Raw genomic sequence first — 56,779 nt, 5'->3', positions numbered from 1 at the left:
CAGCGGGCGCGCTCCCCGTCCTGCAGGGCCGGCAGGGCCGGTACGGAGGCCGCCGCCCACTCGGTGACCTTGCGGGCGACGTCCTGCTCGGTCAGCCCGGCCCTGGCGAGCACGTCGTCGCGGCTGCCGTGCACCAGGTACTCCTGGGGCAGCGCCAGGTCCCGCTGCCGGACGTCGATGTCGGCGGCCCGCAGCGCGTCCGACAGTGCCGAGCCGAACCCGCCGTGCGTGCCGCAGTCGGACACGGTGACGACGAGCTGGTGGTCCGCGGCCAGCGCGAGCAGCTCCTGCGGGACCGGCAGCACCCAGCGCGGGTCCACCACGGTCACGTCCACGCCCTGGTCGGCGAGCCGCTTCGCGGCCGCGACGCCGAGCGTGCCGAACGCACCGACGCACACCATCAGCACATCGGCCCGCCCGGTCGCGTCGCCGCCCGGCTCGTGCAGCACGTCCACCCCGGCCGGGCCGTCGAGGCGGCGCAGCGCCGGCACCGACTCGATCACCGACCCCTTCGGGTAGCGCAGCGCCGTCGGCCCGTCGGCGACGGCGACGGCCTCCCGGAACTCCTCGCGCAACGTCGCCGCGTCCCGCGGTGCGGCGACCCGCATCCCCGGCACGATCCCGAGCAGCGACAGGTCCCACATGCCGTTGTGCGACGGCCCGTCGCTGCCGGTCACCCCGGAACGGTCCAGCATCAGCGTGACCCGCTCGCGGTGCAGCCCGACGTCCATCAGCAGCTGGTCGAAACCCCGGTTGAGGAACGTCGAGTAGAGCGCCACCACCGGGTGCATCCCGGCCCGGGACAGCCCGGCCGCCGTGGCCAGCGCGTGCTGCTCGGCGATCCCGACGTCGATCGTCCGGTCCGGGTGGGCGGCCGCGAACGGGGCGAGCCCGGTCGGCCCGAGCATCGCCGCGGTGATCGCGACGACGTCGCTGCGCCGCGTCCCCAGCTCGACGATCTCGGCGGAGAAGACGTCGGTCCAGCCGGTCGACGGGGAGCCCGTGGGCTCGCCGGTCTCCGGGTCGAACGCCGACGGGCTGTGCATCTGCTCGGCCTCGTCGTTCTCGGCCGGCGGGTAGCCGTTGCCCTTGCGGGTCACCGCGTGCACGATCACCGGACCGCCGAAACGCTTCGCCCGGCGCAGCGCCGACTCGACCTGGCCGATGTCGTGCCCGTCGACCGGGCCGAAGTACTTCAGCCCCAGGTCGGAGAACAGCTCCTGCGGGCTCAGCGCGTCCTTCACCCCGGCCTTGAACGCGTGCAGCCCGGCGTACAGGGCGGGCCCGACGACCGGCGTGCCGCGCACCGTCCGCTTCCCGGCCTCCAGCACGCGCTCGTAGCCGGGCTGCAGCCGCAACGACGCGAGCCGGTCGGCCAGGCCGCCGATCGTCGGCGAGTACGACCGCCCGTTGTCGTTGACGACGATCACCAGGTTGCGGTCGGCGCCTGAATCACCGGCGGCTGTGTCCGGCCGGCCGCCTCCGGCGGCGATGTTGTTGAGGGCCTCCCACGCCATCCCACCGGTCAGCGCCCCGTCCCCGATCACGGCGACGACGTGCCGGTCCCGCCCGCAGACCGCGTGCGCGCGGGCGACACCGTCCGCCCAGGACAGCGACGACGACGCGTGGCTGGACTCCACGTGGTCGTGTTCGGACTCGGCGCGGCTCGGGTACCCGGACAGCCCGCCGGTCTTCTTCAGCCGGTCCCAGCCGTCCTGCCGGCCGGTCAGCAGCTTGTGCACGTACGCCTGGTGCCCGGTGTCCCAGATCAGGGTGTCCCGCGGTGAGTCGAAGACCCGGTGCAGGGCGATGGTCAGCTCGACCACACCCAGGTTCGGTCCGAGGTGGCCACCGGTGCGGGACACCGCACTGATCAGGAAGCCGCGGATCTCGGCCGCCAGCGACGCGAGCTCGTCCGCCCCGAGCCCGCGCAGGTCGGCCGGGCGCCGGATCGCGGCGAGCCCCCGGTTCGTCGTCACGTAGCGCCTCCTCGCCGCCGGACCCGCGCAGGCGACTCACCCGCTGCGGCCCGGCATCGACTCCTCGCGCCCACTCTACGGACGGGTGGCGGAGCCGACCCGGCGGTGCGGCCGGACACGGCGACGCCGTTCCGTCACCCGGACGGAGGCACCGCCGCGCCCGCGCACCACCGGCACCGGGCGCGCTTCTCACCAACCCCAGTTACGCATTGCGAATCCTCTCTCGATGATCGACATTCGGACGCTCCGGCGGGAATCGCATTCGCCCCCGCTCGGAGATCGATTCACCAACCCCAGTTGCGCATGACACCTCCCCGGCAATGCCCTGGACATCCGCACGTACAGCATGTCATTCACATCGTCGCAAATGCAGCGGGAGAGCGTTTTCTCCCGCGCACGGAGCGTGTTCTCCCACCCATTCCCGCGCCCTCCGCGAAATCGTCCCCGGCGACCACTCGTGCGCCGTCCGGCGGCACCGCGCTGCGCATTCCGGCCGACGCTCGACCGGACGCGTCAGGCACGTAGCGTGACAGCACCACTCGAACGAGCACCGTGCACACGGTCACGACGTCGCATCGATCACGGACGGCGACCGCGAGCAGCTAGGATCGCCTCGACACGGCGGCGCCCCGGCTGCCCCGGCCCGCGGCACGGGACCGATCACACGGCGCCCCACCAGCACGAGCGGAAGCGCCCGCCACGACCGGAAGGGGGACGCACACGGTGGTCCCGTCCCCGGTCCGCCTGCACCAGGTGACCCGCTGGCCGGTCTGGTCGATCCCGCCGCGCCTGCTCGGCGCCGTGCTCGCGGTCGAGCTGCTGGCGGTGTCACTGGTCGTGGCCGGGGCGCTGAACCCGCCCGAGCTCGACCGCGCGACGCTGGTGCTCCTGGCCACCCTCGCCGTGGCCGGCATGGCCCACACCGAGATCATCGCCGGGGTCGAGCGGGTCCGCCGCTACACGGCCGAGACCCACCATGTGAACCTCACCTCGGTGTGGACGTTCGCGTCCGCACTGCTGCTGCCGCCGGTGCTGGGTGCGGTGGTCGTCGTGGTCGTCTACACCCATCTCTACGTCCGGGTGCTGCGGCCGGTGCCACCGCCGCAGCGCCGTCCGGTGTTCCGCGAGGTCTACAGCGCCGCGACGGTCGTCCTGGCCGTGCACGCGGCCGCCGGGATGCTCGCGGCGACCCGGCCGGGCGAGGTGTACGGGGCGCTCCCCGAGGTGCTCGCGCTGATCCTGACGCTGCTCACCTACACCGTCGTGAACACCTGCCTGGTGCTCGGCGTGGTGGCGATGTCGGCCCCGGAGACCCCGATCCTGCGCATCCTGTTCGGCGGCGACGAACTCGCGCTCGAGCTCGCGACACTGTGCCTGGGCGCGCTCACCGCGGCCGGGCTGGCCGCGGGCGGGCCGCTGGTGGCGCTGCTGGCCATCCCGCCGATCATCGCGCTGCACCGCACGATCCTGGTCCGCCAGCTGCGGGAGAAGGCCGACCTCGACGCGAAGACCGGGCTGCTCAACCACGCCGCGTGGCACCTGCGCGGGTCGCACGCCCTGCAGCTCGCCGAGCGCGAACGGCGCCAGGCCGCGCTGCTGATCCTCGACCTCGACCGCTTCAAGGAGGTCAACGACGCGCACGGCCACCTCTACGGCGACCAGGTCCTCGCCGCGACCGCCCGGGTGCTGCGCGAGGAGCTGCGCGACCACGACCTGGTCGGCCGGTTCGGCGGGGAGGAGTTCGTGGTGCTGCTCCCCCGGCTGTCCGGGCACGACGGCCGCGAGGAGCTGCGGCAGGTCGCCGAGCGGCTGCGGGGGCGGGTGTCCGGCACAGCGGACGGCGAACCGCCCACGGGCGGCGTCGGGATCACGGTCTCGATCGGCGGGGCGGTGTTCCCCGCCGACGGCGGCGGGATGACGGCGCTGCTGGAGGTCGCGGACTCGGCGCTCTACGCGGCCAAGCGGGCCGGCCGGGACACGGTGCGGATCGGCCCGCACCCGCTGCGGACACCCGGGGCCGGCCCCGAGCCGGAGCCCGAGCCGGGCTGACCGGCCGGGTCTACGCGTCGCCGCCCGGTTCGACGCCCGCCCGCCCGAGCCGTACCCGGTTCCGACCGGCGCGCTTGGCCGCGTAGAGGGCGTGGTCGGCGACCTGCATCAGCGCGTCGAGCGACTCCCCGTCCGGCCCGGAGACCGCGACCCCGACCGACACCGACAGGTCGGTGATCGTCAGCGGGCCGCCGGGCGCGTCGACGTCGACCGCGAGGCCCCGCACCGTGCGCCGGATCCGCTCGGCGGCGGCGTGGGCGAGCTCGCCGCCCTCCGGTCCGGCCGGCAGCCCGGCCAGCAGCACCACGAACTCCTCCCCGCCGAACCGGCCGACCGGGTCGTGGTCACGCACCTGGGCGGTCAGCGTCCCCGCGACGGCGGCGAGCACCTCGTCGCCCGCCAGGTGGCCGTAGCCGTCGTTGACCGACTTGAAATGGTCCAGGTCGAGGATCAGCACGGCCACGGCGCCGTGCCGGCGCCGGGCACGGGCCAGCGCGCGGTGCGCCCGTCCCCGCCACGCCCCGGCGGTGAGCAGCCCGGTCTTGGCGTCGGTGTTGGCCCGTTCCTCGAGCTGGCGGATCAGCACCGCCCGGTGCAGCACCAGCAGCGGGGGCAGCACGAGCAGCACCAGCAGCGGCTGGCGCATGGCCGCGAGGGCGGCGAGCACCGCCAGGCACAGCGTCGCCCCCTCCAGCACGTGGTCGTCGCCGTCACCGAGCACACCGCGCCAGGCGAAGCGGCGCCCGGTCGTCAGCGCCAGCGCCAGCGCGATCAGCGTCTGGTTGACCAGCACGTACACCAGCATCGCGAGCAGCAGCGCGCCGTACCCGGCGAGCATGCTGCCCGGTCCGACACCGGCCGCCACGACGAGCCGCTCCGGGGCGACGATCGCAGCGGCGGCGTAGGCGGCGAGCACGACGGTCGCGGTGGTGTAGACGTGCCGGTACAGCGCGGCCCCGGCCGGGCGCCAGACCCGCCACCACAGGTGGCCGTAGATCACGACCACGCCGAGCCCGGCGAGCGCCGGGGGCAGCAGCAACGCACCGGCGAAGGTCCACACACTGGACAGGTCGAAGTACGAGGCGTGCGCGACCCTGCGGCGGACCCGCTCGATCCCGGTCGCGAGCTCGGTGTGCAGCACACCGAGCGTGACCAGGCCGAGCGCGCCCAGTGCGGCCGTGCCGGTGCCCGGGCCCGCCGGCAGCAGCACCAGTCCGCCGGCCACCAGGGCCGCGGCGACGGCCACCACCGTCACCAGCACCGCGACCATCGGCCGCGGCAGCCGGCGGACCGGCCACGAGCCGGTGCGGGGGCGCCCCCGCGCGGCGGTCACGAGGTTCCTCCGAGGGGGCTGCGCGGGCCCCGGACGGACCGTCCGGACCCGTTTCGACCCCCTCGCACTGTCACCCGAACGAGTACACTGACTGCTGCAATGTTGCAGAGAGTCACGTCAAGGGCAGGAGGTGACGACATGCGCAACCGTGGTTGGTGAGCACACCTCGACGACGGCGCGGTCACCCGGTCGCTCCCGCGACCGCACCGCCCGACGCGGTCCGCCGCAGCCGGACGAGACCGGCGCACGCGAGCAGCAGACCGGTGAGCCCGAAGGCGGCGAGGGCCACCGCAGGATCCGTCCACTGCGCCAGCAGACCGCCGAGCAGGACCGCGACACCCTGACCCGCGACGAGCCCGGCCGACGCGACGCCCGTGGCGGCGCCGCGCACGGCGGTCGGGGTCGCCCGGGCGAAGCCCGACTGGGCCTGGACCAGGCAGACCGTCGCGCAGGCCCCGGACAACGCCCACAGGGCCACCGCCGCCCAGAGCCCGGGTGCGAACGGCGTCAGCACCAGCGGTACCGCCGCCCCGGCGGCGAACGGGATCAGCCACCGCTCCCCCACCGGACGGCGGAACGCGAGCACGGCGGCACCCAGCGCGCTGCCGGCGGGGTCGGCGGCCATCAGCAGACCCGCCTCGACCGGCCCCGCACCGACGGCGAGCGCGTAAGCCGCCGCGAGCGCCTCCGGCAGCACGTAGATCCCGATCAGCCAGGCGGCCAGCACCAGGTAGCGCCGGCGCGGGCAGCCGAACACGACCGCGAGCCCGGCGCGGGCACCACCGAGCCACCGCCCCGCGGTGCGACGGGCCGGTGCACCGACCCGCCGCACCGCGCACCGCGCCCCCACCCCCAGCGCGACGACGAGCGCGGACCCGGCGAGGGCGCCGGCGTCGACGAGCAACGCGCCGTGCGGCGTGAGCCACGCGACGAGCAGACCACCGCCGCCGAACCCGGCGACCTGCGCGATCTGCACCGAGATCTGGCGCAGGGCGAGCCCGCGTGCCAGCAGCGCGCCGGGGAGCAGGTCCGGCAGCAGCGCCGCACGGGCCGCGTTGTGCGGGCCGCCGAGCAGCACCACGACGACGAGCAGGCCGCTCAACACCGGCAACGACAGGCCCGGCAGCGCCATCACCGCGACCAGCCCGGCCCGGGCCAGGTCGGCCAGGACCATCACCGCGCGGCGCGGGTACCGGTCGGCGAGATGCCCGAGCAGCAGCCCACCGAGCAGGGCGGGCAGGAAGGTCATCGCGTAGAACGCCGCGGACCAGGCCACCGAGCCCGTCCGCTGCAGGACCAGCACGGTCAGCGCGACCCGGGCGATCTGGTCGCCCGCGGTGGAGAGCAGCTCCGCCGAGAACAGGACCCGGAAGTCGGGGATCCGCAACGGGCTCCCGGCGACGGCGGCACCGGTACCGGGGTCGGGCGCCCCGGCCGTGTCCCGCCTGCCGGTACCAGCCATCCGGTGCGGACTCCTTCGACGTCGGCGGACCGCGGCGGGGCCGTCGCGCGGGGTACCGCCGCCGGGCCCGGGCCACGCCGGTGTTGCCGTCGAGCGTAGGTACCGCGCCGCGATACACCAGGTCGGCCCCCGCGCGCTCCGCCGGACGGCAGCACGACGGCGACGAACGGCCCTCACCGGCCGGTTCCGCAGCCCGCGCGGGCAGGATCAGAGCAGGTCCGCGACGTGCGAGAGCTCGTTCACGGTCCGGGCCTTGCGCATGCCGTCGCGGGCACAGACCACCCGGGTCACCCCGGTGTAGTCGAGCGGGAACGGCAGCGTCCGGTCGGTGCCCAGGATCGCCGCGAGGTAGGCGTTCACCACACCGGCGTGCGCCACCACGACGGCGGTCGCGCGGCCCGGGTGCGCGGCGACGATCTCCTCGACCGCCGCCTGCACGCGGGCGACGAACGCGCCGGTGTCGACGTGGGTTGGCAGGTGCCCGGCACGCATCCGCTCCCAGGTCTGCGGGTCCGCCCGGGCCATCTCCGCGATCGGGACGTACTCGGAGCGTTCGGCGTCGTACTCACGCAGGCCGGACCGCGTCGCCGGGGTCAGCCCGCGCTCGGCGGCCAGCGGGGCGGCCGTCTCGACGGCCCGGCGCATCGTGCTCGTGTACAGCGCGTCGACGGGCTCGCCGGCCAGCGCGCCCACCAGGCGTCCGGCCTGGGTGTGGCCCTCGGGGGTCAGGCCGGGGTCGGCGTGGGTGCCGTCGCCGTGTGCGACGCGTTCGGGGAGCGCGTGCCGGATGAGGATCAGTTGCACGCGGCGCTCAGTCCGGGACGTGGTCGCCGTGGCCGGCCGCCCGCAGCGCGGACCGCAGCGCGGCGGCGTGCCCGTCCTGCTCGTCGGCGTCGACCTGGGCGGCGGCGGTGGCGAAGTCGAAGGCCCGCATGTCCCAGGCCGGGAACACGTGCACGTGCAGGTGCGGCACCTCGAACCCGGCCACCATCAGGCCGACCCGCGGCGGGGACCAGATCTCCCGCACGGCGAGCCCGATCGTGCGCGCGACCTGCGTGAGGTGCGCGGTCAGCTCCGCATCGGCGTCGACCCACTGGTCGATCTCGGCGCGGGGCACGACGAGGGTGTGGCCGGGGCCGAGCGGGTTGATCGAGAGGAACCCGACGCAGTGCTCGTCGGCCCAGACGAACCGGCCGGGGAACTCGCCGTTGATGATCTTCGTGAAGACGCTGCTCACACCTGCGGACCCTAGGCCATCCCCGGCGCGGGCCACCGCGACGACCTACCCTCGGCCCATGCCTCGCACGATCGCCACGACCACCTCCGTCGACCGCGACGGGCTGCTCGAGTTCGTCCGGCCGCGCCACCGGATGGTGCTGATGACCACCCGGTCCGACGGCGGGGTCCAGGCCTCCCCGGTCACCGGCGGGGTCGACGACGCGGGCCGGATCGTGATCTCCACCTACCCCGAGCGGGCCAAGTCCGCGAACGTCGCGAAGCACCACCGGGCGTCGGTCGTCGTCCTCTCCGACGAGTTCAACGGGGCCTGGGTGCAGGTCGACGGCGCCGCCGAGCTGATCTCACTGCCGGAGGCGCTCGAACCGCTGGTGGACTACTTCCGCGCGATCTCCGGCGAGCACCCGGACTGGGACGAGTACCGGCAGGCGATGACCGACCAGGGCAAGGCCCTGATCCGGATCACCCCGGAGAGCTGGAGCCCGGTGGCGACGGGCGGGTTCCCCGCGCGGCTCGCCGACTCCTGACGCCCGGAGCAGCGGCATCACCCCGGCCCTGGGAGAATCGTGCGCCCCGCGTCCGGCGGCCCGCGCCCCGCGTCCGGCGTCCGGTGTCCGCGGGCCGGACGGCAACGGTGCCCGCCGGAGATAGGTTGAGCACGCACGCGGCCGGTGGCCGGGTCGCGAGGAGAGGACCGTGAGCATCCCCGTGAGCACGCAGCCCTGGCCCGGGCACGCCTACCCGCTGGGAGCCGGCTACGACGGCACCGGCACGAACTTCGCCCTGTTCTCCGAGATCGCCGAGGCGGTCGAGCTCTGCCTGTTCGACCCCGACCCGGACGCGCCGGGCGGGCTCGCCGAGACCCGGGTGCGGCTGACCGAGGTCGACGGGTTCGTCTGGCACGGCTACCTGCCCGGCATCGAGCCGGGCCAGCTCTACGGCTACCGGGTGCACGGCCCGTACGACCCGGCCCAGGGCCTGCGCTGCAACCCGGACAAGCTGCTCATCGACCCGTACGCCAAGGCCCTCGACGGCCCGGTGGACTGGGACGAGGCCGTGTTCGGCTACCACTTCGGCGACCCGGACTCGCGCAACGACACCGACTCCGCGCCGTACGTGCCCAAGTCGGTCGTCGTGAACCCGTACTTCGACTGGGGCTCGGACCGTCCGCCGAAGATCCCGTACAACGAGACGGTCGTCTACGAGGCGCACGTGCGCGGCCTCACCACGCTGCACCCCGGCATCGAGGAGGAGCTGCGCGGGACCTACTCCGGCGTGGCCCACCCGGCGATGATCGAGCACTACCGCAGGCTCGGGGTCACCGCCGTCGAGCTCATGCCGGTGCACGAGTTCGTGCAGGACCACCACCTCGTGGAGAAGGGCCTGTCGAACTACTGGGGCTACAACACGATCGGCTTCCTGGCCCCGCACCACGGCTACGCGAGCGCGGCCCCGGAGTTCGCCCGCGCCGGCTCGCAGGTGACCGAGTTCAAGGCGATGGTGCGTGACCTGCACGCGGCGGGCATCGAGGTGATCCTCGACGTCGTGTACAACCACACGGCCGAGGGCTCGGACATGGGCCCGACGCTGTCCTTCCGCGGGATCGACAACCACGCCTACTACCGGCTGGTCGACGACGACCCGCGCTACTACATGGACTACACCGGCACCGGCAACTCGCTGAACGTCCGGAGCCCGCACACCCTGCAGCTGATCATGGATTCGCTCCGGTACTGGGTGACCGAGATGCACGTCGACGGCTTCCGGTTCGACCTCGCCTCCACGCTGGCCCGCGAGTTCTACGACGTCGACCGGCTGTCCACGTTCTTCGACCTGGTCCAGCAGGACCCGGTGATCTCGCAGGTCAAACTGATCGCGGAGCCGTGGGACGTCGGCCCCGGCGGCTACCAGGTCGGCAACTTCCCGCCGCTGTGGACCGAGTGGAACGGCCAGTACCGCGACACGGTGCGCGACTTCTGGCGCGGTGAGGCGGGCACCCTCGGCGAGTTCGCGTCCCGGATCACCGGCAGCTCCGACCTCTACCAGGGCGACGGCCGCCGCCCGCTGGCCTCGATCAACTTCGTGACCGCGCACGACGGCTTCACCCTGGCCGACCTCGTGTCCTACAACGACAAGCACAACGAGGCCAACGGCGAGGACGGCAACGACGGCGAGAGCCACAACCGCTCCTGGAACTGCGGGGTCGAGGGCGCCACCGACGACCAGGCGGTGCTCGAGCTGCGGTCCCGCCAGCAGCGCAACTTCCTCGCCACGCTGCTGCTCTCGCAGGGCACCCCGATGCTGCTGCACGGCGACGAGGCCGGCCGCAGCCAGGGCGGCAACAACAACGCCTACTGCCAGGACAACGAGATCTCCTGGCAGGACTGGGCGCGGGCCGCCGAGCACGAGGACCTGACCGCGTTCACCGCCGGGGTCGCGGCGCTGCGCCACCACCACCCGGTGTTCCGGCGGCGCCGGTTCTTCGCCGGCAGGCCGATCGGGCGGCCGTCGACCTCCGACGAGGTCGCCGACATCGGCTGGTTCACCCCGGCCGGGCGGGAGATGACCGAGGAGGACTGGGACAACGACCTCGGCCGGGCCGTCGTCGTCTTCCTCAACGGCGACCAGATCGCCGACGTCGACCACCGCGGGCAGCGGATCACCGACGACTCGTTCCTGCTCTGCTTCAACTCCTACTGGGAGGACATCGACACCACCCTGCCGCCCGCCGAGTTCGGCGCGGCCTGGGAGGTCGTCGTCGACACGCACGCGGGCGAGGTCCACCCGCCGGCCGCGGCCGGCCAGAACGGGGCCGACCTCGACCCGGTCTCCGCGGGTTCGGTGCTGACCCTGCCCGCACGTTCCCTGCTCGTCCTGCGATCGAAGGGCTGAGGCACACCCGACATGAGCCGCCTCCCGGGTTCCACCTATCGGCTGCAGTTCTCGGCCGACCGCACGTTCGCCGACGCGCGGGCGATCGCCGGTTACCTCGACCGGCTCGGCATCGGCGCGCTGTACGCCTCACCGCTGCTGGAGTCGACCGCCGGCTCGAACCACGGCTACGACGTCGTCGACCCGACCCGGATCTCCGCCGAGCGCGGCGGCGAGGCGGAGCTGCGGGCACTGCTCGCCACGCTGCGCGAGCACGGGATGACGCTGCTGCTCGACATCGTGCCGAACCACCTCGGGGTGGCGCGTCCGGCCGAGAACCCGTGGTGGTGGGACGTGCTGACGCACGGCTCTGCCTCGCGCTACGCGCACCACTTCGACGTCGACTGGGGCGCCCCGGCGCTGCTGCTGCCGGTGCTCGACGCCGACGAGGCGGGGGCGCTGGAGCAGCTCGAGATCGTCGACGGGGAGCTGCGCTACCACGAGCACCGGTTCCCGCTCGCCCCCGGGACCGAGGGCGGCCCGGACGACCCGGCGACCCCGCAGCAGGTGCACGAGCGCCAGCACTACCGGCTCGTGTCCTGGCGGCGCGGCACCGCCGAGCTGACCTACCGGCGGTTCTTCGACGTGTCGGACCTGGCCGCGGTACGGGTCGAGGACCCCGGCGTGTTCGCCGACACCCACGGACGTGTCCTCGAGCTGCTGCGCTCCGACGACACGATCGCCGGGCTGCGCATCGACCACCCGGACGGCCTGTCCGACCCCGGCGGCTACCTGCGCCGGCTGCGCTCGGAGATCGGGCCGGACCGCTGGCTGCTGGTCGAGAAGATCCTCGGCGTGGGCGAGGACCTGCCCGCGTCCTGGCCGGTGGACGGCACCAGCGGCTACGAGGCGCTGCGCGAGGTCTGCGGGGTGTTCATCGACCCCGACGGCGCGGGGCTGCTCACCCAGCTCGCCGCCGAGCACACCGGCCGGAAGCGCTCCGCCCACGCCGTCGAGGCCGACGGGCGGCACCTGGTCGTCGACGAGATCCTCCTCGCCGAGGTCCGCCGGATCGCCGACGCCTTCCGCGCCGGCCCGGGGGCCGACGCCGGGCTGGTCGGGATCGACCTGGCCGACGTCACCGCCGCCGACCTGCACGACGCCGTCGCCGAGTTCTGCTGCGGGTTCCCGGTGTACCGCTCCTACCTGACCCCGGCGATCGCCGAGGGCCGCGCCGCCGCCGACACCGCCGTGTCGGTCGCCCGCACCCGGCGGCCCGACCTGGGCGCGGTGCTCACCGCCCTGCACGCGGGCCTGGTCGGCGAGCCCGGGTCGGAGTACGCGACCCGGCTGCAGCAGACCACCGGGATGGTCACCGCCAAGGGCGTCGAGGACACCGCGTTCTACCGCTACAACCGGCTCGTCGCGCTCAACGAGGTCGGCGGTGACCCGGCGCGTTTCGGTGTCCCGCCCGCCGAGTTCCACGCCGGGATGGCGCACCGCGAGGCCGGCCGGTCGCGGACGATGACCACGCTGTCCACCCACGACACCAAGCGCTCGGAGGACGTGCGGGCCCGGCTCGCCGTGCTCGCCGAGCGTCCCGCCGACTGGGCGCAGCGGCTGCGCCGCTGGTCGGTGCGCCACCCGCTGCCGGACCGATCGCTGGAGCTGCTGGCGTGGCAGTCGCTGGTCGGCGCGTGGCCGATCCCGGCCGAGCGGCTGTCGGGCTACCTCACCAAGGCGGCGAAGGAGGCCAAGCTGGTCACCTCGCACACCGACGCGGTCCCCGAGGTCGACGACGCCGTCGCCGCGTGGCCGGGCGCGGTGCTCGCCGACCGGGAGCTGGTCGCCGAGATCGAGGCGTTCGTCGGCGGGATCGCCGGGCCGGGCTGGTCGAACTCGCTGGGCCAGAAGCTGCTGCAGCTGACCGGTCCGGGGGTGCCGGACGTCTACCAGGGCACCGAGCTGTTCGAGTACTCGCTGGTCGACCCGGACAACCGGCGCCCGGTCGACATCGCCCACCGCGAGCGGTTGCTGGCCCGGCTCGACGACGGCGAACGGCCGCCGGTGGACGCGTCCGGTGCGGCGAAGCTGCTGGTCACCGCGACCGCCGCCCGGCTGCGCCGGTACCGGCCGGAGCTGTTCACCGGGTACGGCCCGCTGCACGCCCAGGGACCGGCCGCCGGGCACGCGGTCGCGTTCTCCCGGGGCGGCGGCGCCCTCGTCGCGGTGGCCACCCGGCTGCCCGAGGGGCTCGAACGCCGCGGCGGGTGGGAGGACACGACGCTGCCGCTGCCCGGCGGGTTCGACGACTGGCACGACATGATCGCGGACCGTCCCGTCGACGGCCCCGCGCCCCGGCTGGGCGACCTGCTCGAGCGTTACCCGGTGGCGCTGCTGGTCCGCCCGGCCTGACCGGGCCGCCCACGCGCCGCGCACCCGCACCGCGCACCCGCACCGCGCACCGCGCACCGCACTGCGCACCGCACTGCGCACCGCGAATCCCGCCGAGATGCAGCTCAGCGTTGCGCGGAGATCGACAATTCGCGCTGAGCCGCATCTCGGTGGGGGTCGTTCGGGCCCGGCTGGTCCGCGCGGGTGAGCGGGCCCACGCCCGCCCGGGTGAGCGGGCCCGGCGCCCCGTGGGGAAGGATCAGGTCCCGTGACGGAGTTCGCCGTGTGGGCCCCTGACAGGAACCGCGTCAGCGTCCTGGTCGGAGACGATCGGATCACGCTGGAGCCCGCACCGGGCGGGTGGTGGCGGACCGAGCTGCCCGACCACGGGCACGGCACCGACTACGCGTTCCTGCTCGACGACGACTCTCGCCCACTCCCCGACCCGCGCTCGCCGTGGCAGCCGGGCGGGGTCCACCAGCGGTCGCGGGTCTACGAGCACGACTCGTTCTGGTGGACCGACGACGCCTGGACCGGTCGCGCGCTGGCCGGGTCGGTGCTCTACGAGCTGCACATCGGCACGTTCACCGAGGGCGGCACGTTCGACACGGCGATCGGCAGGCTCGACCACCTGGTGTCCCTGGGCGTCGACCTGGTCGAGATCCTGCCGGTCAACGCCGTCGACGGCCCGGTGAACTGGGGCTACGACGGCGTCGCCTGGTACGCCGTCACCGAGAACTACGGCGGCCCGGACGCGTTCAAGCGGTTCGTCGACGCCTGTCACGCCCGCGGCATGGGCGTGGTGCTCGACGTCGTCTACAACCATCTCGGGCCGTCCGGGGCCTACCTCGACCGGTTCGGGCCCTACTTCGCCGGCTCCAACATCTGGGGCCCGTCGCTGAACCTGGACGGTCCCGGGTCCGACGAGGTCCGCCGCTACGTGATCGACAACGCGCTGATGTGGCTGCGCGACTTCCACGTCGACGGCCTGCGGCTCGACGCGGTGCACGCGCTGCGCGACGGCCGCGCCCAGCACCTGCTCGAGCAGCTCGCCGTCGAGGTCACCGCGCTGGAGGCGCACGTCGGGCGCCCGCTGTCGCTGATCGCCGAGTCCGACCTCAACGACCCCCGGCTGATCACCGCGCGCGAGGGCGGCGGCTACGGGCTGACCGCCCAGTGGGCCGACGACGTCCACCACAGCCTGCACACCGTGCTCACCGGCGAGAGCCAGGGCTACTACGGCGACTTCGCCGAGGCCGGCCTCGACGGGCTCGCCCACGTGCTCACCCGCGGGTTCCTGCACGAGGGCACCTGGTCGTCGTTCCGCGGGCGCAGCCACGGCGCCCCGATCGACACCGCGCGGATCCCCGGGTCACGCCTGGTCACCTACCTGCAGAACCACGACCAGATCGGCAACCGGGCCACCGGCGACCGGCTCACCCACACCCTGTCCCCCGGCCTGCTGGCCTGCGGGGCGGCGCTGCTGTTCACCTCCGGGTTCACGCCCATGCTGTTCATGGGCGAGGAGTGGGGTGCCCGCACGCCGTGGCAGTTCTTCTCCCGCTTCCCCGACCCCGGGCTGCAGCAGGCGGTCCGCGAGGGCCGGGCGAAGGAGTTCGCCGACCACGGCTGGTCCGACGTCAGCACCGCCGACGAGGTGCCGGACCCGAACGCCGAGTCGACGTTCACCGACTCGACGCTCGACTGGGCCGAGGCCGAGCAGGAGCCGCACGCCACCCTGCTGCGGATGCACCGCGAGCTGATCGCGCTGCGCCGCGCCTGGCCGGAGCTCTCGGACCCGTGGCTGGACTCGGTGATGGTCGACGTCCACGAGCAGGCCCGCACCCTCGTGGTGAACCGGGGTGCGATGCGGGTCGTGGTCAACCTCGGCTCGGAGCCGGTGACGCTCTCGCTCGGCGCGACGATCACCCGGATCCTGCTGGCCTCCGAGCCGACCCGCAGCGAGGACGACTCGTTCACCGTCCCCGCCGAGGCCTTCGCCATCTGCCGGATCGCAGTACGCCCGTGAGTGGTTATCGCGGCTGGAGCCGCGATAACCACTCACGATCTCAAATCAAGCCGAGCTTGCGCACCGCGTCGCGCTCCTCGCCCAGCTCGGCGACGCTGGCGTCGATCTTCTCGCGGGAGAAGTCGTCGATCTCCAGGCCCTGGACGATCTTCCACTCGCCGTTCTCGGAGGTCACCGGGAACGAGGAGATGATGCCCTCGGGGACGCCGTAGGAGCCGTCCGACGGGATGGCGGCGGAGGTCCAGTCACCGGCCGGGGTGCCGTTGACCCAGTCGTGGACGTGGTCGATGGCGGCGTTGGCGGCCGACGCGGCCGAGGACGCGCCCCGGGCCTCGATGATCGCGGCGCCGCGCTTGGCGACGGTCGGGATGAAGTCGTTCTCCAGCCAGTCCCGCTCCACCTGCTCGGCGGCGATCTTGCCGTTGACCTCGGTGTGGAACAGGTCCGGGTACTGGGTGGCCGAGTGGTTGCCCCAGATCGTCAGCTTCGTGATCGCGTCGAGCTGGACGTCGAGCTTGCGCGCCAGCTGGGCCAGCGCGCGGTTGTGGTCGAGGCGGGTCATCGCGGTGAACCGCTCGGCGGGCACGTCCGGCGCCGACGCCTGCGCGATCAGCGCGTTGGTGTTGGCCGGGTTGCCCACGGCGAGCACACGGATGTCGTCGGCGGCGCCGGCGTTGATCGCCTTGCCCTGCGGGCCGAAGATCCCGCCGTTGGCCTCGAGCAGGTCGCCGCGCTCCATGCCCTTGGTCCGCGGGCGGGCGCCGACCAGCAGCGCGACGTTCGCGCCGGAGAAGGCGGCGGTGGCGTCGTCGTGGATGTCGATGCCGCGCAGCAGCGGGAAGGCGCAGTCGTCGAGCTCCATCGCGGTGCCCTCGGCGGCCTTGACGGCCTGCGGGATCTCCAGCAGGTTCAGCTTGACCGGGGTGTCGGGCCCCAGCAGCTGCCCGGAGGCGATCCGGAAGAGCAGCGCGTAACCGATCTGGCCAGCGGCTCCGGTGACGGTAACGGTGACGGGGGTAGCAGACACGGCAGGGACCCTAGCCGGGACGGCCCCGGCGCACCGCGACGGGGAGCACACGGATCGCTCCAGGTGGCACGAAGCACACCCGGGGTAGCGTCCGTGCGGTGCGCGGACTCCCGGTGGCCGACCGCTACCCCGCCCCCGATCTGGCCCGCGGCGCCGCGCTGCTGCTGATCGCGGTCGCCAACGCGCACACGTTCGTCACCGGGCGTGGGATCGGCGTCCGCGGCTACCCGCGGGACCTGCAGGGTGCCGACGCCGTCGTCGCCGCCGTGCAGCTCGTCCTGGTCGACGGCCGCGGCTACCCGTTGTTCGCGCTGCTGTTCGGGTTCGGTATCGCGACGCTGGCCGCCCGCCGCGCCACCACCGGCGCGGTGACCGGCGGGCCGGGGCCCGCGGCACGCACGACGGCGGGGACGGCCGGCACACCGCCCGACGACCCGGTGCTCGCGACGGTCCGCCGGCGCGGGGCCGCCCTGCTCGCGGTCGGGGCGGCACACGCGGTCCTGCTGTGGCACGGCGACATCGTCGCCGCCTACGGCCTGCTCGCCGTGCTGCTCGCGGGCCTGCTGGTACGCGGCAGCACGACCGCCCTGGTGACGACGGCGGCGGGCACGATCGCGCTGACCGTGCTGCTGTACGCACCGGTGGCCCTGACCGACTCGGCGCAGACGGCGTCACCCTCGCTGGTCGAACCCGGTGTGCTCGCCGCGGCGAGCGACCGGTTCGGCGAGTGGCTGTTCGGCAACCTGCTGCTCAGCGCGGTGGGGTCGGCCGGTGCGGCGGCGCTCGGGGTGCTGCTGGCCCGCAGCGGCCGGCTCGCCGCCCCGGGGCGCCACCGGCGGTTCCTGACCCGGCTCGCCGTCGCCGGGATCGCGGCCGGGGTGCTCGGTGGGCTGCCCCTGGCGCTGGTCGCGGCCGGGGTGTGGGCCCCGCCGGCGGGTATCGCGCTGCTGCTCGGGCCGCTGCACGCGCTCACCGGCTACGCCGCGGGGGCCGGCTACGCCGCGGTGGCCGGGCTGGTCGCGGACCGGTGGGCCCGCCGCGGTGGTCCCGGGCCGGTGGGACGGGCGCTGGTCGCCACCGGGCAGCGCTCGCTGTCGGCGTACCTGGCCCAGTCCGTGGCGTTCGTGGGCCTGTTCGCCGCCTGGACACTCGGGCTGGGTGCCGGCCTGCCGGTGTGGGCGGCAACGCTGTGCGGGGCCGGGGTGTGGCTGGTGACGGTGCTCGTCGCGGACCGGTCGGCCCGCGCCGGGCGGCGCGGCCCCGCCGAGACGCTGCTGCGGCTGCTGACCTACGGCCGCCGGCCCGCGCCGCAACGCTGACGTCCGGGCCGGCACTGCACCTAGGCTCGGGGGCATGGGTGGCGAGCGGGACCTGACCGAACCGCCGGACGACGACGGACGGCCGCCGTCGTGGCAGGGCGCGCCGGGATGGTCCGGGTTCGATCCCGAGACGCTGCCGCCGCACGCCCCGCTGCCGGGTGCGCCGCCGTACCCGCCGGGCACCGAGCCGGAACCGGCCGCCGTCGACGACTGCGACCCCGCGCCGCCGCCCCTCGGGGCGGTGCTGCCCCGGTGCATCGCCGCCGGCGCCGGCTGGGTCGTGGTGGCGCTGCTGCTGGCGGTGTTCACCGGGGTGGCGTCGTGGCCGCTGCGCGGGCTCGCGCTGCTGGTGCCGTGGGGGCTGACCGCGGTGGTACTGCTGTTCCCGGCCCGGCGCGGGGCCGGCCCCGGTGGGCTCGTCGCCCTCGCGTTCGGCCCGTTCTGGGTGCTGCACGCGCTGCTCGTCGGGCTGCTCGGCTGGTGAGTCCGGGCCACGGGCCCTCGTGCGGTCGAGCGGCGGGCTTCCGGTCGTGCCGGTGCGGGGCGCCCGATGGTTGGACGTCGGTGTCGTGGGTACCCGCCCTCAGCAACCCCGAGGACACCACAGATGAGCCGGCCGACCGCCACGCACGACACCCCCGAACCTCCTGCCCCGAACCCCCCGAGCCCGTCACTCGCCGACATCACCTACCGGGTGATGACCGGGTTCTCCGGCGTGGTGGACCGTTCCACCATTCTCCGCATCGTGGGGACCTGCCACCGCGATCTGCGCGCGGCTGCCGGCGCGGGCGGGTCCGACGGCGCCGCCCTGTCCGAACGCGTCGAGCGGCGCGCCCGGAACAGCTTGGCCGCCCTGCTCGGGAGCGGGTCCGCGCGGCTCCCGTCCCGGTAGCCTGCCCGTCCCGGCCGGGTCACCGGGCCGCGGTGTCCGCGGCCGGTAGGTGCCCGAGCTGGCCGAGGATCGTCATGTTGTCCCAGGTCACCCAGAGTTCCGCGATCCGGCCGTCGACCACCCGCAGGACGCCGCCGAAGCCGAACCGGGTCCGTCGTCCGCTGGCCGGGAACGGCCCCAGTGCGCCGGACTGGGTGCCCTCGTAGGTGGCCCAGATGCCGGCCCGGTCGCCGTCGGCGACGACCTGGGTGAACGTCTGGACGTTGTCCGGGAACGATTCCGTGTTCGACCGCAGGAACTCCTTGAAGTCCTCCCGGCTGCGGACGTCGAAGTCCGGTGTGGCCTCGCAGTGGCGCTGGAAGTCCGGCGCGAGGATGTCGTCGAGGAGGTCGAGCCGGCGGGAGTTCATGGCGTCCTCGAGGCGACGCACCAGGGTCGTGATCTCGTCAGTGCTCGTGGTCATGTCCGACTACCCCCTCGGGGACGGGACGGCGCGGCGCCGTCCGGTGCGTACGGGTCAGCGGTGCGGTGGGATGTTCGCGTTCCGGTGGAACACGTTGTCCGGGTCGTACACCGCCTTGATCGCGGCCAGGCGGTCGTACTTGTCGCCGTAGCTGGCCCGCACGCGCGCGGCGTCGTCGCCCATCAACGAGTTGACGTAGGCCCCGGAACCGATCGTGTACGGCGCCAGCGCCCCGTGGAAGGTCCGCACCCAGTCCCGCTCCGCCGGTTGCCCGGCCAGGTCCGGGGCGAGCCCGACCACGAACACGTTGAGCCGCGGGCTGCGCCCACCGCCGAACGCCGTCGCGTCCTCGGGGACGACGCTGTAGGCACCGTCGAGTACGAAGACGTGCACCAGGGACAGCGGGGACACCCGCCGGGCCACCTGCTCGGCCAGCACCGCGATCACGGGGTCCTCGAGCCCCGGCAGGTAGCAGCCCTTCTCGTAGCAGCGCGCGCCCCAGGCCAGGTCCTCGTCGGACATCTGCTGCAGCGCCGTGTACGGCATCGGTGTGCAGTACTCGAACAGCGGCGTCGGACCGGTGGCTCGGATCCGCTCGTGCACGGGCTCGGCGTCGGCGTCGGGCTGCTCGCCCGTCGTCCCGATCACCACCAGAGCCCAGCCGGGTCGCAGCCGCAGCTCCTCGGGCACGAACGGGGCGGGCGGCGCGCACATCGCGATGATCTGGAACCCGACGGTCGCGGGCAGCTCCGGGATCACCTCACGGGCCAGCCGCAGTGCCGCGGCACCGTCGTCGACGGAGAAGAAGAACAGCCCGAACGAGACCAGTGGGCCGACCGGGACCAGGGAGAACTCGAACTCGGTGACGATCCCGAAGTTGCCCCCGCCACCACGCAGGGCCCACAACAGGTCCGGGTGCTCGTCGGCGGACGCCCGCACGACCCGGCCGTCGGCCAGCACGACCTGCGCGCCGACCAGGTGGTCGATCGACAGGCCGTCGCGGCGGGTCAGCCACCCCAATCCGCCACCGAGCGTCAGCCCCGCGACGCCGGTGTGCCCGACCTCCCCGGCCGGGACGGCGAGCCCGTGCTCCTGGGTGGCCGCGTCCATGTCGCGGAGCAGCGCGCCGCCACCGACCCGGGCCCGCCGGGCCACCGGGTCCACGGTCACGGTGTTCACCGCGGCCAGATCGATCACCAGTACGCCGTCCCCGGTCGCGTGCCCGGCCGCGTTGTGCGCGCCACCGCGCACCGCGATCTCCAGCCCGCGGAGGCGGGCATGATCGACGGCGGCGACCACGTCCTCGACGTCCGCGCACCGTGCCACCAGCGCAGGCCGCCGGTCGACCGCGCCGTTCCAGACCCGGCGTGCGTCGTCGTAGCCCGGGTCGGCGGGCGCCACGACGGTACCCGTCATCCTGGCCCGCAGGTCCCCGGTGTGGTCGACGGTGGCGGTCATGGCGGCCTCCGGCAGCGGCGTCGGTGCAGTCGGAGCGCTCACGGTTCACCGCCGCCGGGGCACTGTCACGCCGACCGGGCGGATATCCCCACGGTTGACGACGGCCCCGGACGGCCCCGAGCCACCCGGGGCCGGACGCCGGGCGGGTCCTCCCGTCAGTCCCGGCGGCGGGAGGTGATCACACCGGTGTTGAAGCCGGCCAGGTGCAGCCCACCGGCGAAGCGGGCGTGCTCCACCTTGAGGCAGCGGTCCATGACGACCTCGACCCCGGCCGCCTCGGCCCGGGTGGCGAGGCCGGCGTCGAACAGGCCGAACTGCAGCCAGAACGTGCGCGGGTGCGGGTCGAGCCCGAGCACCTCGTCGAGCACCCCGGGCAGATCCTCGGGCCTGCGGAACACGTCGACCAGGTCCGGGACGACCGGCAGCTCCGCCAGCGACGGGTACACCGGGCGGCCGAGGATCTCCGACGCGTTCGGGTTGACGAAGTACACCTCGAACCCGGTGGACGCGAGCAGGTAGGTCGCGACGAAGTTGCTGGCCCGCGCGGGGTTCGGCGACGCCCCGACCATCGCGACGGTGCGGGTGTCGCGCAGGATCTGCTGCCGCCGCCACGCAGGCGGGTTCTGCCAGGTGGTCGTGGTGGTCACGAGGTCTCCTTCTGCGCCGCCGTGAGTGCCTGGTCGAGGTCCCAGATGATGTCCTCGGGGTCCTCGAGCCCGACCGAGATCCGGATCATGTCCTCGGGGACCCCGGCCTGCTCGAGCTGCTGCTGGGTCAGCTGCTGGTGGGTCGTCGATCCCGGGTGCAACACGAGGGTACGGGCGTCACCGACGTTGGCGAGGTGGCTGCACAGCCGTACCGACTCGATGAACCGGGCCCCGGCCTCGCGTCCCCCGTGCCGATGCTCGCTCGGCGAGCCTCGCTCGGCCACGCCGAACGCGAACACCGCGCCGGGCCCGTCCGGCAGGTAGCGGCGGGCGCGCTCGTGGTGCGGGTGCGACGGCAGGCCCGGGTAGGTCACGTACGCCACCCGCGGGTCGGCCTCCAGCCATTCCGCGACCCGCTGCGCGTTCGCGACGTGCTGGTCCATCCGCTGCGGCAGCGTCTCCACGCCCTGCATCAGCAGGAACGCCGAGTGCGCGGACAGGGTCGCACCGACGTCGCGCAGCTGCTCGGCACGCAGCTTCGTCAGGAACCCGAGCTCCTGGAAGTTGCCCCACCAGCTCAGCCCGCCGTAGGACGGGACCGGCTCGGTCATGCCCGGAAAGTTGCCGTTGCCCCAGTCGAACGTCCCGGCCTCGATCACCACACCGCCGAGCGTGGTGCCGTGCCCGCCGAGGAACTTCGTGACCGAGTGGATGACGATGTCGGCGCCGTGCTCCAGCGGCCGGCACAGGTACGGCGTCGCCAGGGTCGCGTCGATGATCAGCGGGATCCCGCGCGCGTGCGCGACCTCCGCCAGCCCGGCGACGTCGGCGACCTCACCGCCCGGGTTGGAGATGATCTCGGCGAACAGGAACCGGGTGTTGTCCCGGATCGCGGCGGCGTAGTCGGCCGGGTCGGTGCCCGGGACGAACGTGGTGTCGACACCGAAGCGGCGCAGCGTCACGTCGAGCTGGGTGATCGTGCCGCCGTAGAGCCCGGCGGCAGCCACCACGTGGTCGCCGGCCCCGGCGAGCGCGGCGAACGTGAGGAACTCGGCCGACTGCCCGGACGCCGTGCAGACCGCGCCGATCCCGCCGTCCAGGCTGGCCAGGCGCTCCTCCAGCGAGGACACCGTCGGGTTCGCGATCCGCGAGTAGACCAGCCCGTACTTCTGCAGCGCGAACAGGGCCGCGGCGTCGTCGGTGTCCCGGAAGACGTAGCTGGTGGTCTGGTGGATCGGTACCGCCCGCGAGCCGGTCGCGGCGTCCGGCACCGTCCCCGCGTGCACGGCGCGGGTACGGAAGCCCCAGGACCGGTCCTGCGACTGCTCCGGCTCTGACGGTGCTCCGGCGGGTTCGTTCGCGCGCTCACTCACGCCGCCATCCTGCCTCCCACCGGTCGCCGGTGCCGCACCGCGCTCGTCACAGCTGCACAGGGCGCCACCGCCGCAGCGGTGTATCGTTGGTGTATGGCCCGCACCAACATCGACCTGGACGACGAGCTCGTCGGCGAGGTGATGCGCCGGTACGGCCTGCGGAGCAAGCGGGAAGCCGTGGACCTGGCCCTGCGGCGCCTGGTCGGGCCGCGCCTGTCCCCGGAGTTCCTCGCCGGGCTGGAAGGCATCGGCTGGGAGGGCGACCTCGACGACGCCCGCCGCTCCGACGTCGCCGAGTTCTAGATGCGCCCGCGGGACGACGAGCCCTGCCTGCTGGACACCTCGGTCTGGATCGAGTATCTGCGTGCCACCGGCTCGTCGGCCCACCTGGAGGTGCGACGGCTCCTGCAGACCGAACCGGACCGGGTCGCCACGACCGAACCCGTCGTCATGGAGCTGCTCGCCGGGGCCACCTCACCCGCCGTGCTCGACAAGCTGGAGACGCTGACGTCCGGGCTGCGCCGACTGGCACTGGACCCGGCGGTGGATTTCCACACCGCGGCGACGGTGTACCGCTCGGCACGAACCGGCGGGCGTACGGTGCGCAAGCTCCTCGACTGCCTGATCGCCGCGGTGGCGGTACGGACCGGGGCCGTTCTGCTGCACCGGGACCGGGACTTCGACGAGCTGGCCAGGGCCCTTCCGGACCTGCGTGCCGTGTCCCTGCACCACGGACACTGACCGGGTCCACTGCACCGGCACCAGCCCCCGATCACCTCAGAGATGCTCGGCGAGGAACCTCAGCACCCGCTCGGTCGCGTCGGTCGCGGACGGCTCGTGGTACCCGGCCCGGATCGGCAGCCGCTGGGCGATCGCGCCGGTGACCCCGGGCGTGCGGGTCATGAACGAGTGGCCCGCCTCGGGGTAGACCTTCACGTCGTGCGGGACGCCGCGCGCGGCGAGCTCGTCGGCCAGCCGCTGCGGGTAACCGTCGGCGAACTCCTTGTCCCGGCCCCCGAAGCTCGCGACCACCGGGCAGACCGGTTCCACCCGGGCTCCGGTGCGGCCGTAGAACGGCACCGACACCCGGTAGCGGCCGGTCTGGGACAGCAGCAGCGCGAACCCGCCGCCCATGCAGAACCCGATGACGCCGATCCGGTCGGCGTCGACGGTGGGCTGCTCGGCGAGCCAGCGCCGGGCCGACTCGCAGTCGCCCAGCGCCGCACCGCGCCCGGTGGCCATCGTCGTCATCGTCGAGGCCACGCACAGCGACCGGACGCGGCCACGGGCGAACAGGTCCGGGATCAGCACCGTGTAGCCGGCCCGCGCGAGCTCGCGGGCGATCCGGCGCATCTCCGGGGTCGTCCCGTACAGCTCGTAGATCATCACCAGGGCCGGGCCGGGCGTCCCGTCATCCTCGGGCCGGACCAGGAAACCGGGCAGCCGTCCCCCGTTGACGCTGCCGATGCCGACCTGGGCCTCGATCGTCACCGGTGCGTACCCGGCACCCGGACCAGGCCCTCCTGCATGGTCGTCGCCACCAGCCGGCCGTCCGCGCCGAAGAACCGTCCCCCGGCCAGCCCGCGTCCGCCGGACGCCGCGGGCGAGTAGCAGGTGTAGAGCAGCCACTCGTCGGCCCGGAACGGCTGGTGGAACCACATCGCGTGGTCCAGGCTGGCCATCTGCGGGTGCGCGGCCGACGCGTCGTGGCGGGCCAGCACCGAGCCGAGCAGGGTCAGGTCGCTGGCGTAGGTCAGCAGGCAGACGTGCAGGAGGTCGTTGTCGGGCAGCCGACCGTCCGCACGCAGCCACAGCCGGATCGGCTCGTCGGAGGCACCGGTGCGGTGCGGTGACCAGACCGGCTCGTCGATGAGCCGGATGTCCAGCGGGCGCGGCAGGTCGGCGAGCCAGCCACCGTCCCCGCGCAGGGCGCGCGCGCCGAGGTCGTCGACCTCGTCGGGGGCCGGGACACCGGTCGGCATCGGCTCGGTGTGCACCAGCCCCTGCTGCTCGAGCTGGAACGACGCGGACAGCGAGAAGATCGCCTCACCGCGCTGGATGGCCAGCACCCGGCGCGTGGTGAACGACCGGCCGTCGCGCACCCGCTCGGTCTCGTAGACGATCGGGATGCTCGGGTCGCCGGGACGGATGAAGTAGGCGTGCAGCGAGTGCACGGGGCGGTCCTCCGGCACCGTCCGGCCGGCCGCGACGAGCGCCTGTCCCGCGACCTGGCCACCGAACACCCGGGGCAGCGTCACCGGTGGGCTCACCCCGCGGAAGAGGTTGTCCTCCAGGCGTTCCAGGTCCAGCAACGCGACCAGGTCGTCGAGGACGGCCTGGCCGCACGGCTCGCCGTCGGCGGCGGTCGCGGGCGGCGGCGTCTGCGTGGGGACGGGCTCGGGACTCACGGGCGTCGAGTATGCCGAACGCCGGCCGGGGCGAGACGTCCGCTCACCTCAGGCGTGGTCCTCCTCGCCCAGCCGGTGCACCCGGATCAGGTTGGTCGAGCCGACCGTGGCGGGCGGCGAGCCGGCGACGATCACGACCAGGTCGCCCGGCTTGAACCGGCCGATGGACAGTATGGCCTGGTCGACCTGGCGCACCATGGCGTCGGTCGAGTCGACCTTGTCGACCAGGAACGTCTCGACGCCCCAGGTCATCGCGAGCTGGCTGCGCACCGCGGCCTCCGGGGTGAACGCCAGCAGCGGCAGCCGGGTGTGCAGCCGGGCCAGCCGGCGCACGGTGTCGCCGGACTGGGAGAACGCGACCAGCGCCCGCGCCGAGAGCCGCTCGCCGATGTCGCGGGCGGCGTAGGAGAGCACACCGCGCTTGGTGCGGGGCACGTGGTTCAGCGGCGGGACGCTCGCCGGACCGGACTCGACCGCCTCGACGATCTCGGCCATCGTGCGGACCGTCTTGATCGGGTAGCGGCCGACGCTGGTCTCGCCGGAGAGCATGACGGCGTCGGTGCCGTCGAGCACCGCGTTCGCCACGTCCGAGGCCTCGGCGCGGGTCGGGCGCGAGTTGGTGATCATCGACTCCAGCATCTGGGTGGCGACGATGACCGGCTTCGCGTTCTCCCGGGCGATCTGCACGGCCCGCTTCTGCACCAGCGGCACGTTCTGCAGCGGCAGCTCGACGCCGAGGTCGCCGCGGGCGACCATGATCCCGTCGAAGGCGAGCACGACGGCCTCGAGGTTGTCGACCGCCTCCGGCTTCTCCAGCTTGGCCACGACCGGCACCCGGCCGTACCCGGAAGAGTCCATCACCTTGTGCGCGCCGTCGATGTCGGCCGGGCTGCGCACGAACGAGAGCGCGACGACGTCGACGCGCAGCGACATCGCGAACTCGAGGTCGGCGATGTCCTTGTCGGACAGTGCGGGCACCGAGATGTTCATCCCGGGCAGGGAGAGGCCCTTGTTGTCCGAGACCGGGCCGCCCTCGGTGACCTTGCAGACCACGTCGTCGCCCTCGACGGCGATCACGCGCAGGCCGACCTTGCCGTCGTCGACGAGCAGGCGGTCGTCGGGCCGGGCGTCCTGGGCGAGGCCCTTGTACGTGGTGGAGACGCGGTCGTGGGTGCCGGCCACGTCCTCGACGGTGATCCGCACCTCCTCGCCGGTCTTCCACTCGGTGGGTCCGTCGGCGAACCGGCCGAGGCGGATCTTCGGCCCCTGCAGGTCGGCCAGCACGCCGACGGCACGACCGCTGGCGTCGGCGGCGGCGCGGACCATGTCGTAGACGCGCTTGTGGTCCGCACGGTCGCCGTGACTGAAGTTGAGCCGGGCCACGTCCATCCCGGCGTCGACGAGCTCACGGATCCGGTCCGGAGTCGCGGTGGCCGGACCGATAGTGCAAACGATCTTGGTTCGACGTGTCACGGCGTCAGCGTAGCGCTGTTCTGTAACGATCCGGTTCCCGGAACCCGGCCTGTCGGTGGCCGGTTCACCGCACCGGGGGGTGGCGGCCCGCGAGGGCCCGGACCCGCGGGAGGAGACTGATCGGGTGCGTGTCCAGCCGTTCGTCCTCGCCGTCCTGCTGAGCCTGGGAGTGCTGTTCACCCCGGCGTCCGGGGTCCCGGTCGCGCCGCCGGGGACCGACAAGCTGGTGCACCTGGGCGTGTTCGCCCTCCTCGCGGTGACCGGGCGGATCGCCGAGATCCGCACGTGGCCTCTGCTGGGCGGGCTGGCCGTGTACGCGGCCGCGTCCGAGGTGCTGCAGGCGGTGCTGCCCCTCGGGCGCAGCGGCGACCTGGTCGACGGGCTGGTCGACGTGGCCGGTGCTGCGCTGGGCCTGGTGCTGTACGCGGCGGTAGCCCGCCGCCGGTCGGCTGCATGACCGGCCGGGCGTGACCGGGCCCGCGTGACCGGGCGCGCGTGACCGGGCGGGCGGGGCCGGTGCCTCAGCCCGCCGGGCGGCTCTCCGACATGGCGAACCGGGCGAGCGTGGCCGCGATCGCCTTCGTGTAGTGGTCCAGCCGCTCCCGGTCGACGTTGGCGAGCGTGTCGCAGGCCGAGTGGTAGCACCGGTCGTAGACCTCGCCCGCGGTGCCGCCCCAGGCCGCGGCCTGCTCCTCGGTCTTGCTCTCGGAGTCCCCGGTCACCGCGCTCGCGGTGGGGATCCCGGCCTTGACGAACGGACCGTCGTCGTCGCCGTAGAGCGGCATGCGCTCCGCGGTCACCCCGGTCGCGGCGAGCTCCTCGGTGAGCACGGAGGCCACCGTCCCGGACCCGGGCGGACCGGTCTCGGAGTCGTCGTCGCCGATCCCGCCGTGCACGAAGTAGCCGCCGTTCGGAGAGCCGAGCATGTCCATGTTGAGATACATCAGGTGGGCGGCCCGCTCCTCGCGGCCGAGGTCGCGGACGTAGCCGCGCGACCCGTGCAGCCCCTCCTCCTCCGAGCCCCAGAACCCGAACGCCACCGTGTTGGTCGTGCCCGGTTCCGAGCCGAACCGGGTCGCGATCTCCAGCAGGGCCGCGACGCCGGTGCCGTCGTCGTTGATGCCCGGCCCCTCGGTCACCGAGTCCAGGTGGGCCCCGGCGAGCACGACCGCGCCGGGGTCGCCGCCGCGGGTGCGGGCGACGACGTTGCGCATCTCGCGGTCCTGGTCGTCGTCGTAGTACGTCGGCGTGCTCACGTCGAACCCGGCGTCGCGCAGCACCCCCGCCACGTAGTCGACCGAGCGCGCGTAGCCGGGTGTGCCCGCCGCCCGGTTGCCGCCGTTCTCCTCGGCGATCCGCTGCAGCGCCTCCAGGTGCGGGACGGCCGCGGCACCGCTCGCCGCCGCCGCGAGCCGCTCGGACAGGGCGTCACCCGGCGGGCCCGGAGGGGCGTCGGCCTCCGGCGCGGACGTGCACCCGGCGAGCACCAGGACCCCGACGGCCAGCAGCGCGGCCGCGGCCCGGGCCCGCCACCACCCTGCTCGTCCGCCGGACCGCCGGGGTCGCCCGGACGGTCGATGCAACCCGGACAGTCGGTGCGGTGCGTACGGCCCCATGCCGGTCCCCCCGTCGTCGCGTGTCCGGTGTTCGCCGCACGCCCGGTCGCCGGTTCACCGGGACCGCCCGGAAGAGCACCGGTACCCGACCCTGGCACAGCACCGTCGGGCTGCACAGGCATTTGTCCGGTGGGGGTCGCTTAGCGGGGCGCTCAGCGCCTCGGCTGGTCGCTCGGGCCGACGTGATCGGCCAGCCACTCGGTGACCGGCCCGGCCGCCCGCCAGACCTTCCGGACCCGGTCCCGGGCGCGGGGGCCGTGCAGCACGTCGTCCGGCGGCCACCGGCGGGACACGTACAGCCCGGTGTGGCGCAACAGGTCGAGCCGCGGATGGTCGGCCGGGGTACCCCGCGGACGGGTCTTGAGCGTCGCGCCGCCGACAGTCAACCCGCCGGCCGTGGCGTCGGCCAGCCGCGCGCGCAGGTCCTCACCGCGGCGCTCGTCGTCCACCGCGGTCCGGAAGCGGCCCAGCTGGTCCGGGGCCATCGCGTAGTACCCGCCCGCGGCGAGCATCCCCTCCGACGACACCTCGACGTAGAACGGCGCCGTGTAGCCGCCGCAGTGCGTCTTGTACGGGGTCTTGTCGGCGGAGAACCGCACGTCGCGGTACGGGCGGAACACCTTGCCCTCGCCGAACTCGGGCTCGAGGTCGGCGAGCAGCGCGAGCATGGGCCCGCGGACGTCGTCCTCGTAGATCGCCCGGTGGTCGGTCCAGTACGCCTTGGAGTTGTCGGCGAGCAGGCCGTCGTAGAACTCGACCGCGCCGTCACCGAAGCCCGCGAAGGCCGTCATGCGTCCTCGCGCTCGGGGTCCCCGCGCTCGGGGTCCGGCTGGGAAATCTCCTCCCGGCCCTTCGGCGCGAACACGACGTAGGCCGTCGCCGCCACGAACAGCACCGCGGCGACGACGACGTTGATCCGCACGTCGCCGAACACCCGGGTGGCCGGGTCGGTGCGCATCAGCTCGATGAAGAACCGGCCGAGCGTGTAGCCGGCGACGTAGACCGCGAACGCCCGCCCGTGGCCGAGCCGGAACCAGCGGTCGGCGAGCACCACCACGACGGCGACGGCGAGGTTCCACAGCAGCTCGTAGAGGAACGTCGGGTGCACGACGGCGATCGGTGTCGCATCCAGGGCGACACCGCCGATCGGGTCCTCCAGGCCGGTGGCCGGGTCGACCCGCCGGTAGATCTCCAGGCCCCACGGCAACGTGGTCGGTCCGCCGTAGAGCTCCTGGTTGAACCAGTTGCCGAGCCGGCCGACCGCCTGGGCGGCGACGATGCCCGGGGCGACGGCGTCGGCGAACGCCGGCAGCGGCACGCCGTACCGGCGGCAGCCGATCCAGGCGCCGACCCCGCCGAGCGCGATCGCACCCCAGATGCCCAGCCCGCCGTTCCAGATCTCCAGCGCCCCGAGCGGGTCCCCACCCGGACCGAAGTAGACGTGCCAGTCGGTGGCGACGTGGTAGAGCCGACCGCCGACCAGGCCGAACGGGATGGCCCAGACCGCGACGTCGAGTACCGTCCCGGGCCGCCCGCCGCGGGCGACGAGCCGGCGCTCGCCCCACCACAGCGCGATCACGATCCCGGCGATGATGCAGAGCGCGTACGCCCGGATCGGGATCGGGCCGAGGTGCCAGACGCCGCGGTCCGGGCTCGGGATGGCGGCCGGCAGTACCGCGGCGAGGGTCGCCGACACCTCAGGCGCCGGAGCGGCTGCAGGACGGGTGGAAGCCCGCCGCGACCAGCCCGCGCACGGCCGAGGCCGGGTCGCCGCTGGTCACCAGCCCCTCGCCGACGAGTACCGCGTCGGCACCCCAGCCGGCGTAGGTGAGCAGGTCACCGGGCCCGCGGACGCCGGACTCGGCGACCTTGAGCACGTTCGACGGCAGCCCGGGCGCGATCTGCCCGAACACCGACCGGTTCACCTCGAGGGTGTGCAGGTTGCGCGAGTTGACGCCGACGAGCGTGGCGCCGGCCTCCAGGGCGCGGTCGCACTCCTCCTCGGTGTGCACCTCGACCAGCGGCGTCATGCCGAGCGACTCGACCCGGTCGAGCAGCGACTCGAGCACCGGCTGCTCCAGCGCGGCGACGATCAGCAGCACGACGTCGGCGCCGTGCGCGCGGGCCTCGTGCACCTGGTACGGGGTGACGATGAAGTCCTTGCGCAGCAGCGGCACGTCGACCCGGGCGCGGACGGCGTCGAGGTCGGCGAGCGACCCACCGAACCGGCGCTGCTCGGTCAGCACGCTGATCACCCGGGCGCCGCCCTCGGCGTAGACGCCGGCGAGCTCGGCCGGGTCCGCGATGGCCGCGAGCGCGCCCTTGGACGGGCTGGCCCGCTTGACCTCGGCGATCACGCCGACGCCCGGCTCGCGCAGCGCGGCCAGCGCGTCACGCGGCGGCGGGGCCGCGGCCGCCCGGCGCTTGATCTCCTCGAGGTCGACGACCTTCTCGCGCTCCGCGAGATCCTCGCGGACGCCGTCCACGATGGACTCCAGGACGCTCGGCCCCCGGCCGCCGGTCCCGTTCTGCTGCGCCACCGTGTCGACTCCTCCTCCGCTCGCGGGTTGCCCGGTCGTCGGCGTCATGCTAGTTCTCCCCCTCGCGCGGGCCGACGGTCGGGTCGCCGCCCGCGTCGAGGCGTTCCCACGCCGCGCGGTCCGGGTCCGTGTCGTCGGCGGCCCGCTCGGTCGCCCCCGGGGCCGAGTAGCGGGCCCCGAGCCGGGGCAGCCGCGGCTCCCGCAGGACGAGCAGGACCGCGGCGGCCACCGCCAGCACCCCGCCGGCGACCGCCAGCCACGGCCACGGCGTCGCCGTCACCGGGCCCACACCCTCCGGCGCGTTCGGCGCGGTCAGCCCGGCCCGCGCCGAGGCGAGCTCGGTCGCCGACGGCGGGACCACGACCATCCGCACGGTCAGGCCCGCGGCGGCCAGGGCACCGGCCGCGACCAGCACACCGAGCAGCCGGCGGGCGATCCCGGACAGTGCGACCAGCGCGGCGACGGCGGCGACCAGCAGCGCCGCGACCGCGGTGACGGCGGGCTGCAGCTGGGCGCCCGTCGCGGACGCCGCGACCGTGCCCCGCGTCGCGGTCGGCACCTCGACGGTGAACCACGACGCCGACCCGGCCCCCCACAGCGCGGCGGCCCCGGCGAGCAGGCCGACGACGATCAGGCCGAGGCTGCGCCGGTCGTCGCGCACGGCGGCCGCCGTCACGCGGACCCCGGGGCGCGCAGCGACCCCGCCGCCGCGACCGCGGACAGCACCGCGCGGGCCTTGTTGAGGCACTCGGTGTCCTCAGCGGCCGGGTCGGAGTCGGCGACGATCCCGCCGCCGGACTGCACGTAGGCGGTGCCGCCCCGGATCAGGGCGGTGCGGATGGCGATCGCGGTGTCGGCGTTGCCGGCGAAGTCGAGGTAGCCGACGATGCCGCCGTACTGGCCGCGCCGGGTCGGCTCCAGCTCGTCGATCACCTGCATGGCGCGGACCTTCGGCGCACCGGACAGCGTCCCGGCCGGGAAGCAGGCCACGACGGCGTCGAACGCGGTCCGGTCGCCGCGCAGCAGGCCGGTCACCGTCGACACCAGGTGCATGACGTGGCTGTAGCGCTCGATCTCGAAGAAGTTCCGGACGGTGACCGTGCCCGGTTCGCAGACCCGGCCGAGGTCGTTGCGGCCCAGGTCGACCAGCATCAGGTGCTCGGCGCGTTCCTTCTCGTCGGACCGCAGGTCCTTCTCCAGGAGCTGGTCCTCCTCGTCGGTCGCACCACGCCAGCGGGTGCCCGCGATCGGGTGCGTGGTGGCGCGCCCGTCGAGCACGCTGACCAGCGCCTCCGGGGACGAACCGACGATCGAGAACGGCGGCCCGCCCGCGGCGTCCTCGAGCCGCAGCAGGTACATGTACGGGCTCGGGTTGGTGGTGCGCAGCACCCGGTAGACCTCGAGCGGGTCGGCCTCGCACGCCATCTCGAAGCGCTGCGACAGCACGATCTGGAAGGCCTCACCGGCCCGGATCCGCTCCTTCGCCTCCTCGATGGCGGCGTGGTGCTGCTCCGGCGAGCGGCGGCGCACGAACTCCGGCTCGCCCGGGGTGTAGACCGCGACCGTGCTCTCCGCCGGCGCCGCGAGCTCGGTGGTCATCCGGTCGAGCCGGGCGACGGCGTCGTCGTAGGCCTGGTCGACGCGCTCGTCCGAGGCGTCCCAGTTGATCGCGTTCGCGATCAGCGTGATCGTGCCCTCGTGGTGGTCGAGCGCGGCCAGATCGGTGGCCAGCAGCATGACCAGCTCGGGCAGCGCCAGGTCGTCCACGGCCGGGTCGTCCGGGTCGGCGATCCGCTCCACCCGCCGGACGACGTCGTAGCCCAGGTAGCCGACCATCCCGCCGGTCAGCGGGGGCAGCCCGGGCAGCGGCTCGGAGTGCAGCTCGGTGACCACGGTGCGCAGCGCCTCGAGCGGGTCGCCGGTCGTCGGCAGCCCGTCGGGGACCTCCCCGGTCCAGTGCAGCTCGCCGTCGACCGCGGTGAGCGCGGCGGCGCTGCGGGCCCCGACGAACGACCAGCGCGACCACGACCGCCCGTTCTCCGCGGACTCCAGCAGGAACGTGCCCGCCGACCCCTGCGCGAGCTTGCGGTACACCCCGACCGGGGTCTCGTCGTCGGCGAGCAGGCGGCGGGTCACCGGGATGACCCGGTGCGCGCCGGCGAGCCGGCGGAACTCCTCGCGGGTCGGGCTCACCTCGCCCAGCGCGGCGGCCGTGGGGACGGACGTGGTGGCGCTCGCGGTCATGGCGTCATTGTCCCCGACGGTGACGGGCGCGGACCGGCGGGTGAAGATGGGACGCATGAGCAGCCGGCCGGAGCCCGACACCCCGGTGAAGCGTCGCCGGGGGCGCCGCTCCGGCGGGGTCGACACCCGGGCCGGGCTGCTGGACGCGGCCCGGGCCGAGTTCGCCGAGCGCGGGTTCGACGGGGCCACGGTCCGGCGGATCGCCGAGCGCGCCGGGGTGGACCCGGCGATGGTCAACCACTGGTTCGGCACCAAGGAGAAGCTGTTCACCGCGAGCATGGACATGCCGCTGGACCCGCTGGCGATCCGGGCCGAGGTGCTGGCCGGCGGGCCGGACGGGGTCGGTGAGCGGGTGGTGCGGGGCTTCCTGACGGTGTGGGACGCGGCCGCGGGGGGCGGGGCGATGGCGGCGCTGCTGCGCAGTGTGACCACCCACGACTTCGCGGCCCGGATGCTGCGCGAGTTCGTGACCCGGGTGATCCTGCGCCCGGTCGCCGACCGGGTCGCCCCGGACCGGCACGCCGAGCGGGGGGCGCTGGTCGCCTCGCAGCTGATCGGGATCGGCATGATGCGCTACGTGGTCCGGCTGGAGCCGATGGCGTCGGCGTCCCGGGAGGAGCTGGTGACGGCGATCGCGCCGACCGTGCAGCGCTACCTCACCGGGAACCTGGGGTCGACGAAGCCCGACTCGTAGGCCGCGACGACCGCCTGGGTGCGGTCCCGGGACCCGGTCTTGGCCAGCACCCCGGCGACGTAGGTCTTCACCGTCTCGACGCCCAGGTAGAGCTCGCCGGCGATCTCGGCGTTGGACAGCCCGCGGGCCATCAGCCGCAGCACCTCGCCCTCGCGCGCGGTCAGCCCGGCACCCTCCAGCCGGTCCCCGCCGCCCGGGGCGAACCCGGCGACCAGCTCGCGGACCGCCGCCGGGAACAGCAGCGTCTCCCCCGCGGCGACCGTGTGCACCGCGCGCACGATGTCGCGCGGCGGGGTCCGCTTGAGCAGGAAGCCGGTGGCCCCGGCGCGCAGCGCGTCGTAGACGTAGCGGTCGTGGCCGAACGTGGTCAGCACCAGCACCCGCGGCGGATCGGGACGCCGGACCAGGTCGCGGGTCGCGGTGATGCCGTCCACGCCCGGCATCCGGACGTCCATCAGCACGACGTCCGGGCGCAGCCGCGCCACCAGCCCGGGGACCTCGGCGCCGTCGGCGGCCTCGCCCAGCACGGTGAGGTCCGGGTCGGCGTCGAGCACCGCGCGCAGTCCGGTGCGGACGAGCTCCTCGTCGTCGACCAGCAACACCCCGGTGGTCATGGCTCCTCCCCTCGGCTCCCCGACCCTCCGACTCCCGGATCCGTCGGCGTCCGGTCCGATCGGCACCCGGCGCCGTGCGGTCTCCGTCCTACCCCGACTCCCCGCGGCCGTCCTCCCGCCGCGCCGGGGTGGCGGAGCGGGTGGTCCGGTCGGAGCAGCCGGACCGGCCACCGGCTCGGTCGACCGGATCAACCGGGCCGGGCGGGTCGGCCGGGCCGGGCGAGTCGGGCAGATCAACCGGGTCGGCCGGGTCGGCCGGGCCGGGCGAGCCGGGCGGGCCGGGCGAGCCGGGCGGGCCGGGCCGTTCCGCCGGCAGCGCGCGCCCGGCCGGGAAGGTGGCGTGCAGGACCCAGCGGTCGCCGTCCGGGCCGGTGTCGAGGGTGCCTCCGAGCAGCTCGGACCGTTCCCGCGCCCCGGCCAGGCCCCGCCCGCGGCGCGCGCCCCGGCCGACGCGTCCGCGCGCGTTGGCGATCCACAGCTCCAGCCCGCTCCCGGTGCGGTGCAGCCGCAGCTCGACCGGACCCGGACCGGCGTGGCGCAGGGCGTTGGTCAGTCCCTCCTGGACGAGCCGGTAGACCTCCCGGGACACCGCCGCCGGGACACCCGCCGCGGAGTCCACCTCGGACCTCAGGTCCAGCCCGGCCGTCCGCACCGAGTCCAGCAGGGACTCCAGCGACTCGAGGTCGCGGACCGGCTCGGGGGCGGTGGCACCCCGGCTGCCGCCCCCGCTGCCGTCCTCGCGCCCGTCGTCGTTCTCGGCGTCGCGCTCGTCGTCGCGCAGCAGCCCGAGCACGTGGTCGAGGTCGTCGAGCGCGGCCCGGCCGGTCTCCGCGATGGCCTCGAGGGCGCGGCGGGCGAACGCCGGGTCGCTGTCGAGCACCTCGGCGGCCGCCCCGGCCTGCATCGTGGTGACGGTCAGCGCGTGCCCCACCGAGTCGTGCAGCTCGCGGGCCAGCCGGGTGCGCTCGGCCTGCCGGTCGGCGCGACGCCGGGTGGCCGCGAGCTCCGCGGCGAGCTCGGCCGCGCGCCGCTGCCCGGCGTCCGGCCCGAGGAACCACCCGACCAGCCGGGCCTGCAGGCCGCCGCCGGCGACGAGCACCGCGAGCGTCACCGGCACCAGCAGCAGGCCCAGCGGCGGCGCCCACCAGGCCGCGGCACCGGACGGCAGGGGTGGGTGGTGCTCGAACGGGGCCGTGACCAGCGCGACGGTCATCGGCACCGCGAGCAGCACGGCAGTGGCCCCCACCGCACCGAACGCGGCGCACAGCACCAGCCACCCGGCCGCCCGGGCCCGGGCCGTGAACGGGACCCGGGCCGCGGGCGGCTCGACCGGCAGCTCGGCGTCGAGCAGCGCCCGGGCCGCCGCGACCAGCAGCTCCCGCACGCCGGGCAGAACCGTGACGCCGGCGGCGATCAGCACCACCGGGACCGTCAGGCCGATCATGGCACCGGTGCCCGTGCCACCGGCGGCCGTGAGCACCAGGACCCAGCCCGCACCCAGGTAGGGCAGCAGTACCACCGCGCCGAGCAGCACGTGCAGCACACACCGGTAGGTCCCGGCCGAGCGCACCGACCGGACCGGCCGTGTCCATCGCCCCGGCGGGACCGGTCGCGCCCCTGGTGATCCGCTCACCCGGCGATCGTGGCAGAAGCCGCGGCCGCGCCGTTCCCTCGCGCGGGGGAGGCCGTCCACCCGCCGGCGGGAGGTACGGGCACCCTCCGGCCGCGAGTCTCGGTGCCATGACCTCGAATCTCAGGACCCCGGATCACAGGACCCCGGATCACCGGACCACCCGCGACACGATCACCACCCGCCGGGTGCTCGGTGCTGTCGCCGCCCTCGCAACGCTCCCCTACGTCTCGATGAAGATCGCCTGGTTGGTCGGGAACCCGGTCGGCGTCCTCGACATGCGAGTCGTCGAGGGGGCCGGGATGGCGGCGATGAACGCGATCACCCTGCTGCTGGACGCGTGCGTCGTCGTGCTCGCGGTGACGCTGGGGAGCCGGGTGGCCCTGCGGCTGCCCGCGCTGCCCGTCCTGCTGCCGGCCTGGGTGGCGACCGGGCTGCTCGTCCCGATCGCGCTGGTGTCGCTGCCGATGACCCTCCTGCTCCCCCGGCCGGACGATCCCGGGCTGGCGGCCTGGGTGCACCCGATGGTCTACGGCGGGTTCACCGTGCAGGGCGCCTGCCTGCTCGCCGCGTTCGCGCTGTACGCCCGGGACCGCTGGGGAGCCCGGCTCGCGACCCCGGCCCCGGCGCCGGACGCGGTGCGGCCGCTGCTGCGGGCAGTCGTCGGGGGCGGCGTCGTGACCGCCGTCCTCGCGGCAGGTCTGCGGATCCTCGGTGGTGTGCTCACCGGTGAGCCGATCGCCCTGGTCCCGGCCGCGGTGACCGCGGTGCTGGGCCTGGCCGGCGCGGCCGGGGTGTGGCAGCTGGCCGCGAGCCGCTCGGGAACGGCCCTGGTCACGTCGGCCTGGGTCGGGAGCGCGGTCGTGTTCGCCGAGGGGCTGTACGCCACCGCGATCACGATGGGGGCGACCGAGCTGTCGGCGGGTGCCGCGTCGCCCGCGGCCATGCTGTCGCACGTCGTGGGCCTGCTGTCCGGGTTCGCGCTGGCCGTCGCCGGGCTGCTGGCGGTGTCCGGATCGGTGGCCGGCGCGCCGCGTACCGCCGGTGCTCCGCTCGCCGGCGGCACCCGGAGCGGCGACGGCAGCACCCCGGCCACCGGCCGCGCCCCGGTCGCGGGCGGGACCCGGCTCGGCGGTGGCCACCCGGCCACCGGCCGCGCCCCGGTCGCGGGCGGGACCCGGCTCGGCGGTGGCCACCCGGCCGCCGGCGACACCCCGGCGCGGGAGGCCCCCCGGGCCTGACCGACCCACACCACACCGCACCAGGCGTCCGGCCTCGTGCGCCGCCGGCTCGAACCGGCCGCGCACGAGGCCGTTCTCGTACACAATCTCTCCTCCAGCACACCGGAAGCCGCAGATCAACCGTTGAGTCCTGTCCGATTGCGCTCTACCTTGTGCACAATCACGAGGAGGTGGGGTCGATGGTGGACCGCGTCGCGCCGGCCGGCACCCGCGGCGAGCAGGCCGTGGACCGGGTGCACGCCGTGCTCCGGGCCGAGATCCTCGACGGCGTCCGCCCGGCCGGCTCCCGGCTGCGCGAGGAGGAGATCGCCGAGGCACAGGGCACCAGCCGCACGCCCGTGCGCGAGGCGATCCGCCGGCTCGCCGGCGACGGCCTGGCCGTGCTCGCTCCCCGCCGCGGTGCCGAGGTCGTCGCCTGGGACGAGGAGGACCTCGACGAGCTGTTCGACCTGCGCGTCCTGCTCGAGGGACACGCCGCCGCCCGCGCCGCCACCTCCGGCCGCGCCGACACCGCCCGGCTGTCCGAGCTCTGCGACCGGATGGAGGCACTGCGCCGCCCCACCGGCGACCGGGACTACGCGGAGATCACCCGGCTGAACCTGGCGTTCCACCGCGAGGTGCACCGCGCGGGCGGCCGCCGGGTGCTGCCCGACCTCGTCGCCCGGGTCGTCGAGGGCCCGCTGGTGCACAGCACGCTGCGCCGCTACTCCCCCGACCGCCTCGACCGCAGCTTCGCCCAGCACCGCGACCTCGTCGCCGCCGTCGAGGCGGGGGACGCCGAGTGGGCCCGCGCCGTGATGACCGCCCACCTGCGGGCGGCCCGGGAGGTCGTCCGGGCCGCCGTACCCCTGTCCGTTCCCGCACCGACCTGACCGACCCTCGACGAGGAGGACCCCGTGGAACAGCGCCGCTCCCCGAACAGCCCGCCAGCCGACGACCACGAACCGATCCGCTCGCCCTGGCTCTTCGCCGTCCTGCTGCTCCTGGTGCTCGCCGGGACCCCGCTCTGGTACCCGACCGGACTGGTCGAACCGCTCGTGCTGGGAGTGCCCCTGTGGTTCGCGGTCTCGGTCCTCAGCACGCTCGCGTTCGCCGGGTTCACGTCCTGGATCTGCCTGCGCCGCTGGAACCTCGCCGAATCCGACGAGGTCGCTGCGGCTGCTGGGGAAGCGGCGGCCGGGGGTGACGACCGGTGAACGACCTGATCTTCGCCGGCCCCGCCGGGGTGGCGATCCTCTGCGCCTACGCGGTCGTCATGCTGGGGATCGGCTGGTACGCCGGTCGCGGCAACACCGGAGGCACCGCCCGGGGCTACTTCACCGCGGGCGGCGGCCTCGGCATGGTGACGCTGTTCTTCACGCTCTACGCCACCCAGTACAGCGGTAACTCCGTGGTCGGCTACGCGCCGCAGGCCTACCGCTCGGGCTTCGCCTGGTGGCAGTCGGTCCCGTTCATGATCGCGGTCATCGCGGTGTACCTGCTGTTCGCACCGCGGCTCTACGTCCTGGCCAAGCAGAAGGGCTTCGTTACCCCGACCGACTTCGTCCGGGACCGTTTCGGCAGCACGAGGCTGAGCCTGCTCACGATCGCGCTGATGCTGTGGGGGCTGGGGAACTACGTCCTGGAGCAGCTCGTCGCGATGGGCCACGGGGTCGCCGGGCTCACCGGCGAGACCATCCCGTACGAGGTCGGCGTCGTCGGGTTCATCGTCGTGATGCTCGCCTACTCCTGGACCGGCGGGATGCGCGCGATCGCGATGACCGACGTCATGCAGGGCATCGCGATGCTGGTGGGCATCGGGGCGCTGCTGGTCGGGACGATGTACCTGACCGGCGGCATCGGCACGCTGACGACCTACCTGGCCGAGACCTCGCCGGAGCTGGTCGGCGTGCCGGAGAAGTCCGACGCGGTGAACTGGCTCGCGATGATCATCATGATCGGGTTCGGCGCGGCCGTGTACCCGCACGCGATCCAGCGCGTCTACTCCGCGCGCAGCGAACGCACGCTCAAGCGCTCCCTGGCGCTCATGGCGTGGATGCCGCTGCTCACCACCGGTGTGGTGTTCCTCGTCGGGCTCGCGGGCCTGCAGCTGTTCCCCGGCCTGGGCACCGAGGAGTCCGAGCAGCTCGTCGGGCTCATCGCGAACGAGGTCGCGGCCACGAACCTCGTGTTCTACATCCTGATGATCCTGCTGTTCGGCGGTATCGTGTGCGCGATCGTGTCCACAGCGGACTCGGCGGTGCTCTCGTTCGCCTCGGTCATCGCCGGCGACCTCTACGGCCGCTACATCGCCCCGGACGCCCCCGACCGGCGCAAGGTGCTGGTGGGCAAGCTGGTCAGCGTCGCGATGGTGTTCGTGCTCCTACTCCTCGCGTGGAACCCGCCGGGCACGCTCTACAGCATCTTCGTGCTCAAGTTCGAGCTGATCGTCCAGCTGGCCCCGGTGTTCATCCTCGGGCTGTACTGGAAGCGGATGGCGGCCGGGCCGACGTTCTGGGGGATGCTCACCGGCGCCGTCGTCGCCGGCGGCGCCACCCTGGTCGACGCCGGCCCGTTCTTCGGGGTCCCGGCCGGCCTGGTCGGTCTGGCGGCGAACGTGGCGATCTGCGTGGCCGGCTCCCTGCTGGTCTCCCCACGCTCCGCACCCGCCGAGCCCGCCCGGACCTGACCGGTGGCCGGGCGCGCGGGAGGTCCGCACACTGGGGTGATGGCCCTCCTCCTGCCCCGGATCCCGGACGTCGTCACCGACCGGCTCGCGGCCCTGCGGTCGCGGGCCGGTTCGGCGGTGTTCTCCCGGGTCGCGGGCGACGAGGGCTCGGGACGGCGGGCGCGCATCCTCGGTGCCGACGGGCCGCGCTGGTTCGCCGACGACGCCCCGATCCGCCGGGTGCACGGCGACGCGTCGATGTTCGTCGGCGGGCTGCGGGCGCTGCTGCTGCAGTCGCTGCACCCGCTGGCGATGGCCGGGGTCGCCGGGCACTCCGGGTTCCGCGGCGACCCGTGGGGCCGGTTGCAGCGCACGTCGTACTTCCTGGCGGCGACGACGTTCGGGCCGGCCGACGAGGCGCAGCGGGTGATCGAGAAGATCCGGCACGTGCACTCGTTCGTGCGCGGCACGGCGCCGGACGGCCGCGCGTACTCCGCGTCCGACCCGCACCTGCTGCGCTGGGTGCACGTCGCCGAGATCGACAGCTTCCTCGCCGCGCACGACCGGTACGGGAGCGAGCCGCTGGACCCGGCCGGGCGGGACCGCTACGTCGCCGACACCGCGCGGGTCGCCCGCGCGCTCGGCGTCGCGGACCCGCCGGAGACCACGGCGGAACTGGCCGAGCAGATCGACGGCTACCGGCCGGAGCTGCGCGGCACCCCGGAGGCCCGCGACGCCGCCCGGTTCCTGCTGCTCGAGCCGCCGCTGCCGCTGACCGCGCGGGTGCCCTACGGCGTGCTGGCCGCGGCGTCGGTCGGGCTGTTGCCGCGCTGGGCACGGGCGCCGCTGCGGCTGCCCTGGTTCCCGGTCACCGAGGCGACCGCGGTCCGCGCGGGCGGGACGCTGATCACGGCGGGGATCCGCTGGGCGACCTCCGCGCCGCCGCAACCGGCCCCGCCGATGCCGCCGGTGCACCCGTGAGGGTGCTCAGCCCGCCGCGCCCCCGGCACCGAGCCGGGTGACCACGTAGGTCCGTTCCTGCTCCAGGCGACGGGCCTCGGCGTCGGCCAGGGACTCCGGGATCGGGTCGGTGTCGTGCCCGGCCGTCCACTGCTCCGGCCGGATCGGCTCGGGCATCGCCCGCCAGCGCGCCCGCGGGTCGGTCGCGTCATGTTCCATGCACCGACGATGCACGACGCAACCGGGGCTCGCAATCGCCGGATCGTGCCTACGCCCCGTCCCCGGCGAGCAGGACGTGGGTGTCGAAGCAGGTCCGGGTGCCGGTGTGGCAGGCCGGCCCCTCCTGGTCGACGACGACGAGTACGGCGTCGCCGTCGCAGTCCAGCCGCACCTCGTGCACGTGCTGGACGTGCCCGGAGGTGTCGCCCTTGACCCAGTACTCCTGGCGGGAGCGGGACCAGTAGGTGCCGCGGCCGGTGGTGAGCGTGCGGTGCAGTGCCTCGTCGTCCATCCAGCCGACCATCAGCACCTCAGCGGCCCGGGACTGCACGACCGCGCAGACGAGTCCGTCGGCGTCGCGCTTGAGCCGGGCCGCGATCGCGGGGTCCAGCGCCGAATCGGTCACCCGCGGGCTCGCCGTACTCACCGGACCTCCACGCCGTCGGCACGCATCGCGTCCTTCACCTCACCGATCCGCAGGCTCCCGAAGTGGAAGACGCTCGCGGCCAGCACCGCGTCCGCCCCCGCCCGCACGGCCGGGGTGAAGTGCTCGACCGCACCCGCCCCACCGGAGGCGATCACCGGGACGTCCACCACCTTCCGGACGGCCTCGAGCATCTCCAGATCGAAGCCGGCGCGGGTGCCGTCGGCGTCCATCGAGTTCAGCAGGATCTCCCCGACGCCGAGCTCCTGGCCACGGGCGGCCCACTCGACGGCGTCCACCCCGGCCGAACGCCGCCCGCCGTGCGTGGTGACCTCGTAGCCGGACGGCTGCGGCTGCTCCCCCTCGGGCACGCGCCGGGCGTCGACCGACAGCACGATGCACTGCGAGCCGAAGCGGCGTGACATCTCGTGCAGCAGCTCCGGTCGCGCGATCGCGGCGGTGTTGACGCTGACCTTGTCGGCACCGGCACGGAGCATCCGGTCGACGTCGTCGGGGGTGCGGATGCCACCGCCCACGGTCAGCGGGATGAACACCTGCTCCGCGGTGCGCCGCACCACGTCGATCATGGTGCCGCGTTCCGACGAGGACGCGGTGACGTCGAGGAAGGTGAGCTCGTCGGCGCCCTCGCCGTCGTAGACCCGGGCCATCTCGACCGGGTCGCCCGCGTCGCGCAGCTCCTTGAAGTTGACGCCCTTGACCACCCGGCCGGCGTCGACGTCCAGGCAGGGGATGACGCGCACGGCCACACCCATCAGGCACCCACCTTCCGCACCGCGGCCAGCGCCTCGGGCAGGGTGAACCGGCCCGCGTAGAGCGCCTTCCCGATGATCGAGCCCTCGATGTTCACCCCGCTCGCGGCGACCTCGGCGAGCCGCACCAGGTCGGTGACCTCGGAGATCCCGCCGGACGCGACGACCGGCGCCGTGGTGGCGTTCGCGACCTCGGTGAGCAGATCGACGTTCGGGCCCGCCAGGGTGCCGTCCTTGGAGACGTCGGTGACGACGTAGCGGGCGGCGCCGTCGCGGTCGAGGCGCTCCAGGGCCTCCCACAGGTCACCGCCGTCGGTGGTCCAGCCGCGGCTCGCGACCCGGCGGCGGCCGTCGATCATCTTGACGTCCAGGCCGATCGCGATCCGGTCGCCGTGCTCGGCGAGCACCGTGCGGCACCACTCGGGGTTCTCCAGCGCCGCGGTGCCCAGGTTGAGCCGGGCCGCACCCGTCGACAGCGCGCGCTGCAGCGACTCGTCGTCGCGGATGCCCCCGGACAGCTCCACCGACAGGTCCAGCCGCCCGACCACCTCGGCCAGCAGCTCGGCGTTCGAGCCGCGCCCGAACGCGGCGTCGAGGTCCACCAGATGGACCCACTCGGCGCCGTCGCGCTGCCAGGTCAGCGCCGCCTCCAGCGGCGAGCCGTAACCGGTCTCGGTGCCCGCCTCGCCCTGCACCAGCCGGACGGCCTGGCCGTCGACGACGTCCACCGCGGGAAGCAACGTGAAACTCACGGGTGCCAGCCTACGAGCGGTCCCGCCGCCACGACCGGGCGCGTCCCGGCCCCGCCGGTAACGTCCCTGCGGTGAGCAGTGCGGAACCCGAGCCGGACGTCCCGGTGCTGCGGCTGGAGATGTGGGACGGCCCGATCGCCGACGACGACCCGGACGCCCGGTTCAAGGAGGAGATCGCCGAGTACGGCCGGCTGGACCCGACCGTCACGCTCGGCGGGCTGTCGGAGTACCTGGGCATCCCGCCGGGGGCGCTGGCCCGCGCCGTCCTGGCCCGCTGGGGATCGGAGGGCAGCGCCGGGCTGCTGGAGCTGGGGCCGTCGATGGTCACCCGGCTGCTCGGCATCGTCCGCGAGGCGGAGTCCGCGGGCACCGACGAGGCCCGGCTCGCCGCGTTCCACCGGCTGGCCGGGATGCTCGGCTGGCTGGGCGCCCCGCTGGAGCAGGACACCGGCTCGCGCTGATCCGCCGGTGACTACCATCGGCAGCCCGGCCGGAGGATCACCGCTGCGACACGCGACCGAGATGATGTGACGGGTGTGCCCAGGAAGACGTCCCGGACCCACGCCCGGGGCGAGGAGTCCCGGCAGCGGATCCTGTACGCGGCGCTCGAGATCGCGGTGCGCCGCGGCTACGACGGCACGACGATCGGCGCGGTGGGCGCCGCCACTGGACTGCCCGCGAGCTCCCTGTACTGGCATTTCGCCAACAAGGACCAGCTGCTCGCCGCGGCGCTCGACCTCAGCTACCGCCGCTGGCGGCGGATCGCGCCGTCCTGGGGCAGTACCGACACCCCCGGCGCCGGAGGGCCCGCCCCGGCACGGGCGGAGCTGATCGGCGTCCAGCTCCGGCAGGCCGCGCAGGGGTTCGCCCGGCAGCCCGGCTTCTGGCGGTTCGGGCTCATGCTCGCGCTCGAACAGCGCCCGGTCGACACGGCCGCGCGCACCCGGTTCCTGGAGATCCGCACCGATGCCGTGGGCCGGATGCGGGCATGGTGGGAGGAGGCCGGCGCACTCGACCCCGCACGCGGGGACCCGGATGCTCCCCGGTTGCTGGCCCAGCTGACGCTCGCCGCGATGGACGGGCTGTTCATCGCCGGTCAGGGACGGGTCGATCACCACACCGCCACCGGTGGCGCCACCACCGACAGCACCGTCGAGCTGCTGACCGCCGGCATCGACGGCGCCGCGGAGCGGCTGTCCTCCGGGCGCTGTCCGGCCGTCGAGGGTCCGGCCCCGCTCCCCCGCCGGTCGGGCGCCACCGACCCGGCGCCCGGTGCGACGGGCCGCGACCGTGTCCTCCACGCCGCGGCCGAGATCGCGGCCGAACGCGGGTACGAGGGCGCGACCATCTCCCGGGTCTGCGCCCGGGCGGGACTCCCGCCCACCTCCGTCTACTGGGCCTTCACCACCAAGGACGAGCTGCTCGCGGCCGCGCTGGAGCACAGCTTCGAGCGGTGGCTGGCGGACCGGCCGGCCTGGCCGGCGCCGCCCACCGACGGATCGTGGCCGGACGTCCTGCGCACCCACCTGGCCAGGACCCTGCGCTCGCTGTCGGAGTCGCCGAACTTCCTGCGCATCGGGCTGATGCTGCTGCTGGAGCTGCGCGAGACGGAGCCGGCGGCCCGCGCGGTCTTCCTCCGCATCCGGCGCTCGCTCGACGACCAGGTGGCCGAGTGGCTCGCCGCGGCCCTGGGGCGGCCCGCGACGGCGGAGGGGCCCGGGCTGCCGCGCCGGCTGGCGACCCTGCTGATGGCGTTCTCCGACGGGCTGTTCCTGTCCCACCAGCTCGACAGCGTGACCTGGCATCCCGACCTGTTCGCCGACCTGCTCGTCACCGCCCTCGAGAGCGCGTCGGCGTCCACGGTCCGCACGACGGCCGGATGATCCCTGTGGCCGGCCCCGGTCAGATGTCCGGCTCATCGGGGTCGGACTTCCGGTGGCCCCAGAAGCTGGCAACGTCGAAGCGGGACGGGGTCCAGGTCTCGTCCACGAGCTTGCCGCCGTAGCCGTACTCGATCTGGAAACCGGACGGGGAGACCACATAGAACGACAGCATCTCGTCGTTCGAATGCTTGCCGAACGTGGCCGCCACCGGGGCCGCCCCGTCCTGCACCCGGTCCCAGGCCCGTCCGACGAGGTCGATGTCGTCGGTCTCGAACATCAGGTGCGCGACGCCCGTGGGCATGTCCGGGACCGGCGCCCAGGCGAACGAGTGGTGCCGGGGGTTGACGTGGGTGAAGGTCCCGTAGGCCCCCGGGCCGAAGTCGATGTAGTCACTGATCCGGAAGCCGAGGATGTCGAGGTACAGGGCGCTGTACGCGGCGTCGTCGTGAACGAACTGGAAGGCATGGCCCAGGCCGCCGGTCCCGGTGACGAACGTGGCGCCGGTGGGCGAGACGAAGCGGGAGCGGTCGTTCTTCAGCCCGTAGTAGAGCTCGAGCCGCTGCCCGCTCGGGTCGTCGAAAGCGACGAGGCCGCTGACGAGACGGTCCCGGACGGCGTCGGCCCCCTGGCGTTTCACGGCGTACCCGGCCCGCTCCAGTTCCGTCGCGAGCTCCTCGAGCTCCTTCGGGCCCGCGACCTCCCACCCCAGCACGGACACCTCGTCGGTGTCGCTGCGGCGGACGTCGAGGCGGTAGGCCTTCTCGTCCATCCGCAGGAGCAGCCGGTCGGCGGTGTGCTCGACGACCTGCAGACCGAGCAGATCGGCGGCGAACTCCTTCCAGGCATCCAGATCGGTCGCCGACACGATCGCGTATCCCAAGCTTCGTACTGCGGCCACGACAGAACCTTTCGTTTGCGAGCGGGTGATCGTTCGATGGGGTCGCGGGGTCCGGCCCGGTCGCGCTCACCAGCCGAACGGGTCGGGCTCGAACCCGAAGAGATCGAGCCCGTAGGCCTGGTACATCGGCTCGGCGACGTTGCAGACGTGGTTCAAGCCGGCGTGGAGGTCACGCCAGAAGCGCTGCATCGGGCGGCAGCGGTGCAGCGCACCGCCGCCTGCGTGCGCGAAGAGCCGATCGACGGCGTCGACCGCACGACGCACCGCGCGCACGCCGTTGCGGCGGTTCTCCAGGCGCATCGCGTCGGAGATGGTTCCGCCGGCCACGACCACGTCGTACATGCGGTTCCAGTCGTCGAGGAACTGCGTGCGACCGGCCGCGATGTCCGCTGCCGCGGCACCGAGCGTGGACAGCTGGGCCGGGTCCGTGGCGGTGACCGTGCCCTTCACCGTGACCCGGCTGCGGGAGTGGTCGACGAAGGCGCCGAGCGCGCCCTCCGCCATCGCCAGCGTGGCGCAGTTGATCGCCGCCGGGAAGATCGACCCGAACGGGAGCTGGTACAGCGGCTGCTCCCGGCCGACGGCACGGGCCTGGATGCCGTTCTGGAAGTTCGCCGGCTTGTTGACGCGGTACTCGGGCACGAACGCGCCGTCGACCGAGACGTCCTTGCTCCCCGACCCGCAGAGCCCCATGACGTCCCACGAGTCGTGATGGATCGTGTAGTCGGCCCGGGGAAGGACGAAGTGGTGCGGCTCCGGATCGGTGACCTGCCCGTCGTCGTCGGTCAGGAGGCCACCGAGGATCACCCAGTCGCAGCTGTCGGTCCCGGAGGAGAACGGCCAGCGGCCGGTGAACAGGTAGCCGCCGTCGACCGGCCGGGCGCGGCCCATGGGCGCGTACGGCGAGGCGATCCAGGTGTCGGGGTCGTCGCCCCACAGCTCGTCCTGCAGCCGCCGGTCCCACTGGCCCAGCTGCCAGGGGTGTACGCCGACGACACCGGAGACCCAGCCCGCCGCGCCGCAGCGCGAGCCGATCTCCAGCACCGTCTCGAAGAACTCGACCGGATGGGCCTCGTGGCCGCCGTACTCGGCGGGTTGCAGCATCCGGATCACACCCGCCTCGCGCAGCTTCCGGGCGGTCTCGTCCGGCAGGCGTCCGGCCTGTTCGGCCTCGACGGCGTGGTCGCGGAAGTGGTCCGCCAGCTTCTCGACGCGTTCGGTTACCTTGTGCATCGTCAGGTCCTTCCGATCCGGTGACCACCGCTTCCCCGGGGCGGCATCAGTTGCTGCGGACGAAGTCCGCGACCAGCCGGTTGAACTCGTCCGCGTGCTCGATCTGCGTCCAGTGACCACACCGGTTGAGCAGCACCAGCCGCGAGTCCGGAATCAGCGAGACCAGCCGCAGGGAGTGCTCGTAGTGGACGACGCGGTCGTCGCGGCCGTGGATGAGCAGCGTCGGGGCCGCGATGCTCGCGACCTGCTCGGGTGTCGCGGCCGTCCGGACCGGACCGCCACCGGCCGCCCCCGCCAGGAAGTTCGCCAGGTGGTCGGGCCGGGCGTTGGCACCGTCGGCCCGCAGCTGGGCGAGCTCGTCGGTGGCGAACTCCGGCGAGAAGGTCATGATCTCGACCAGCTGCTTCATGACCTCGGGGGTCGGGTTGCGGTACCCCTCGAAGAGGATCTTGAGGCCTTCGGTGGGCCCGTCGCCCGCGCCGAACAGCGTCGGGAGCTGCGGGAAGCTCCCCGACCCCATGGTGATCAGGTGCGAGACCCGCTCGGGGTAGCGGGCGGCGAACGTCAGGCCGGTCATACCGCCCATCGAGTTGCCGACCAGGGCCGCGCGCTCCAGACCGAGATGGTCCATCAGCTCGAGCACCGCGGCCGGATGGTCGTACTCGTCGGGCCGGGCGGCGTCCGACCGTCCCCAGCCCGGTGCGTCGAGGGCGATCACGCGGAAGGACTCGGCGAGCGGACCGATGTTGGGGCGGAAGTTGCTCCACCCCGTCGCCCCGGCGCCGCTGCCGTGGAGCAGCAGCAGCGGATGCCCCTCTCCGGCCTCGTTGTAGTGCAGTTTCCAGCTCGCCGTCCGGGCGAATCGGCTCGTGCTTTCCTCGGTCGGCTGCGTGCTCATGACAGGCGGAACCTTTCGTCTCGGTGATGGGACGGCTGTTCTGCGGCGGAGTGAACGCGCTCCGCCGCCGCTGTGGGTGTTTCGCGTGCCGCTGGACGGAACAGCGCGTGAATTGGACTGTCCGGCAGTGCTTCAACAGCGGCCCTCCCCAGCCCCGTGGCCTGCGGCGACCGGGTGTTCCGCATCGCGCGCCACTGCTGCCTTGTCGCTCCCTGTATCGACCACTACAGTGATCTCTGCGCTGCAATGCCGATCACGAATCGTGTCGGGTCCGCTCCTGTTGCCGCCACGAGAAAGGCCCCGGTCGATGACGCCCGAGCTTGACGAGGCACCCCCGTTGCACCCGTCCGCGGATCTGCACGAACCGGATGAGCGACAGTCGTCGCCCTCGGTCAGCAAGGCGTTGCAACTGCTCGACTCGTTCCGGAACGGGGCGCCGAGCCAGGGGGTCAGCGAGCTCGCCCGGCGGGCCGCACTCCCGAAGTCGACCGCCTTCCGGCTGCTGTCCCACCTGGAGCGGGGCGGGTACGTGGAGCGGACGGGAACGAACTACCGGCTCGGCTGGCGGCTGTTCGAACTGGGCAACCGGGTCCAGCACTGCCGGCCACGCGGGCTACGGGAGCTGGCCCTCCCGCACCTGAGCGAGCTCTACGCCCGCACCGGCCACGTGGTCAACCTCGCGGTGCTGGAGGGGACCGAGGTCGTCTACCTCGACAAGATCCACGGACGGCACGCGGTACGGACGCCCACCACCGTGGGCAGCCGGATGCCGGCGGCGTGTGTGGGACTCGGCAAGGCGATGCTCGCCTTCAGCGGCCGCCCGGCGGTCCAGCGGGTACTCACCGCGGGGCTGGAGCGGCGGACCGCCTACTCGATCGCGGAACCCGGGCGCCTGCTCCAGGAGCTCGAGCGGATCCGCACGAGCGGCACCGCCTTCGATCACGAGGAGGCGGCGCTGGGGCTGGCCTGCGTCGCGGCACCGATCCTGGTCGGCGGGCGGTGCCTCGCGGCGATCTCGATCTCGAGCGCGACGACCCGGTTCAACCCCGCCGCGATCGTCCCGCACGTCCGCCGTGCCGCGGCGGGCATCTCCGCCGACTGTCCCGGCCCGGACCGGGTCTGACCCGGTACACGCGCCGGGTCGCCGGCTCAGCCGACCGACGTGAGCCAGTTCTCCAGGACCGCGGCGCCCGCGTCGCCGGACTTCTCCGGGTGGAACTGGGTGGCCGACAGCGGGCCGTTCTCGACCGCCGCGACGACGTCCTCGCCGTGGTGGGTCCAGGTCACCTTCGGCTCCGCGATCGCGTGCGAGGGTTCGAGCTCCCAGCGCCGCACGCCGAAGGAGTGCACGAAGTAGAAGCGGGTGTCGGCCCCGAGCCCGGCGAACAGCGTGCTGTCCTGCGGGATCCGCACGGTGTTCCACCCCATGTGCGGCAGGACGTCCGCCTGGATCCGCTCGACGGTGCCCGGCCACTCGCCGCAGCCGGCCGTGTCGTCGCCGAACTCCACGCCGCGCTCGAACATCACCTGCATGCCGACGCAGATGCCGAGCACCGGCCGCCCACCGGCCAGCCGGCGGCCGATGATCTGCGGGCCGCGCACCTCGTGCAGCCCCTTCATGCAGGCGGCGAACGCGCCGACCCCGGGGACGACCAGGCCGTCAGCCTCGACCGCGGTCTCGAAGTCCGCGGTGACGGTCACGTCCGCGCCGACGCGTTCCAGGGCGCGTTCCGCCGAACGCAGGTTTCCCGATCCGTAGTCCAGCACGACGATCCGTGACACGAGCCCAGGATAGTCACCCGTGCCGGGCGGCCCGGCCGGTGGTGAGCGCGGCCGTCGCGGCGGCCACCACGAGGCAGCCACCGGCGGCGAGCGACGCCCAGCCCGGGTCGATCACCGGGAGCACCGGCACGCCGGTGGCCCGGGCCAGCCCGGACGCGACCGCGGCAAGCGGCGGCAGCGTGACCACCAGCCCGAGCACGGCACCGAGCAGCGCCGCGAGCGTCGCCTCGGCGGCGGCCGTCGCAGCCAGCCGGGCCCGGGTCGCCCCGGCCGCGACCAGTGCCGCCCGGTCGGTCCGGCGGGAGCGGGCGTCGGCGGTGATCCCGCCGGCGACCGCGATCCCGCCGTATCCCGCGGAGACCGCGACGAGCAGCCCGGCCAGTGCCGTGGTGAGCCGGGCGTCGACGGCGTAGTCGGCCAGCGCGTAGGCCTGCGCGTCCCGGGCGACCGCGCCCGGTGGCAGCGGGTCCGGCACCGCCCCCACCGGCAGGAACGCGGTGTCGGTGAGCGCCGCCGGGTCGTGCGTGCGGACCTGGGCCCGGTCGACGACGACGTCGCCGCGGCGCTCGTCGGGCGGCGGTGTCGCCGTCACCCGCAGCGGCACCGTCGTGCCGTCGGCGAACCGGGCGGGGACGGTGTCCCCGGCGGTCACGCCGAGCGCGGTCGCGACCGGAGCGGCCAGCACCACCTCGCCCGGCCGGACGAGTCCGGGATCGGCGGTGCCGACGGCGTCCACCGCGGTCGGGCCGGCCGAGCCGGGCAGGACCAGCACGGTCGGCAGCGGCGTGCGGGCGCCGGGGACCGCGAGGGCGCGCACGGCGGCGTCGGGCAGGCCCGGCGCCCCGTCCTGCTCGACGGCGACACTCCCGGCCAGCACCGCGGTGCGCTCGGCCGGGTAGGCCGCGGCCATCGTGTCGACCAGCCCGCCGATCAGCACCGCGAACCCGACGGCCACCACCGCCGGGGCGGTGACGGCGGCGGCGCGGGCGGGCGCGGCCGCCGCCTCGGCACGGACGAGCGTCGCGGTGACCCCGGCCCGGAACGGCGTCCTGTACCGACCCGGGGATCGGGCACCGGCCCCGACCCGGATTCGGGTGGCGGCCCCGGCCCGGGCTCGAGCGACGGCGTCGACTCCGGCTCCGGCCCCGGCTCCGGCGCGGCATCGGCGGGCGGCGCCGGCGCCGGCGAGGCCCCCGATCACCACTGGCGCCAGCAATGCCGCGGCAACGACGAGCACGGCACCGGTCGTCAGAGCGAGCCCGATCCGGCCGTCGCCGTCGGCGACCGCGGTCGCGGTGGCGAGCCCCGCCCCGACGAGCAGGGTCACCACCCCCGAGACCAGCCGGGGCCGGCTCGTCGTCCGCGCCCCGCCCCGGTCCACGACGACGTCGAGCGGGGTCGCCCGGGCCGCGGTCCGGGACGCGGCGAGCCCGCCGCCGAGCGCCAGCAGCACCCCGGCCGCACCGGCGGTCAGCAGCGGACCGGGCACCGGCGGGACCCCGTCGACCGGTTGTGCCGCCTCGACCGCGACGAGCGCCCGGTAGAGCGCCGGGGCCAGGCCCACCGCGAGCGCCGTCCCGAGCACCGCCCCGGCGGCACCGGTCAGCGCGGCCTCCCCGAGCACCGTGCGCCGCACCTGCCCGGGGGTCGCGCCGACGGTGCGCAGCAGCCCGAGCTCGCGCCGCCGTCCCGCGACCACGGTGGACAGCGCCGCCGACACGACGACGGCCGTGGTCACCCCGGTGAGCAGCCCGAGCGCGGCGAGCAGCTGGGTGCCGCGGTGGCGGACCCGGGAGTCCTGGACCGGTTCGACCGCGCCGCGGTCGTCACCGCTCAGCAGGGTCACCCCGGTCGGCGCGGGCGGGACGGCGCCGAGCACCCCGATCGTCCGGACGCCCGGGGCGTATCGGGCCGCTTCGGTGTCGGTGAGGTACACCCCGGGCCCGTCGGTGACGCCGGTGACCCGGACCGGGCGGACGGCGTCGGCGAACAGCACCGGCACCGTCGCCCCGGGCATCAGCCCGAGCGCGGCCCCGACGACCGCCTCCCCGGGTCGGCGGGGCGCCTCCCCCGCGACCACCCGGTAGCCGCCGAGCGCCAGGCTCGCGAACCCGTGCCCGCCCTCGCGGTCCTCCGGTACCCCGAACGGACGACCGCCGGGCATCGGGACGGCCGGGAACGACCGGTCCGGGACCGCCGCCGTCACCCCCGGGGTGGCGCGCAGCCGGGCCGCGAGCGCGTCGGCCTCGCCGGCCGGCCACGGCACCAGCCCGTCCGTGCGCGGGGTGCGGGACTCGGCGACCGCAGGCGGGACGGCCAGCGCCGATGTCGCGGCGAACCGGTCCTGCACCGGCGGCCGGGCGGCGTCCGCCGCGAGCAGCACCGCTCCGAGCAGGCCCACCCCGACGGCCACCGCCAGGACCGTCGCGACGAGCTCCCGCCACCGGGTGCGCAGGTTCCCCCAGGCGATCATCGGGCACCGCCCGGCACCCGGTGGACGGCGGCCGGACCGGCGTTCCCGGCGGTGATCCGGCGCCCGATCACGGTGGCCGTGTCCGGGTCCCCCGGCCGTCCCTGGGTGGCGAACCGGTCGTCCACCCGGCCGTCCCGGAGCACGACGACCTCGTCCGCCCAGGCCGCGGCCGCCGGGTCGTGGGTGACCATCAGGATCGTCGTCGCCGTGCCGGTGCTCCGGCGCAGCAGCGCCAGCACCGCCGCCGAGGACGCCGAGTCCAGTGCCCCGGTCGGTTCGTCGGCGAACACCACGTCCGGGCGGGTGACCAGCGCCCGGGCGATCGCCACCCGCTGCTGCTCACCGCCGGACAGCTGGGCCGGCCGGTGCCCGGCCCGGCCGTCCAGCCCCACCTCGGCCAGCGCCGCCGTCACCGCGGCGCCGTCGATGCGCCGCCGCGCGAGGCGGGCCGGGAGCGCCACGTTCTGCGCCGCCGTCAACGACGCGACCAGGTTGAACGCCTGGAACACGAACCCGGCCCGCTCGCGGCGCAGCAGCGTCCGGCGACGTTCGGACAGCGTGCCGAGGTCGGTGCCGCCGAGCAGCACCCGCCCCGACTCCGGGCTCTCGAGGCCGGCGGCGCAGTGCAGCAGCGTCGACTTCCCGGAGCCCGACGGCCCCATCACCGCGGTCAGGGTGCCGGGCCGCAGGCGCAGCGACACGCCGTCGAGGGCGCGGACCGGGGTGGCTCCGCGGCTGCGGTGCACGTGCCGGAGATCGGCGAGCTCCAGCACCGGCGGCCCGTCCGGTGCGATCGGGGATCGTGTCGTTCTGTCCATACCGGTCAGTCGACCGCGCCGGCCGGATCCGCGCGGTCACCCGGACCGGAGTCCGGAGGTAGCCCTGGCACTACCGCGCCGCACGCGAGGATCTTCTAGGTTGCGACGTGTGCGGATCGCGACGGCCTGGCAGGCGATGGACCAGCGGCCGCTGCGGTTCCTGCTGACGCTGTGGCCGTGGCGGTCGCTGGCCTACCTGCTGACCGGCGCGGCGCTCGGCGTCATGCTGATAGTCGTGTTCGGGGTGCCGTCGTCGGCCCTGGTCCTGGGCGGGCCCGCGCTCGCCGTCGGCACCGGGGTCGCGCTGGTGGTGGCCGTGATCGCCGTGGGGCCGCTGCTGGCGGCACTCGAACGACGACGGCTGCGGCTGGTCGACGACGAACCGCTGCCCGCCCCGCCACGGCCTCCCGGGTCGCGGTGGCGGGCACCGGCGACCTGGCGCGCGGTGGGGTTCGCACTGCTGGCCGCGACCGGATTGGCCACTCTGGACGCTGGCGTCCTCGGCCTCTCCTTCGTGCTGCCGGTGTTGCTGTTCGCCTCCCCCACCGACGACCCGAACGCATGGCCGCTGGTGATCGTCGGGGTGCTGCTGCTCGCTGCGGCGCCGTGGACGGTCACCAGCTGGGCCGGGGCGCGGGCGGCACTGACCCGCACCGTGCTCGGGCCGCGCGGGGTCGAGCTGGGGCCCGGGATCGCCGACGTCGGTACCCGCAGGCTGATCGGGGCGTTCGAGTCCGAGCGGTCCCGGATCGAGCGGGACCTGCACGACGGCGCCCAGCAGCGGCTCGTCGCGCTGGGGGTGTCGCTCGGGTTGGCCCGGCTCGACGCGCCGGACGGTTCGGCGCTCGCCGACCGGCTCGACGACGCCCGCGACCAGCTCGGCGTCGCGCTGGCCGAGCTGCGCGACCTCGTCCGCGGCCTGGATCCGCGCACACTCGCCGACCACGGCCTCGCCGCGGCCGTGGAGGACCAGGCGGCGCGCTGCCCGGTGCCGGTCGAGGTGGACGTGTCGCTGCCGGACCGGCTCCCGCCGCAGGTCGCGACGACCGCGTACTTCGTCCTCACCGAGGCGCTCACCAACACCGGCCGGCACAGCGCCGCCCGGACCGCGTCGGTGACCGGGCGCCGGCACGCCGACCAGGTGATCCTCGAGGTCCGCGACGACGGCCGCGGTGGCGCCGACCCCGCCGCCGGGTCGGGGCTGGCCGGGCTGGCGGAACGGGTCGCGCTGGCCGGCGGCCGGCTGCGGCTGTCCAGCCCGCCCGGCGGGCCGACCCTGCTGCGGGTGGAGCTGCCGTGCGGGTGATCGTCGCCGAGGACTCCGCCCTGATGCGGGAGGGCCTGGTCGGCCTGCTGGAACGGTTCTCGCACACCGTCGTCGCCGCCGTCGGGGACGCCCCCGCGCTGGTCGGCGCGGTCCGCCGGGACCGGCCGGATCTGGTACTGACCGACGTGCGGATGCCGCCGCGCAACGCCGACGACGGCCTGCGCGCCGCGGTCGAGCTGCGGTCCGCGGACCCCGCGTTACCGGTGCTCGTGCTGTCCCAGTTCGTCGAGCCGGTCGCCGCCGAGGCCCTGCTCGACACCGGCGACGGCGACGGGGTCGGCTACCTGCTCAAGGACCGGGTGGCGGACGTGACCGCGTTCGCCGCCGCCGTGGAGCGGGTCGCCGGGGGCGGCACGGTGCTCGATCCGGAGGTCGTGCGGCGGCTGGTCCGGCGCCGTCGTGACCCGGTGGGACGTCTGTCCCCGCGGGAACGCGAGGTGCTGGACCTGATGGCCCAGGGCCGGTCGAACACCGAGATCGCGGCCACGCTCGTGCTGTCGGACGCGGCCGTGAACAAGCACGTCCGGGCCGTGTTCACCAAGCTCGACCTGCCCGCGGAGAGCGCCGGACACCGGCGGGTGCTGGCCGTGCTGGCCTGGCTGCGGTCCGGGCAGTAGTCGCGCACTATTCGGCCGCGGGTCGCACCATCGTCAGCTGGTGCATCCGGCGACCCTCGTGACGGATCCCGGGCACGAGCGCGGCCGGTCCGTGCGCGGTGAAGCCCGAGCGCTCGAAGAACCGCACGGCACGGCGGTTCTCGACGAGTGTCTGCAGGTAGCAGCCCGGCACCCCGGTCTCGTCGAGCTGCTGGAGCCAGGCCGTCATCAACGCGTCCGCGGCCCCGGTGCCGCGGGCCTCCGGTACGACATTGAGATGCAGGTGGGCCGGCCAACGGGGGTCGTCGAGCCCGCCGGAGGCGAGCGGTTCGCGGCGTCGGCGTGCCCGGGCGGTGTCCAGGGCGGCGCGGCTCAGGAACCGCAGCGTCCGCGGTCGTAGCAATACCTGGGGGCGGGCGACGGCCCGGACGAGCAGCTCGTCCTCGTCCGGCATCGGTGCGGGGTCCGGGCATCCGGTCAGGTAGCCGACCAGCCGGCCCTCGTGCTGGGCGAGGAACAATGAGTCGGGGCAGTGTTCGATGTACGGGTCGAGGTAGACGGCCCGTTCGGATTCGGTGTGGCCCCACAGCTCCCCGGTCGGAGCCCCGGCACCGGCGCGGGCGAAGAGATCGACGAGCGCGGTGTGGTCGGTGGCACGGTAGGTCCGGATCGTCGCCATGGCTCCCTCGTTCGTCCACTGCGCTCATTGGTTGGGACAGTGCTGATCGCTCGTGAACGCTCTACATCGGATCCCGCACCGTTTCGGGCGAGCTCCCGCAGGCACCTGCTGCGCCCCGCTGCTCCGTCGCCACTCGACCGACGCCCGTGCTGGAGCCCCCAGGTGGGCGCCCTTGCGTGTCCGCGTCGAGCGTACTGCGGCGGTGAGCGACGAAGTGCCGGTCTGCCCGTCGGGCTGTCGCGCTCTCGTGCCGCACCGGGCTGCCGGGCTGCCGGACTCTCGTGCCGCGATCGGGCTGTCGGGCCGCCGATCTCCGGGCCGCCGGGCCGCGAGACCGGTGTCGATCCGTCGAGCCGCCCGGCACGTGGGGATGTACGCGATTCCCGTTCCGGCGGACCGGATGCCCCTCGTGTCCCCCTGCAGAGCCACGGACCTGCTGCAGGGCGGGTGGCTGCGCCCGCCGCACCGCCCGTCCGTGCGCCGGCGCAGGTCACGTCGGGGCAGGAGGGCAAGCCCTGCTCGGGTGCTCGACCCGACCGCAACGATGGGCGTCCTGGTGTGCTGGAGAACGGCACCCTCGGTATCGATGTCCGTACGCTCCCGAGCGCGTCAGAACGGTGGCTCGTCCGGTGATGCGCGGTCGGTCGTCTCGGTCGGTTCGGGTTCCTCGGCCGGCTCCGACTCGGGCGCCGGTTCCTCCGGTTCGGGTTCCTCCGGTGGGGGCGGGAACAAGGGCCGTTCGTCGAACTCGGCCTGCAACGGACTCCCCAGACCCGGCACGGCCTCGACCTGCCCGAAGTCGGCTCCGGGGTCGGGTAGCGGGTCGGGTAATGGTGGGCAGACCGGTTCGCCGCGGGTGGTGTAGAACCGGCCCAACGGGCTCCGCCACCGGAACACCCCCGGGGACGGTTGTCGCACCCGCCAGCGTCCGGCGGTCTTGATCGCATGGTGGAACACGCAGAGTGGACCGAGATTATCGCTGGTCGTCGGGCCGCCGTACTGGTGATCGTCCGTGTGGTCCTGCTGGGCCTTCCGCGCCGGACGACGACACCCGGGGAACACGCACGTGCGATCCCGGACCTCGACATGACGCCGCAGCGCCGGGTGCGGGAACCGCTCCCCGGAGCGCCGATCCAACTCCGCCAGCAGGGTGGCGCGGTCGGCATACTGGGCGGCCAGGTCGGCGATCAACGGCCCCCACCCGGGTGGCGGGTCCACAGCGAGCTCTTCGAGCAGGGTGGCGGGGACCTGCAGTTCGACGGTGCCGCCATGAGCCTGCCGGATCAGTGGACGCCCACCCGGGCCGGGAGGTCGGGGTGGGCGGCGGCGGGTGGTGCCGGCCAGAACCAGGTAGCCGTCGGCGTCGGTGATCGCAAAGCGCCACTCGGCGTACTGCTGGCGGGCCAGACAGTCGCGGGCGATGTGGGC

The 56,779-nt window shown here is 74.4% G+C and carries 55 protein-coding genes (1 of these 55 cut by a window edge); 22 read left to right on the top strand and 33 right to left on the bottom strand.

Annotated features, from left to right (window positions below):
• Positions 1-1,979, bottom strand: partial view of a 1-deoxy-D-xylulose-5-phosphate synthase gene (gene dxs, locus BM093_RS24805; RefSeq protein WP_093350387.1) — the 5' portion only. It extends 1 nt beyond the left edge of the window; only the first 1,979 of its 1,980 coding nucleotides appear in the window; its start codon is at positions 1,977-1,979; the stop codon is cut by the window's left edge — 2 of its three bases fall inside, at positions 1-2.
• A 723-nt stretch (positions 1,980-2,702) separates the two neighbouring features.
• Between dxs and BM093_RS24800 the strand changes: the two genes are divergently transcribed.
• Entirely contained in the window at positions 2,703-4,028 is a 1,326-nt protein-coding gene (locus BM093_RS24800; RefSeq protein ID WP_093350384.1) for a GGDEF domain-containing protein, read from the top strand.
• A gap of 10 nt (positions 4,029-4,038) precedes the next feature.
• Here BM093_RS24800 and BM093_RS24795 read toward each other — a convergent pair whose 3' ends face one another.
• The 4 genes from BM093_RS24795 to BM093_RS24780 all read right to left on the bottom strand — a co-directional run bounded on the left by BM093_RS24795 (position 4,039) and on the right by BM093_RS24780 (position 8,060).
• Positions 4,039-5,361: a GGDEF domain-containing protein gene (locus BM093_RS24795; RefSeq protein ID WP_093350381.1), complete on the bottom strand. Its 1,323-nt coding sequence runs from the start codon at positions 5,359-5,361 to the stop codon at positions 4,039-4,041.
• A gap of 181 nt (positions 5,362-5,542) precedes the next feature.
• On the bottom strand, positions 5,543-6,823 hold the full coding sequence (locus BM093_RS24790) for an MFS transporter (protein ID WP_093350378.1): 1,281 nt from the start codon (positions 6,821-6,823) through the stop codon (positions 5,543-5,545).
• Positions 6,824-7,030: 207 nt separating this feature from the next.
• Positions 7,031-7,627, bottom strand: a complete 597-nt coding sequence (locus BM093_RS24785; RefSeq protein ID WP_093350375.1) for a histidine phosphatase family protein — start codon at positions 7,625-7,627, stop codon at positions 7,031-7,033.
• A gap of 7 nt (positions 7,628-7,634) precedes the next feature.
• Positions 7,635-8,060 (bottom strand): HIT family protein, encoded by a 426-nt coding sequence (locus tag BM093_RS24780; RefSeq protein WP_093350372.1) that lies wholly within the window; start codon positions 8,058-8,060, stop codon positions 7,635-7,637.
• Positions 8,061-8,118: 58 nt separating this feature from the next.
• On the opposite strand from BM093_RS24780, the gene BM093_RS24775 reads away from it, so the two are divergent.
• The 4 genes from BM093_RS24775 to treZ all read left to right on the top strand — a co-directional run bounded on the left by BM093_RS24775 (position 8,119) and on the right by treZ (position 15,353).
• Positions 8,119-8,586, top strand: coding sequence for a PPOX class F420-dependent oxidoreductase (locus tag BM093_RS24775; RefSeq protein WP_093350368.1), 468 nt, complete (start codon positions 8,119-8,121; stop codon positions 8,584-8,586).
• A gap of 169 nt (positions 8,587-8,755) precedes the next feature.
• A complete protein-coding gene (gene glgX / locus BM093_RS24770; RefSeq protein ID WP_245773776.1) occupies positions 8,756-10,951 on the top strand; it encodes a glycogen debranching protein GlgX in 2,196 nt (731 codons plus the stop codon).
• 12 nt (positions 10,952-10,963) lie between these two features.
• Positions 10,964-13,345 (top strand): malto-oligosyltrehalose synthase, encoded by a 2,382-nt coding sequence (treY, locus tag BM093_RS24765; protein WP_093350365.1) that lies wholly within the window; start codon positions 10,964-10,966, stop codon positions 13,343-13,345.
• Positions 13,346-13,592: 247 nt separating this feature from the next.
• Positions 13,593-15,353, top strand: a complete 1,761-nt coding sequence (treZ, locus tag BM093_RS24760) for a malto-oligosyltrehalose trehalohydrolase (protein ID WP_093350362.1) — start codon at positions 13,593-13,595, stop codon at positions 15,351-15,353.
• A gap of 40 nt (positions 15,354-15,393) precedes the next feature.
• Here treZ and BM093_RS24755 read toward each other — a convergent pair whose 3' ends face one another.
• Positions 15,394-16,380: a malate dehydrogenase gene (locus BM093_RS24755; protein WP_093350359.1), complete on the bottom strand. Its 987-nt coding sequence runs from the start codon at positions 16,378-16,380 to the stop codon at positions 15,394-15,396.
• A gap of 98 nt (positions 16,381-16,478) precedes the next feature.
• Here BM093_RS24755 and BM093_RS24750 point away from each other — a divergent pair, with 98 nt between their 5' ends.
• The 3 genes from BM093_RS24750 to BM093_RS24740 all read left to right on the top strand — a co-directional run bounded on the left by BM093_RS24750 (position 16,479) and on the right by BM093_RS24740 (position 18,591).
• Positions 16,479-17,699, top strand: coding sequence for a DUF418 domain-containing protein (locus BM093_RS24750; protein ID WP_143105510.1), 1,221 nt, complete (start codon positions 16,479-16,481; stop codon positions 17,697-17,699).
• A 34-nt stretch (positions 17,700-17,733) separates the two neighbouring features.
• Positions 17,734-18,183: a hypothetical protein gene (locus tag BM093_RS24745; RefSeq protein ID WP_093350353.1), complete on the top strand. Its 450-nt coding sequence runs from the start codon at positions 17,734-17,736 to the stop codon at positions 18,181-18,183.
• Between the two features lie 123 nt (positions 18,184-18,306).
• Positions 18,307-18,591: a hypothetical protein gene (locus BM093_RS24740; protein WP_093350350.1), complete on the top strand. Its 285-nt coding sequence runs from the start codon at positions 18,307-18,309 to the stop codon at positions 18,589-18,591.
• Between the two features lie 19 nt (positions 18,592-18,610).
• Here the strand turns inward: BM093_RS24740 and BM093_RS24735 are convergent, their stop codons facing one another.
• The 4 genes from BM093_RS24735 to BM093_RS24720 form a co-directional block, all read right to left on the bottom strand.
• Entirely contained in the window at positions 18,611-19,054 is a 444-nt protein-coding gene (locus tag BM093_RS24735; RefSeq protein ID WP_093350347.1) for an ester cyclase, read from the bottom strand.
• Between the two features lie 54 nt (positions 19,055-19,108).
• Positions 19,109-20,512 carry an FAD-binding oxidoreductase gene (locus BM093_RS24730; RefSeq protein ID WP_093350345.1) on the bottom strand — a complete coding sequence of 468 codons (1,404 nt, stop codon included), beginning with the start codon at positions 20,510-20,512 and terminating at the stop codon, positions 19,109-19,111.
• Between the two features lie 155 nt (positions 20,513-20,667).
• Complete coding sequence (locus BM093_RS24725; RefSeq protein ID WP_093350342.1) at positions 20,668-21,159, bottom strand: CoA-binding protein; 492 nt, start codon at positions 21,157-21,159, stop codon at positions 20,668-20,670.
• The gene (locus tag BM093_RS24720) at positions 21,156-22,532 is read right to left on the bottom strand and encodes an O-acetylhomoserine aminocarboxypropyltransferase/cysteine synthase family protein (RefSeq protein ID WP_218162919.1); all 1,377 of its coding nucleotides are present in this window, start codon (positions 22,530-22,532) and stop codon (positions 21,156-21,158) included. The genes BM093_RS24725 and BM093_RS24720 overlap by 4 nt, the downstream gene beginning before the upstream one ends.
• Before the next feature lie 93 nt (positions 22,533-22,625).
• On the opposite strand from BM093_RS24720, the gene BM093_RS24715 reads away from it, so the two are divergent.
• Positions 22,626-22,835 carry a type II toxin-antitoxin system VapB family antitoxin gene (locus BM093_RS24715; protein ID WP_177238690.1) on the top strand — a complete coding sequence of 70 codons (210 nt, stop codon included), beginning with the start codon at positions 22,626-22,628 and terminating at the stop codon, positions 22,833-22,835.
• Positions 22,836-23,273, top strand: a complete 438-nt coding sequence (gene vapC / locus BM093_RS24710; RefSeq protein ID WP_093350336.1) for a type II toxin-antitoxin system VapC family toxin — start codon at positions 22,836-22,838, stop codon at positions 23,271-23,273.
• Positions 23,274-23,309: 36 nt separating this feature from the next.
• On the opposite strand, the gene BM093_RS24705 is transcribed toward vapC, so the two are convergent.
• The 3 genes from BM093_RS24705 to pyk are packed head-to-tail and all read right to left on the bottom strand — an operon-like array spanning position 23,310 to position 26,413.
• Positions 23,310-24,023 (bottom strand): dienelactone hydrolase family protein, encoded by a 714-nt coding sequence (locus BM093_RS24705; protein WP_177238689.1) that lies wholly within the window; start codon positions 24,021-24,023, stop codon positions 23,310-23,312.
• Positions 24,020-24,940, bottom strand: coding sequence for an acyl-CoA thioesterase (locus BM093_RS24700; protein WP_093350329.1), 921 nt, complete (start codon positions 24,938-24,940; stop codon positions 24,020-24,022). Before BM093_RS24700 ends, BM093_RS24705 begins: the two co-directional genes overlap by 4 nt.
• Before the next feature lie 48 nt (positions 24,941-24,988).
• Positions 24,989-26,413 (bottom strand): pyruvate kinase, encoded by a 1,425-nt coding sequence (pyk, locus tag BM093_RS24695; protein WP_093350324.1) that lies wholly within the window; start codon positions 26,411-26,413, stop codon positions 24,989-24,991.
• A gap of 124 nt (positions 26,414-26,537) precedes the next feature.
• On the opposite strand from pyk, the gene BM093_RS24690 reads away from it, so the two are divergent.
• Positions 26,538-26,870, top strand: a complete 333-nt coding sequence (locus tag BM093_RS24690; protein ID WP_143105509.1) for a VanZ family protein — start codon at positions 26,538-26,540, stop codon at positions 26,868-26,870.
• Between the two features lie 64 nt (positions 26,871-26,934).
• Here BM093_RS24690 and BM093_RS24685 read toward each other — a convergent pair whose 3' ends face one another.
• The 6 genes from BM093_RS24685 to BM093_RS24660 all read right to left on the bottom strand — a co-directional run bounded on the left by BM093_RS24685 (position 26,935) and on the right by BM093_RS24660 (position 32,813).
• Positions 26,935-28,029 (bottom strand): M20/M25/M40 family metallo-hydrolase, encoded by a 1,095-nt coding sequence (locus BM093_RS24685; RefSeq protein ID WP_093350320.1) that lies wholly within the window; start codon positions 28,027-28,029, stop codon positions 26,935-26,937.
• Between the two features lie 152 nt (positions 28,030-28,181).
• Positions 28,182-28,820, bottom strand: coding sequence for a DUF2461 domain-containing protein (locus BM093_RS24680; protein ID WP_093350316.1), 639 nt, complete (start codon positions 28,818-28,820; stop codon positions 28,182-28,184).
• Complete coding sequence (lgt, locus tag BM093_RS24675; RefSeq protein ID WP_093350312.1) at positions 28,817-29,725, bottom strand: prolipoprotein diacylglyceryl transferase; 909 nt, start codon at positions 29,723-29,725, stop codon at positions 28,817-28,819. Before lgt ends, BM093_RS24680 begins: the two co-directional genes overlap by 4 nt.
• Before the next feature lies 1 nt (position 29,726).
• Positions 29,727-30,569, bottom strand: a complete 843-nt coding sequence (trpC, locus tag BM093_RS24670; protein WP_093350309.1) for an indole-3-glycerol phosphate synthase TrpC — start codon at positions 30,567-30,569, stop codon at positions 29,727-29,729.
• Between the two features lie 49 nt (positions 30,570-30,618).
• Entirely contained in the window at positions 30,619-31,245 is a 627-nt protein-coding gene (locus tag BM093_RS24665) for a Trp biosynthesis-associated membrane protein (protein WP_177238688.1), read from the bottom strand.
• Positions 31,242-32,813: an anthranilate synthase component I gene (locus BM093_RS24660; protein ID WP_093350302.1), complete on the bottom strand. Its 1,572-nt coding sequence runs from the start codon at positions 32,811-32,813 to the stop codon at positions 31,242-31,244. Before BM093_RS24660 ends, BM093_RS24665 begins: the two co-directional genes overlap by 4 nt.
• 55 nt (positions 32,814-32,868) lie before the next feature.
• On the opposite strand from BM093_RS24660, the gene BM093_RS24655 reads away from it, so the two are divergent.
• Positions 32,869-33,507, top strand: a complete 639-nt coding sequence (locus tag BM093_RS24655; RefSeq protein WP_093350426.1) for a TetR/AcrR family transcriptional regulator — start codon at positions 32,869-32,871, stop codon at positions 33,505-33,507.
• Here the strand turns inward: BM093_RS24655 and BM093_RS24650 are convergent.
• Both BM093_RS24650 and BM093_RS24645 read right to left on the bottom strand, forming a co-directional pair.
• A complete protein-coding gene (locus BM093_RS24650; RefSeq protein ID WP_093350300.1) occupies positions 33,465-34,121 on the bottom strand; it encodes a response regulator transcription factor in 657 nt (218 codons plus the stop codon). The genes BM093_RS24655 and BM093_RS24650 overlap by 43 nt on opposite strands.
• 88 nt (positions 34,122-34,209) lie before the next feature.
• Positions 34,210-35,754, bottom strand: a complete 1,545-nt coding sequence (locus BM093_RS24645) for a sensor histidine kinase (protein ID WP_218162918.1) — start codon at positions 35,752-35,754, stop codon at positions 34,210-34,212.
• Between the two features lie 107 nt (positions 35,755-35,861).
• Between BM093_RS24645 and BM093_RS24640 the strand changes: the two genes are divergently transcribed.
• The 5 genes from BM093_RS24640 to BM093_RS24620 all read left to right on the top strand — a co-directional run bounded on the left by BM093_RS24640 (position 35,862) and on the right by BM093_RS24620 (position 40,620).
• The gene (locus tag BM093_RS24640) at positions 35,862-36,992 is read left to right on the top strand and encodes a hypothetical protein (RefSeq protein ID WP_093350294.1); all 1,131 of its coding nucleotides are present in this window, start codon (positions 35,862-35,864) and stop codon (positions 36,990-36,992) included.
• A 179-nt stretch (positions 36,993-37,171) separates the two neighbouring features.
• Entirely contained in the window at positions 37,172-37,864 is a 693-nt protein-coding gene (locus BM093_RS24635) for a GntR family transcriptional regulator (RefSeq protein WP_093350291.1), read from the top strand.
• 24 nt (positions 37,865-37,888) lie between these two features.
• Positions 37,889-38,188: a hypothetical protein gene (locus BM093_RS24630; protein WP_093350289.1), complete on the top strand. Its 300-nt coding sequence runs from the start codon at positions 37,889-37,891 to the stop codon at positions 38,186-38,188.
• Positions 38,185-39,660, top strand: a complete 1,476-nt coding sequence (locus BM093_RS24625) for a sodium:solute symporter family protein (RefSeq protein WP_093350286.1) — start codon at positions 38,185-38,187, stop codon at positions 39,658-39,660. Before BM093_RS24630 ends, BM093_RS24625 begins: the two co-directional genes overlap by 4 nt.
• A 39-nt stretch (positions 39,661-39,699) precedes the next feature.
• Positions 39,700-40,620 carry an oxygenase MpaB family protein gene (locus BM093_RS24620; RefSeq protein WP_093350283.1) on the top strand — a complete coding sequence of 307 codons (921 nt, stop codon included), beginning with the start codon at positions 39,700-39,702 and terminating at the stop codon, positions 40,618-40,620.
• A 6-nt stretch (positions 40,621-40,626) separates the two neighbouring features.
• Here BM093_RS24620 and BM093_RS24615 read toward each other — a convergent pair whose 3' ends face one another.
• Genes BM093_RS24615 through priA form a run of 4 tightly spaced genes read right to left on the bottom strand, consistent with a single transcriptional unit; the run spans position 40,627 to position 42,764 of the window.
• Positions 40,627-40,818 carry a hypothetical protein gene (locus BM093_RS24615; RefSeq protein WP_093350281.1) on the bottom strand — a complete coding sequence of 64 codons (192 nt, stop codon included), beginning with the start codon at positions 40,816-40,818 and terminating at the stop codon, positions 40,627-40,629.
• A gap of 49 nt (positions 40,819-40,867) precedes the next feature.
• Complete coding sequence (gene hisI / locus BM093_RS24610; RefSeq protein ID WP_177238687.1) at positions 40,868-41,245, bottom strand: phosphoribosyl-AMP cyclohydrolase; 378 nt, start codon at positions 41,243-41,245, stop codon at positions 40,868-40,870.
• Entirely contained in the window at positions 41,242-42,015 is a 774-nt protein-coding gene (gene hisF, locus BM093_RS24605; RefSeq protein WP_093350276.1) for an imidazole glycerol phosphate synthase subunit HisF, read from the bottom strand. Before hisF ends, hisI begins: the two co-directional genes overlap by 4 nt.
• The gene (gene priA / locus BM093_RS24600) at positions 42,015-42,764 is read right to left on the bottom strand and encodes a bifunctional 1-(5-phosphoribosyl)-5-((5-phosphoribosylamino)methylideneamino)imidazole-4-carboxamide isomerase/phosphoribosylanthranilate isomerase PriA (RefSeq protein WP_093350273.1); all 750 of its coding nucleotides are present in this window, start codon (positions 42,762-42,764) and stop codon (positions 42,015-42,017) included. The genes hisF and priA overlap by 1 nt, the downstream gene beginning before the upstream one ends.
• A gap of 71 nt (positions 42,765-42,835) precedes the next feature.
• Between priA and BM093_RS24595 the strand changes: the two genes are divergently transcribed.
• Both BM093_RS24595 and BM093_RS24590 read left to right on the top strand, forming a co-directional pair.
• Positions 42,836-43,225: a DUF6027 family protein gene (locus tag BM093_RS24595; RefSeq protein WP_218162917.1), complete on the top strand. Its 390-nt coding sequence runs from the start codon at positions 42,836-42,838 to the stop codon at positions 43,223-43,225.
• Positions 43,226-43,300: 75 nt separating this feature from the next.
• Positions 43,301-44,647 (top strand): TetR/AcrR family transcriptional regulator, encoded by a 1,347-nt coding sequence (locus BM093_RS24590; protein ID WP_143105508.1) that lies wholly within the window; start codon positions 43,301-43,303, stop codon positions 44,645-44,647.
• A 19-nt stretch (positions 44,648-44,666) separates the two neighbouring features.
• Here the strand turns inward: BM093_RS24590 and BM093_RS24585 are convergent, their stop codons facing one another.
• The 3 genes from BM093_RS24585 to BM093_RS24575 all read right to left on the bottom strand — a co-directional run bounded on the left by BM093_RS24585 (position 44,667) and on the right by BM093_RS24575 (position 47,676).
• Complete coding sequence (locus tag BM093_RS24585; protein WP_245773775.1) at positions 44,667-45,545, bottom strand: VOC family protein; 879 nt, start codon at positions 45,543-45,545, stop codon at positions 44,667-44,669.
• Positions 45,546-45,611: 66 nt separating this feature from the next.
• A complete protein-coding gene (locus BM093_RS24580; protein ID WP_093350264.1) occupies positions 45,612-46,778 on the bottom strand; it encodes an acyl-CoA dehydrogenase family protein in 1,167 nt (388 codons plus the stop codon).
• A gap of 46 nt (positions 46,779-46,824) precedes the next feature.
• Positions 46,825-47,676 (bottom strand): alpha/beta fold hydrolase, encoded by an 852-nt coding sequence (locus tag BM093_RS24575; RefSeq protein WP_093350260.1) that lies wholly within the window; start codon positions 47,674-47,676, stop codon positions 46,825-46,827.
• A 307-nt stretch (positions 47,677-47,983) separates the two neighbouring features.
• Here BM093_RS24575 and BM093_RS24570 point away from each other — a divergent pair, with 307 nt between their 5' ends.
• On the top strand, positions 47,984-48,799 hold the full coding sequence (locus tag BM093_RS24570) for an IclR family transcriptional regulator (RefSeq protein WP_177238686.1): 816 nt from the start codon (positions 47,984-47,986) through the stop codon (positions 48,797-48,799).
• A gap of 26 nt (positions 48,800-48,825) precedes the next feature.
• On the opposite strand, the gene hisH is transcribed toward BM093_RS24570, so the two are convergent.
• The 3 genes from hisH to BM093_RS24555 are packed head-to-tail and all read right to left on the bottom strand — an operon-like array spanning position 48,826 to position 52,749.
• Positions 48,826-49,458 (bottom strand): imidazole glycerol phosphate synthase subunit HisH, encoded by a 633-nt coding sequence (hisH, locus tag BM093_RS24565; protein WP_093350420.1) that lies wholly within the window; start codon positions 49,456-49,458, stop codon positions 48,826-48,828.
• 13 nt (positions 49,459-49,471) lie between these two features.
• Complete coding sequence (locus tag BM093_RS24560; protein ID WP_093350254.1) at positions 49,472-51,931, bottom strand: FtsX-like permease family protein; 2,460 nt, start codon at positions 51,929-51,931, stop codon at positions 49,472-49,474.
• Positions 51,928-52,749, bottom strand: a complete 822-nt coding sequence (locus BM093_RS24555) for an ABC transporter ATP-binding protein (RefSeq protein ID WP_093350251.1) — start codon at positions 52,747-52,749, stop codon at positions 51,928-51,930. The genes BM093_RS24560 and BM093_RS24555 overlap by 4 nt, the downstream gene beginning before the upstream one ends.
• 109 nt (positions 52,750-52,858) lie before the next feature.
• Between BM093_RS24555 and BM093_RS24550 the strand changes: the two genes are divergently transcribed.
• Together BM093_RS24550 and BM093_RS24545 are read left to right on the top strand one after the other, a co-directional pair.
• Positions 52,859-54,055, top strand: coding sequence for a sensor histidine kinase (locus BM093_RS24550; RefSeq protein ID WP_093350248.1), 1,197 nt, complete (start codon positions 52,859-52,861; stop codon positions 54,053-54,055).
• Entirely contained in the window at positions 54,046-54,693 is a 648-nt protein-coding gene (locus BM093_RS24545) for a response regulator transcription factor (protein WP_093350246.1), read from the top strand. Before BM093_RS24550 ends, BM093_RS24545 begins: the two co-directional genes overlap by 10 nt.
• 7 nt (positions 54,694-54,700) lie before the next feature.
• Here the strand turns inward: BM093_RS24545 and BM093_RS24540 are convergent, their stop codons facing one another.
• Both BM093_RS24540 and BM093_RS36145 read right to left on the bottom strand, forming a co-directional pair.
• A complete protein-coding gene (locus BM093_RS24540) occupies positions 54,701-55,351 on the bottom strand; it encodes a GNAT family N-acetyltransferase (RefSeq protein WP_093350243.1) in 651 nt (216 codons plus the stop codon).
• A gap of 609 nt (positions 55,352-55,960) precedes the next feature.
• On the bottom strand, positions 55,961-56,779 hold an 819-nt coding region (locus tag BM093_RS36145), incomplete at its 5' end, for an HNH endonuclease signature motif containing protein (protein ID WP_177238685.1).

The organism is Pseudonocardia ammonioxydans (assembly GCF_900115005.1).
Classification (GTDB): domain Bacteria; phylum Actinomycetota; class Actinomycetes; order Mycobacteriales; family Pseudonocardiaceae; genus Pseudonocardia; species Pseudonocardia ammonioxydans.
This window is presented reverse-complemented; position numbering and strand designations above follow the sequence as displayed.

Excerpts from the sequence above, each read along its gene's own strand:
- BM093_RS24790 (WP_093350378.1), bottom strand. The coding sequence starts at position 6,823 with ATGGCTGGTACCGGCAGGCGGGACACGGCCGGGGCGCCCGACCCCGGT.
- BM093_RS24775 (WP_093350368.1), top strand. The coding sequence starts at position 8,119 with ATGCCTCGCACGATCGCCACGACCACCTCCGTCGACCGCGACGGGCTG.
- treY (WP_093350365.1), top strand. The coding sequence starts at position 10,964 with ATGAGCCGCCTCCCGGGTTCCACCTATCGGCTGCAGTTCTCGGCCGAC.
- BM093_RS24745 (WP_093350353.1), top strand. The coding sequence starts at position 17,734 with ATGGGTGGCGAGCGGGACCTGACCGAACCGCCGGACGACGACGGACGG.
- BM093_RS24740 (WP_093350350.1), top strand. The coding sequence starts at position 18,307 with ATGAGCCGGCCGACCGCCACGCACGACACCCCCGAACCTCCTGCCCCG.
- BM093_RS24735 (WP_093350347.1), bottom strand. The coding sequence starts at position 19,054 with ATGACCACGAGCACTGACGAGATCACGACCCTGGTGCGTCGCCTCGAG.
- BM093_RS24730 (WP_093350345.1), bottom strand. The coding sequence starts at position 20,512 with ATGACCGCCACCGTCGACCACACCGGGGACCTGCGGGCCAGGATGACG.
- BM093_RS24715 (WP_177238690.1), top strand. The coding sequence starts at position 22,626 with ATGGCCCGCACCAACATCGACCTGGACGACGAGCTCGTCGGCGAGGTG.
- vapC (WP_093350336.1), top strand. The coding sequence starts at position 22,836 with ATGCGCCCGCGGGACGACGAGCCCTGCCTGCTGGACACCTCGGTCTGG.
- BM093_RS24685 (WP_093350320.1), bottom strand. The coding sequence starts at position 28,029 with ATGGGGCCGTACGCACCGCACCGACTGTCCGGGTTGCATCGACCGTCC.
- BM093_RS24680 (WP_093350316.1), bottom strand. The coding sequence starts at position 28,820 with ATGACGGCCTTCGCGGGCTTCGGTGACGGCGCGGTCGAGTTCTACGAC.
- BM093_RS24660 (WP_093350302.1), bottom strand. The coding sequence starts at position 32,813 with ATGACCGCGAGCGCCACCACGTCCGTCCCCACGGCCGCCGCGCTGGGC.
- BM093_RS24655 (WP_093350426.1), top strand. The coding sequence starts at position 32,869 with ATGAGCAGCCGGCCGGAGCCCGACACCCCGGTGAAGCGTCGCCGGGGG.
- BM093_RS24650 (WP_093350300.1), bottom strand. The coding sequence starts at position 34,121 with ATGACCACCGGGGTGTTGCTGGTCGACGACGAGGAGCTCGTCCGCACC.
- BM093_RS24640 (WP_093350294.1), top strand. The coding sequence starts at position 35,862 with ATGACCTCGAATCTCAGGACCCCGGATCACAGGACCCCGGATCACCGG.
- BM093_RS24635 (WP_093350291.1), top strand. The coding sequence starts at position 37,172 with ATGGTGGACCGCGTCGCGCCGGCCGGCACCCGCGGCGAGCAGGCCGTG.
- BM093_RS24620 (WP_093350283.1), top strand. The coding sequence starts at position 39,700 with ATGGCCCTCCTCCTGCCCCGGATCCCGGACGTCGTCACCGACCGGCTC.
- BM093_RS24615 (WP_093350281.1), bottom strand. The coding sequence starts at position 40,818 with ATGGAACATGACGCGACCGACCCGCGGGCGCGCTGGCGGGCGATGCCC.
- hisF (WP_093350276.1), bottom strand. The coding sequence starts at position 42,015 with ATGGGTGTGGCCGTGCGCGTCATCCCCTGCCTGGACGTCGACGCCGGC.
- BM093_RS24580 (WP_093350264.1), bottom strand. The coding sequence starts at position 46,778 with ATGCACAAGGTAACCGAACGCGTCGAGAAGCTGGCGGACCACTTCCGC.
- BM093_RS24575 (WP_093350260.1), bottom strand. The coding sequence starts at position 47,676 with ATGAGCACGCAGCCGACCGAGGAAAGCACGAGCCGATTCGCCCGGACG.
- BM093_RS24570 (WP_177238686.1), top strand. The coding sequence starts at position 47,984 with ATGACGCCCGAGCTTGACGAGGCACCCCCGTTGCACCCGTCCGCGGAT.
- BM093_RS24560 (WP_093350254.1), bottom strand. The coding sequence starts at position 51,931 with ATGATCGCCTGGGGGAACCTGCGCACCCGGTGGCGGGAGCTCGTCGCG.
- BM093_RS24555 (WP_093350251.1), bottom strand. The coding sequence starts at position 52,749 with ATGGACAGAACGACACGATCCCCGATCGCACCGGACGGGCCGCCGGTG.
- BM093_RS24540 (WP_093350243.1), bottom strand. The coding sequence starts at position 55,351 with ATGGCGACGATCCGGACCTACCGTGCCACCGACCACACCGCGCTCGTC.